The following is a 57671-nucleotide window of genomic DNA, read 5'->3' as shown; positions in this document are numbered from 1 at the left end:
CCTCGAGCAGTTCGCTGCGGGTCACCTCCGCCTCGAGCGTGCCCGCGAGCCCCGCCGAGTCGGTGCGGTCGCTGCCGCTCACCCGGGTGTGCCCGAACTCCCCCGCGTAGCCGTCGAAACCGCCCGCCGCCTGGCCGCCGACGATCAGGCCGCCGCCGATGCCGCTGGCGCCGCCGTTGAGGTAGATCAGGTCGGTCAGGCCGCGGCCGGCGCCGAAGTAGCGTTCGGCCGTCGCCCCGAGTCCGGCGTCGTTGGCGGCGAGCACCGGGTAGCCGGTGGCCTCGTGCAGCAGCCGCGCGAGTGGCTCGTTGACCCAGCCGAGGTGCGGGGCGTGGCGCACGAGGCCGTCGCGGGCGCGCACCAGCCCTGGCACCGCGACGCCGATACCGATCATCCGGAACCTCGGGTCGAGCTCGGCGCGCAGCCCCTCGATGAGGGCGGCCGAGATCTCCACGGCCTCTGCCACGCTCGGCGAGTGCGCGGTGGGGTGACGGATGCGCCGGCGCACGGTCCCGTCGAGGCCGACGATCCCGACCGTGACGGCGTCGATCTCGGGGTTCACGGCGATGGCGACGAACGTGTCGCTCACGGCCACGATCGGGCTGGGCCGGCCGACCTGGTTGGTGGCATCCGGCACGCGCTCCTCGACCAGGCCGAGGTCGGCCAGTTCGGCGACGAGCGCCGCGATGGTGGAGCGGTTCAGCCCGGTGAGCCGGGTGAGCCGGGAACGCGAGGCCGCGCCGCCCAGATGGACCAGCCGGAGGATGACGGACAGGTTGCGCCTGCGGACGTCGTCGTGGCTGGATCCCTGCATGTGTCCTCCGCCGCCCGTTCCGTCCCGGCTCACCATGATACGTTGCCAACCTCAACAAATCAGGGAGACCATCGAATGAGAATTGCAGTCACCGGCGGAAGCGGAAAGCTCGGCCGCAGTGTCGTCACCCGCCTGCGCGGCGAGGGCCACCAGGTCATCGTCTTCGACAAGGAAGGAGTCCGCGGCGCGGGCTTCCTGAGCATCGACCTCACCGACTACGGCCAGGTCATCGACGCGCTGTTCGGCGTCGACGATGTGCACAGCGGCTTCGAGGCCGTCGTGCACCTGGGCGCCATCCCGGCCTCCGGCATCCGTCCGGACGTGGCAACGTTCCACAACAACATGCTGGCCACCTACAACGTGTTCCAGGCGGCCCGGCGGGCGGGCATCAAGAACATCGTCTACGCCTCGAGTGAGACCGTGCTCGGGCTGCCGTTCGACATCGCCCCGCCCTACCTGCCCGTCGATGAGGAGTACCCGGCCCGGCCGGAGAGCGCCTACTCGCTGGTCAAGCACCTCGAGGAGCAGCTCGCGATCCAGCTCGTGCGCTGGGACCCCGAGCTCAGCATCAGCGCCCTGCGATTCTCCAACGTGATGGACCCCGAGGACTACGCGGCGTTCCCCTCCTACGACGCCGACCCCTTGGCCCGCAAGTGGAACCTCTGGGGCTACATCGACGGCCGCGACGGCGCCCAGGCCGTGTCCCGCGCGCTGGCGACGGCCAGGCCCGGCTTCGAGGCGTACATCATCGCCAACGCCGACACCGTGATGAGCCGCTCGAGCGCGTCGCTGGCCGCCGAGGTGTTCCCCGGTGTCTCGGTGGCCGCCGACCTCGGCGAGCACGACACTCTGCTCTCGATCGAGAAGGCGAAGCGGATGCTCGGCTTCGCACCCGAGCACAGCTGGCGCGACCAGGTGGTCGCCGGGTAGCCGACGCGGGGCGACGGCCGGCGCCGGGCGGCGGCCCGGCCTCGGGTGGTCGAGCCTGTCCCGGGTGGTCGGGCCTGACCCGGGTGGTCGGGCCTGACCCGGGTGGTCGGGCCTGACCCGGGTGGTCGAGCCTGACCCGACCTACCCGCCGAACCGTGAGTTTGGCACCTTCGTGGCCCCCGGGAAGGTGCCGAAGTCACGGTTCGGCGGAGGGGGTGCGACATGCTCGACCGCCGGGTCTCGTGCGTGATATGTTGCAGACGTCAACAAATCGCCACCGTCGCCGACAGACAGGAACCTCATGTCCCTCATCCCCACCGCGAACGACAAGTTCTCGTTCGGCCTCTGGACCATCGGCTACAACGGCGCCGACCCGTTCGGCGGCCCGACCCGGCCGCCCCTGGACACCGTCGAGGCCGTCACCCGCCTGGCCGAGCTGGGCGCCTACGGGCTCACCTTCCACGACGACGACCTGTTCCCCTTCGGCTGCTCGGATGCCGTCCGGCAGACCGAGATCGACCGCCTCAAGCAGGCCCTCGCCGACACCGGACTGATCGTGCCGATGATCACCACCAACCTGTTCAGCGCCCCGGTCTTCAAGGACGGCGGCTTCACCTCCAACGACCGCGCGGTGCGCCGGTTCGCGCTGCGGAAGGTGCTGCGCAACATCGACCTCGCCGCCGAGCTCGGCGCGCAGACGTTCGTGATGTGGGGCGGACGCGAGGGCGCGGAGTACGACGCGGCCAAGGACATCCGCTCGGCGCTCGCCCGGTACCGGGAGGCCGTCAACCTGCTCGGCGACTACGTCACCGACCGGGGGTACGACATCCGGTTCGCGATCGAGCCGAAGCCGAACGAACCGCGCGGGGACATCCTGCTGCCCACCGTCGGGCACGCCATGGCGTTCATTGAGACGCTCGAGCGGCCGGAGCTGGTCGGCGTGAACCCGGAGGTCGGGCATGAGCAGATGGCCGGGCTCAACTTCACCGCGGGCATCGCCCAGGCGCTGGATGCCGGCAAGCTGTTCCACATCGACCTGAACGGCCAGCGGGGCATCAAGTACGACCAGGACCTCGTCTTCGGCCACGGCGACCTGCACAACGCGTTCTCGCTCGTCGACCTCCTCGAGAACGGCGGGCCGGGCGGTGGACGCTCCTACGACGGGCCGCGCCACTTCGACTACAAGCCCTCGCGCACCGAGGACGCCTCGGGCGTCTGGGATTCGGCCGCGGCGAACATGCGCACCTACCTGCTGCTCAAGGAGCGCGCGGTCGCGTTCCGCGCCGACCCCGAGGTGCAGGAGGCACTCGCGGCGTCGCGTGTCCCGGAGCTGGCGCAGCCGACGCTGGCCGCCGGCGAGGGCTACGACGACCTGCTCGCCGACCCCGAGTCGTACGAGTCGTTCGAGCCGGACGCGTACTTCGGCGCCAGGGGTTTCGGCTTCGTGCGCCTGCAGCAGCTGGCGCTCGAGCACCTGCTCGGCGCCCGGTAGCCCGCGACGCCGGCGGCGCCGCCCGAGTAGCGCGCTCCCTCCGTGCATAACTCCTCCAATTTCGAAACCCCGGCGCTGGCAGCCCCGGAATTTCGCGGGAGGCGTCCCGCAGAATCGCAGATTGCAGGAGTTATGCGCAGAACGGCACCTGGCGTCGGCACCCCGGACCGACAACCACCGCGGCAGGACGGCGGTCGTGAACGACCAACCTCCTGCCACCACCCACACGTGCCAAGCCGACGCACGGCCTACTGAGCGGAGAATGAAGCCATGCCATTGGTTGCCGGAGTCGACTCGTCGACGCAGAGCTGCAAGATCGTCATTCGGGATGCCGCGACCGGGGCCTTCGTGCGGAGCGGCCGCGCGCCGCACCCGGCCGGCTCCGAGGTCGATCCGGCCGCCTGGTGGGACGCCCTGCTGGTGGCGATCGCCGACGCGGGCGGTCTCGCCGATGTCGCCGCGATCTCCGTCGCGGCGCAGCAGCACGGCATGGTCGCCCTCGACGACGCCGGGCGAGTCATCCGGCCGGCCCTGCTCTGGAACGACACCCGCAGCGCCCCGGCAGCGGCCGCGCTGGTGGCCGAGGTCGGCGCCGGCGAGTACGCGCGCCGGGCCGGCTCCGTGCCGGTCGCCTCGTTCACGGTCACGAAACTGCGCTGGCTGCGGGACGCCGAACCGGCCAATGCCGCGCGCGTGGCCGCCGTCGCCCTCCCGCACGACTGGCTGACCTGGCGGCTGCGCGGATTCGGCCCGGCGGGCGAGAGCCCGCTCGGCCCGGTGTTCACCGAGCTGACCACCGACCGCTCCGACGCGAGCGGCACCGGCTACTGGTCGCCCCGCACCGGAGAGTACGACCTGGACCTGTTCGAGCGCGCGCTCGGGCACTCCGCGACCCTCCCCCGGGTGCTGGGCCCGGCCGACAGCCCCGGCGCCACCGCCGTCTTCCCCGTCCGCTTCCCCTTCCCGGCTTCCCCATTCGACGGAGATTCCGGCGTTTCGTACGCGAATACCGGCGGAATCGCGGCGGCTGGGACGAAATCTCCGTCGAATTCGATGGGGCAGGCCGGCCAGGACACGCAGAACGCGCGGGACACGCCGGACACGCGGGACACGCAGGTCCGCCCGCCCGCGCCCGCCAGGCGGGGCGCGGTGCCGGCCGGGATCGTGCTGGGACCGGGTGCCGGCGACAACGCGGGCGCCGCGCTCGGCCTCGGCGCCGGAGCGGGCGACGTGGTCGTGTCGATCGGCACGAGCGGAACCGTGTTCGCCGTCACCGACGTTCCGGCGGCGGATGCGAGCGGCACCGTCGCCGGGTTCGCCGACGCGAGCGGGCTGTTCCTGCCCCTCGTCGCCACGCTCAACGCCGCCCGGGTGCTCGACTCGATTGCGGGGCTCCTCGGCGTCGACCACACCGAGCTCGGCCGGCTCGCCCTGCACGCGGAGCCGGGCGCCGGCGGCCTCGTGCTGCAACCCTGGTTCGAGGGCGAGCGCACGCCGAACCTGCCGGATGCCACGGCATCCGTGTTCGGGATGACGATCGCCTCGACGACGCGGCCGAACCTCGCGCGTGCGGCGTTCGAGGGGCTGCTCTGCGGGCTCGCCGGCGGCCTCGATGCCGTGCGCGGCCAGGGCGTGCGGGTGGCGCGCATCCTGCTGATCGGCGGGGCGGCGCAGAACCCGGCGCTCCAGGCGATCGCGGCGCAGGTGTTCGACTGCCCGATCGTGGTGCCGGAGCCCGGCGAGTACGTGGCCGACGGCGCGGCGGCGCAGGCCGCCTGGGCGCTCACCGGACAGCGCCCGGCGTGGCGGCCGGCCCTTGCGGCGCAGCCGGCAGCCGACTTCCGCCCCGTCATCCGCGCCCAGTACGCCGAGCGCGCCTGAGGTCAACCGGCGAACGCGGCGAAACGGCGCATCGCGAGCCCCGTCGACCGCCGAGCCCGCGCTCAGCGCGGTCACGGTCAGCAAGCTCAGCGCGAGGGCGTGCGCATAACTCCGCCAATTCCTGCACGGCTGCGCTTCTCACCCCCGGCATTGCCCGGACGCCGACAGCCGGCATCTTCGAATTGGCGGAGTTATGCACCGGGCGAGCCCGCGCGGCCCGCGCCGCCCGCCTCGAAGGCTGACTCGGCGAGGCGCGCTCCGGCCCGGCGGAGCCACAGGAGCGGTTCGCCCATCGCGGCGGCGCTGCTGCCGGCCAGGTCGGCCAGCGAGAGCGCGGCGGCGAAACCCGCCGTGTCGGCCTCGATCAGCCCGGCGACGAGCATGGCCCGCGCCCCGGCATCCGCCGCCTGCGCGGCCAGGTACGAGGGGACCTTGCCCGCGGCAGACTGCGCGTCGAAGCAGCCCTCGCCCGTCACGACGACGGATGCCCCGGCCAGCGCCCCCGGGATCCCGAGCGCCTCGCCCACGGCCGCCGATCCCGGGGCCATGGTCGCGCCCCAGGCGAGCAGCCCGAAGCCGGTCCCGCCCGCCGCGCCGGCCCCCGGCGTCGCCGGGTCAGCCACCGGCCTGCCCGCTCCGGCACTCGAAACCACCCCTGCCAGGTTCGCCAGGTTCGCCTCGAGCAGCGCAACCTCCGGCTCGCTCGCGCCCTTCTGCGGGCCGAACACGGCGGCCGCTCCGTCCGCGCCGAGCAGCGGGTTGGTCACGTCGCTGAGCACCAGCGCCCCGCCCGGCGGCAGCGGGCGCAGTCCGCCGAGGTCCAGCTCGGCGAGCGCGCCGAGCCCCCGGTTGCCGGACGGGACAGTGCGTCCCGGCGCATCGAGGAAGCGCGCGCCGAGGGCCGCGAGCGCGCCCGCTCCCCCGTCGGTCGAGGAGCTCCCGCCGATCGCGAGGAGCAGGCGCTGCACCCCGTGGCCCAGGGCCGCCGCGATCGCCTGCCCGAAGCCGAGCGTGTGCGCGTCCAGCGGCCGCAGCGGGTGGAGCAGCCCGAGGCCGCTCGTGTTCGCCAGTTCGACGACGCCCGTGCCGTCCGGCAGGAGCAGCCAGTACGCGTCGACGGGCCGGTCGTCCGGGCCCTGCACGGCCACGGGCATCCGCCTCGAACCCGGCACGGCGAGATCGAACGCCTCGAGCGTCCCCTCGCCGCCGTCGGCCATCGGCATCAGCCGCAGCTCGTCGTCCGGCCGCACGGATGCCCAGCCGGCCGCGATCGCCCTGGCCGCGTCCGCGGCGCCGGCGGTCCCCTTGAACGAGTCGGGGGCGATCACGATCGTGTGCGGCGTCATGCCCCCAGCTTCCCACCCGGCGCCCGCCGCACCGTCGCCGCGCCCCGCCCGCGTGAAACACTGGGGCGAGGGAAAGGAACGGCATGCAGGTGTACGGAAGCACGACGGATGACGCGACCCGCTGCGTGCACTACGGCACCGTCCTCGACATCGTCGCGATCAAGTTCCGGTGCTGCGGCCGCTACTACCCGTGCTTCCAGTGCCACGCCGAGGGCGAGACCCATCCGGCACGCCGGTGGCCGATGGCGGACTGGGCCCAGGAGGCCATCCTCTGCGGCGAATGCCACACCGAACTGAGCATCCTCGCCTACCGGCAGGCTACCTCGTGTCCCGCCTGCGGCGCCGCGTTCAACGAGCGCTGCGGCCTGCACGCCCACCTCTACTTCGAGGTCCCCGAGCCGGTGTCCGAGCCGGTCCCCGCGCCAGGCCCCACCCCCGGCCCCGACCCGGCCGGCTTACCCCCGGAGGGTATCCCCGCCTAAGCGGTACACTGGCGCCCAGACGTACCGGGCAACGGCAGGAACGGCATGGACACAGGACTGATGCTCCGCCTCCTGGTCCTGCGCGCACGCCTGCGCCGCCGCGACCGGTGGGATGCCGCCCGGATCGCCCGGCACCAGGCCCGTGCGCTCCGGAGGCTCCGCCGGGCGGCCTATGCGGGCTCCGAGTTCTACCGCCGGCACCACGCCGGGCTGCTGGGCGCACCGCTTTCCCAGCTTCCGCCGCTGACCAAGGCGCAGCTCATGGCGAACTTCGACCGGGTCGTGACCGTGCCCGGGCTGCGCCTGGCCGATGTGGAGGAGCACCTGCGCGCCCTCGTCGCTGCGCGCGCCGACCCCGCCCTGCCGTGGCGCGGTCGATGGTGGACCGGCGCGACGGCCGGCACCACCGGCCGCCCGGGGATCTTCGTCTGGGACCGGTCCGAGTGGGCCGCGATTCTCGCCTCCTACGCGCGCTCGAACGACTGGGCCGGCGTGCCGGTCGAGGTCACCCACCCGGTGCCGATGGCGGTCCTCGCCTCCCGGACCCCGACGCACCAGTCCGCGATGGTCGGGGCGTCGCTGCGGTCGAGGTTCGTGCCCGCGCTCCGGCTGGACGCCGCCGCGGCCCTGGCGCACACGGTCGCTGCGCTGAACCGCTTCCAGCCGCGCGTGCTCGTCGGCTACCCGTCCGCGCTGAGACCCCTCGCGGCGGAACAGCGCGCCGGGCGCCTGGCGATCCGGCCAGAGGCGGTGATGAGCGCATCCGAGGTGCTGCGTGAACCGGCCGCCGCCGAGATCACGGCCGCGTGGGGATCCGCCCCGATCGACGTCTACGCCGCCACCGAGACCGCGGTGATCGCCTCGTCGTGCGCGTCCGGAACCCGGCACGTCTACGAGGACCTCGTGATCGTCGAACCCGTGGATGACGCCGGGGCGCCGGTTCCGGCCGGCACCGTGGGGGCGCGAATCCTGGTGACCGTGCTGTTCTCGCGCACGCTGCCGCTGATCCGCTACGAGTTGACCGACCGCGTGGCCCTGGCCGGCCGCGGCTGCCCGTGCGGACGGTCCTTCGTGCGCCTGGCCGCGGTCGAGGGCCGGATCGAGGACGTGCTGCTGCTGCCCGGCGCCACCGGCGTGGTCAGCGTCCATCCGCTCCTCTTCCACGGCGTCCTCGACGGGGCGAGCCTCGCGGGCTGGCAGGTGAACCAGGAGGCCGACGGCCTGCGGGTGCTTGTGGTGGGCCTGGCCCCGTCGGTGACGGCAGAGGCAGTCCGGGCGCGGGTCGACTCGGCCCTCCGCGACGCGGGCGTCACGGCCACACCGATCACCGTGCGTGTGGCCGACGCCGTCGAGCGCACCCCGCTCGGCAAGGCGCCGCTCGTGCGGGCGCTTCCACGCACGGACACTCCAAGGAGAGGAACCACGACATGAGCGGACCGACTGAGACTGCGGTGATCGAGGTCAAGGGCGTGCACTGGGCCTCCTCCAAGGCCGTCGCCGAGTCCGTGCTCGGGCGCCGGCCGGGCGTGACAAAGGTCGAGGCCAACCCGGTCGCCCAGACCGCCAACGTGACCTTCGACCCGCGACATACGTCCATCGCCGACCTGGCCGGCTGGGTGCGGGACTGCGGTTACCACTGCTCCGGCCGGTCCGTCCCCGACCACATCTGCGACCCGATGGCGGAGGCCGACGCCCCAGCCCACGCCGGGCAGCACGCCGCGGCAGGCGCGGAGCACGCTCCGGCAGACGCCGACCACGCCGGACACGCCGCCCCCGTCACCCGGAGCGCGCAGGATGCCATGGGCCACGGCGGCCACGGCGAGATGTCGATGGATGCCATGATCCGCGACATGCGCAACCGGTTCCTGGTCGCCGCCGTGCTGTCGGTGCCGATCACCCTGTGGTCACCGATCGGCCGCGAGGTCCTCGGATTCGGCGCCCCGGCCCCCTTCGGCCTCCGCGACGACGTCTTCGCGCTCGTGCTCTCCCTGCCAGTGATCTTCTACTCGGCCTGGATCTTCTTCGACGGGGCCGTCCGGGCGCTGCGGGCCCGCACCCTGGACATGATGGTCCTCGTCGCCGTCGGCGTGGGCGCCGGCTGGCTGTACAGCCTGGCGGTGACCCTGACCGGCGGCGGCGAGGTGTTCTACGAGGCGGCCACCGTGCTGGCCAGCTTCGTGCTGCTCGGCCACTGGTTCGAAATGCGCGCCCGCGGCGGGGCGAACGACGCCGTGCGCACCCTGCTCGAGCTCGCCCCGCCCCTGGCGCTGGTCATCCGGGACGGGGAAACGGTCGAGGTGCCGAGTTCCGAGGTGGTCCCCGGGGACCTGATGCTGGTGCGCCCCGGCGCGCGGATCCCGACCGACGGCGTGGTCGAGCAGGGCGAGTCCGAGATCGACGAATCCATGATCACCGGGGAGAGCCTCCCGGTGGCCAAGGCCGCCGGCTCCGAGGCGATCGGCGCCACCGTGAACACGACCGGAACGCTCCGGGTGCGCGCGACGAGGGTCGGGGCGGACACCGCGCTGGCCCGGATCGTGGCCCTGGTCCAGGAGGCGCAGAACTCGAAGGCGCCCGGCCAGCGGCTCGCCGACCGGGCCGCGTTCTGGCTGGTGCTCGTCGCCCTGATCGGCGGCGGGGCCACCCTGGCGGCCTGGCTGCTGGTCGGAGCGAGCGTGCAGACGGCGATCCTTTTCGCCATCACCGTCGTCGTCATCACCTGCCCGGATGCCCTGGGCCTGGCCACGCCGACGGCCATCATGGTGGGCACGGGCCTGGGCGCGAAACGCGGCGTCCTGTTCAAGAACGCCACCGCGCTCGAGACGGCGGCGCGCATCGACACCGTCGTGCTGGACAAGACCGGCACGCTGACCCGGGGCGAGCCGGAGGTCACGGATGTCATCGCCATCGGGATCGAGGAGCCCCGGCTGCTGGCGCTCGTCGCCGCGGTCGAACGGGAGTCGGAGCATCCGCTCGCCGCCGCCATCGTCGCCCACGCCGAGGCCGGCGGGGCCGAGACCCTGGCCGCCGCGGAGTTCCGGAACGTTCCCGGGCATGGCGCGGGCGCGACCGTGCAGGGCCTCCGGGTGCTCGTCGGCAACCGCAAGCTGCTGGCCGCCGAGGGCGTCGAGCTGGCCCCGGTCGCGGCGCAGCGGGACGAGCTGGCCCAGGCCGGGCGCACGGCGGTGCTGGTCGCCGTCGACGGCCAGGCGGTCGGCGTCATCGCCCTGGCCGACGCCCCGCGCGAGACCGCGGCGGCGGCCGTGGCCGCGTTGCACGACGCCGGCATCCGGGTCGTCATGCTCACCGGCGACAACGAGGCCACCGCCCGACGGATCGCCGAGAAGCTGGGCATCGACACCGTGATCGCCGAGGTGCTGCCCGAAGACAAGTCGGCGAAGATCGCCGAGCTGCAGGGTGCCGGCCGGCGCGTCGCGATGGTCGGCGACGGTGTCAACGATGCCCCGGCGCTGGCGCAGGCCGACCTGGGCATCGCCATCGGCGCCGGCACGGATGTCGCCATCGAGACCGCGGACGTGGTGCTGATGCGCTCCGACCCGCTCGACGTTCCCGTGGCCCTGCGCATCGGGAAGGGCACCCTGCGCAAGATGCGGCAGAACCTCGGTTGGGCCATCGGTTACAACGTGATCGCCCTGCCGATCGCCGCCGGCCTGTTCTATCCGTCGCTGGGCCTCATGCTCAGCCCGGAGATCGCCGCGATCTCGATGTCCGGCTCGAGCGTCATCGTCGCCGTGAACGCGCTGCTGCTGAAGCGGCTTCCCTTACCGCGGCCGGCCGGCTCCGCCTAGCTGGCGGCGAGGAGGTCCTTGATCTCCTGGATCTCGGCCTCCTGGGCCGTGACGATGGCCTCGGCCAGGGCCTTCGCCTCGGCGTTCTTGCCGGCCTGCAGCTCGGTCCGTGCCATCGTGATCGCGCCCTCGTGGTGCACCAACATCTGCTGGAGGAACAACCGGGCGGCCTCCGAGCCGGTCGCCTCGTCCAGGGCCGACATGTCGTCCGCGGACATCATCCCGTCCGTCCCGTGGCCCATGCCCGCCATTGCCCTGTCGGCGCCCCAGGCGTCGAGCCAGGACTCCATCTGCTGGATTTCCGGCTCCTGGGCGGCCTTGATCCCGGTGGCGAGGTCGACGGTGTCCTGGTCGATGCCGTCCTTGCCGAGGATCTCGTCGCTCATCTCCACGGCCTGCTCGTGGTGCGGGATCATCATCTGGGCGAAGGCGACGTCCGCCGCATTGAAGGAGTCCGAGGAGGCCGGGGCGTCCGACGCGGCCGATCCACCCGACACCGCGCCGGCGCAGCCGCTGAGAGCGAGCAGGCCGGCCACCGCCGCGGCGGCCAGGAGGGAGGTACGGCGGGCGAGAAGTCTGTTCGTGAGCATGGCTGTATCCAATCAGGTGGGGCTGGGAGAAACGAGGAGCGTTCGAGGTCAGTGCGCGGCCGCGAGGTCCCGTCGTTCCACGGAGTCGGCGCCGGTGACGGTCGCGGCGACGCGGAGCCCGCGGAAACCGCGCAGCCGGAGGCTGTTGCTCACGACGAACACGGAGGACAGCCCCATCGCCGCCCCGGCGATCAGGGGGTTGAGCAGACCGAGCATGGCCAGCGGGATCGCGGCGACGTTGTAGGCGAACGCCCAGAACAGGTTGGCCTTGATGGTGCCCAGGGTGCGCCGGGACAGCCGGATGGCATCCGCGGCGGCGACGAGGTCGCTGCGCACGAGGGTAAGGTCGCTGGCCTCGATGGCGACATCGGTGCCGGTGCCCATGGCGATGCCGAGGTCGGCCGTGGCGAGCGCGACGGCGTCGTTCACACCGTCTCCGACCATGGCGACGACCCGGCCCTCCCGCTGCAGGTCGCGGATGACCTCGGCCTTCTCGGCCGGGAGCACGTCGGCGCGCACGTCGGTGATGCCGACCTCGGCCGCGACGGCCCGGGCGACGACCTCGTTGTCGCCGGTCAGCAGCAGCGGGCGCAGGCCCAGGCGGCGGAACTCGGCAACGGCGGCGGCGCTCGTCGCCTTGACCACATCGGACACGGCGAGGATGCCCCGGGCCTGGCCGTCCCAGGCGACCGCGACGGCGGTCTGCCCGCGGGACGCGAACAGGGCGAGGGCGTCCGCGAGCTCGGCGGGGAGCGTGACGCTCCACTCGTCGGCGAGCCAGCGCGGGCGTCCGACCAGCACGAGGTGACCGTCGACGACGGCCTGCACGCCGAGGCCGTCTTCCGACGCGAACGATTCGGGGGTGGGGAGCGCGGCAACGCGCTCCAGCGCCCCTGCGGCGATCGCCGCGGCGATCGGATGCTCCGAGCCGGTCTCCGCCGCACCGGCGAGGCGGAGAAGCTCGTCTTCGGCCACGCCCCGGGCGGGCACGGCGGCGACCAGCGTCATCCGGCCGGTCGTCACTGTGCCGGTCTTGTCCAGGACGATGGTGTCGACCCGGCGGGTCGATTCGAGGACCTGCGGCCCCTTGATCAGGATGCCCAGCTGGGCGCCGCGCCCGGTCCCGACCAGCAGGGCGGTCGGGGTGGCCAGGCCGAGGGCGCACGGGCAGGCGATGATCAGGGTCGCCACGGCCGCGGTGAAGGCCGCCACGGGGCCCGCGCCGATGAGGAGCCAGACGGCGAGGGCGGCCAGGGCGAGGCCGATCACGATCGGCACGAAGATCGCCGACACCCGGTCGGCCAGGCGCTGCACATCGGCCTTGCCGGCCTGCGCCTGTTCGACGAGGCGTCCGATCTGGGCGAGTTCGGTATCCGAGCCCACCCTGGTGGCCCGCACCACGAGGCGTCCGCCCGAGTTGAGCGTGGCGCCGACGACGACGGCGCCGGGTCCGACCTCGACCGGAACGGCCTCGCCGGTGAGCATGCTCGCGTCGACCGCCGAGGTGCCCAGGACGACCTCGCCGTCGGTCGCGACCTTCTCGCCCGGGCGCACGACGAACAGGTCGCCGACGACGAGGGCGGAGGTGGGGACCCGGGTCTCGACCCCGTCCCGCAGCAGCGTCGCCTCCTTGGCGCCCAGTTCGAGCAGCGCCTTCAGGGCAGCGCCGGAACGTCGTTTCGCCCGGGCCTCGAAGTACCGCCCGGCCAGGATGAAGACGGTGACCGCGGATGCCACCTCGAGGTAGATCTCGTCGGCCCCGGCCCCGGGTTCGGCCGTGAAGGAGAACTCCATCGTCATGCCGGGCATCCCAGCCATGCCGAAGAACAGCGCGTAGAGCGACCAGCCGAGCGACGCGAGCACCCCGACGCTGATCAGGGTGTCCATCGTCGCCGCGCCGTGGCGGGCGTTGACCCACGCCGCGCGGTGGAACGGCCAGGCGCCCCAGACCGCGACGGGAGCCGCGAGGGTGAGGGCGAGCCACTGCCAGTTGGTGAACTGCAGCGCGGGGATCATCGACAGCAGCGCGACCGGCGTCGCGAGGGCGGCGGAGACCAGCAGCCGCTGCCGCAGGCTGCGAACGTCGCCGTCCGCCTCGTCCGCGATATCCGGAAGCTCGGCCGGTGCGGGCAGCACGGCCGTATAGCCGGTGGCCTCGATGGTGGCGATCGCGGCGTCGACCGAGGTGCCCTCCGGCACGAACACGGTGGCCTTCTCGGTCGCATAGTTGACCGAGGCCTCGACCCCGGGCATCCGGTTGAGCTTCTTCTCGATCCGCGCCGCGCATGACGCGCAGGTCATCCCGCCGACGACAAGCTCGACCTGCCGGCCGCTCATCGGGACTGGGTCACCAGCGCGTACCCGGCCTCGTCGATCGCCGCGGCGACCGCGTCGGGGTCGAGCGCGCCGGCGCTGGAGACCATCACCCGGGAGACGCCGCCCGGCACGAGCGCGACCTCCACGTTCTTCGCGCCCTCTACCCGGCCGAGTTCCTCGGTGACGCTCTTCACGCAGTGTCCGCAGGTCATCCCGGACACCTCGAAGATGCTCGTGGTCAGTTCGGCGTCGTTCTGTTCTGTTTCGTTTGCGCTCATGAGCCGCGTTCCCTTTCGATTGTGTTACCCCCCGGGGGTACGTGAACCACTATACCCCCGATACCCACTGGGGGTATAGTGGGAGCATGAATGAATCAACCGGGGCGGAGAACGCGCTGCATGACGGGCATCACGGCGCGCACGGGTACATCTCCAACAAGGATGACTACCTCAAGCGCCTGCGCCGGATCGAGGGGCAGGCCCGCGGCCTGCAGGGCATGGTGTCCGACGAGAAGTACTGCATCGACATCCTCACCCAGATCTCGGCGATGACGAGTGCGCTGCAGTCCGTCGCGCTCGGCCTCCTCGACGACCACCTGAACCACTGCGTCGTGGATGCCGCCGCGGTCGGCGGCCCGGAGGCCGACCTGAAGATGCGCGAGGCCTCGGCCGCGATCGCCCGGCTCGTGCGCTCCTAACCACGCCCGTCAGCGCACGTCAGCGCACGTCAGCGCACCTCGATGACGCCCATCATGCCGTTGTCCTCATGGTCGAGGATGTGGCAGTGGTAGACCGAGCGGCCGGCGAAGTCGTCGAACGCGATCCGCACGACCACCCGGCCACGCGCCGGAACATTCACGACGTCGCGCTCGAGCACGGATTCCGCGTCCCGGCCGTTCTCCTCCATCAGCTGCATCGGCCACACGTGCAGGTGCACGGGATGGTCCATCGGACTGTCGTTGACCAGGGTCCACTCCTCGACGCTCCCCGCCTGGACCGTCGTATCCACCCGGCCGGCGTCGAACTGGCGGCCGTTGATGGTGAAGCTCATCATGCCGCCACCGCCCATGCCCGCCCCCATGCCCATCGCGAAACTGAGCTCCCGCCTGGCCGTCACCGTGGCGGAGCGGAGGTCCCGGGGCGTCGGCTGGGCGGAGACCGCCGGCAGTTCCGCTACGGCGTCACCGGACACGGCCAGGGTCGCCAGCAGCACGGCGCCGGAGAGCGATCCCGCGGGCGCGCCGCCCATCATCCCGCCCGCGCCGCCCCGGTCGTAGGCGGCCGCGCGCAGTGACGCCGTCCCGGCACGGGTGGTGACGAGCAGGTCCGCCCGGTTCCCCGGGGCCAGCAGCACCTCCTCCACCTCCAGCGGGTTGCGGAACCGGCCGGAGTCGATGCCGACCAGCTGGAGCCGCTGGCCGTCCAGGCGCAGCCGCAGGTACCGGGACACACAGGTGTTCACCACGCGCCAGCGTTCCCGCTCGCCCGGGCGTGCGGAGAGGCGGGGGGTGACCTGGCCGTTGACCAGCACGATCTCGCCCTCGCGTCCGAGCATCCGGGCCATCGGGGACGCGACGGCGATGCGTCCGGAGCCGTCCAGGTTGACGTCCGAGATCAGCAGCATCCGCTCCCTTGCCGCCTCGATCGGTTCAGGGTCCTCGACGATGATGGCTCCGTACAGTCCGCCGGAGACCTGGTCGGCGACCGTGCCGTGGTGATGCGGGTGATACCAGTACACCCCCGGCGGATGATCGGCGGGCAACTCGTACTCGTAGGCGAAGCCATCGCCGGGCTCCACCATGACGAACGGGTTGTCCCCCGCGCCCTCCGGCGACACGTGGAGCCCGTGCACGTGCAGGTTCGTGGGGTCGGTGAGTGCGTTCCGCAAGCGCACGCTCAGCCGGTCGCCCGCCTTGAGGCGCAGCGTAGGACCCGGAATCCCCCCGTTGAAACTCAGCGCGCTCACGTCCCGGCCGCCGAGGCGCACCCGGCGGCCGGCGGCCGTCAACCGCACCCGGAGCCGGCCGGCCTCGCTGGCCAGCTCGGCCGGCTCGGCGAACTGAGGCCCTGGCGGAGTCCGGATCGTGGAGCCCCAGAGCAGGCCGGCGCCGCCGACCGCGGTGGCGGCCACCCCCAGGCCGCCGAGCAGCAGGATGCCGCGCCGGCTGATCGGCTGCATCACCGGTTCTCGTCGAGAACCCGGAGCTGTTCGCGGTACTGGTCGGCGGTCAGCTCCCCCTTCGCGAATCGTTCGTCGAGGATCTCACGAGCGCGCGTCCCGCCGGAGGGCGTTCCGTTGCCGGGCGGTCCACCGCGAGCGCCGCCGCCGCTGCCGGCGGACAGACGCACGATCAATACCACGAGCAGCGCAATGCCGGCGACGAGCAGCAGCCCGAGGAGCCACATCCAGCCGGGTCCGTCTCCGTAGCCCCACATCATGTCGGTCTCCTCTCGCAGTTCCCCTGATGGCGACAGGATACTCCCGCGGGACGGGAAGTCCGCACGCCGGGTCGGCCGGCCCCGCGGCGCGGTGGCCCGACCGCCGGCAGTATCCCCGCGAGCGCGCGGCGCGGCCTTGACAGGCTCCCCGCGCGGGGATGTGATGACGAAGGATGCAGTGTTCCTGCCAAATGCAGGTTTCGTGCCAACTGCAGTGTTCGCGCCAAGGAGGCCTGCCATGCCGCTCGTTCTGATTCTGGCCGGGGTCGCCGTCGTCGCCGTGGGGGTCGCCGTCGCCATCCTGTTCCTCCGGCAGCCCGATCCGGCGCGGCGAGCCAGGGGCCTGGCCCGGGTGGCCGCGGCGGCCATGGCGGTGTACGTCATCTTCTTTGGCGTCTTCGTCGCCGGGGAGACGCTTACGGATGCGGGCAGCGTCCCCGCGCCCTGGCTGATCCTGGCCTGGCTGGCCCCCCTCGTCCTGCTGGCCGCGCTCGCCTGGTTTCGACCGGATTGGGCGACGCTCGTGCTCGCGACCCTCACCGTGGTCCTCGTGCTGGCCGCTGTCTGGTTCGCCGCCGACCCCGGCGCCTGGCGCATGATCGAGAACAGCGTCGGCCCGATCCGTGCCCTGGCCTCCTTCGTGCTCGGGGCAGCCCTCGCGGCGCTCGGCCTACGCCGGGCCGCCCCGGCCGGGTGGATGCTGCTTGCCGTCGGGATTCTCCCGGTCGCCGTGTCGAGCCTCGGCAGCCTGGACGCCTCCGCGTCGCTCGCGGCCGTGAGCTTCATGCCCGTGATCTGCGGCCTGGTGTTCCTCGCCGCCGACCGGCTGGACCGCCAGGCGGCGCGCGCGGCGTCGCCCGCGGACCGGGTACGGCAGACCAGGACGAGCTGACCGCCGCAGGTCAGTTCGTGGCGCCACGCGGCCGTCCGGTTGAGTCGCGGACAAAGTACCTTCAGCGTCGCAACGAAGGGTGTTTCTCCGCATCTCAGCCCGGAGCCGACGCGCGGCCTGGTGGCCGCGAGCGCGCCCGCAGCGAGCGGTAAAAGGTTGCACGGGGCATTTGTATGCGCTTACACTCGGGGGTCAGTCACGAACGTCAACGACGACACGAAGGATTTGCACCGGACATGACAACCATTCCTGCTTTCACCGCGGCGACGCTCGCCGCCACCCGCAGACAGTTCCTGGTCGGCGGCGCGGCGGTCGCCGCGGTCGGCCTGGCCACCGCGCAGGCCACGCCGGCGCACGCCTCCCCTTTCGCGTCCGCGACCACCGGCGGCGTCGACCGCGGCACGATCCAGCGGTGGGCCCGCGACACGTGGGCTTCCCTCGTCGCGATGACCGATCCGGTGACCGGGCTGCCGGCCGACAACATCAGCGGCCCCGTGGACGAGCCCCGGCGCAGCGGCTATACCTCCCCGACGAACATCGGCGGCTACCTGTGGAGCACGGTCGTCGCGCGCGAACTCGGCATCATCGACGCCGGCGAGTGCCTCGAACGGCTAACCCGGACGCTGACCACCATGGCGCGCCTGAAGCACCACGAGCCCAGCGGGATGTTCTACAACTGGTACGACGAAGCCAGCGGCGACGTCGTGACCACGTGGCCGGAGGACGGCAACACGGTCTACCCGTTCCTCTCCAGCGTCGACAACGGCTGGTTCGCCGCCGCGCTGATGGTCGTGCGCAACGCAGAGCCCCGCATGGCCAGGCTGGCGGGCGGCATCCTGAAGAAGATGAACTTCGGCATGTTCTACAACAAGGATGCCCGTCCGGGCATCGGGGCCGGCCTGCTCCGGGGCGGCTTCTGGGACGTCAAGCCGGCGGTCAACACCGCCGAGGGCAACTACCTCGGCAACGGACCCGACGTGTTCTACACGCTCAACCACTACGACATCCACAACAGCGAGCCGCGCATCGCCAGCTACATCGGCATCTCCCGCGGCCAGATCCCCGCAGCGCACTACTTCGCGACCCAGCGGGTCTTCCCGGACACCTGCGACTGGTCCTGGCTGGAGCAGAAGCCGGTCGGCGACCACAAGACCTACCACGGCATCGATGTGTTCGAGGGGGCTTTCGCCTACCGCGGCATGCACATCGTGCCGAGCTGGGGCGGCGACATGTTCGAGGCGCTCATGCCCGACCTGTTCGTGCCGGAGTCGACCTGGGCGCCCAGGGCCTGGGGCGTGAACCACCCCCTCACCGTGCGCGCCCAGCGCGAGTTCGGGCTGGACGACGCGAAGTACGGGTACTGGGGCTTCTCCCCGGCCAGCCGGCCCGGGGGCGGCTACAGCGAGTGGGGCGTCGAAGCGATCGGGATGAACCCCGACGGCTACGTGTCGGACATGGAGCGCACCCACTACGACGGCGGCTTCGCGGGCTGCCGCGAGGGCACCAACCCCGCCCCGGCGTGGGGCGACGGGGTCGTTACCCCGCACGCCGCATTCCTGGCGATGCAGTACGAACCGCGCCAGGCCTACGACAACCTCGTCAGGATCGAACGAGAGCTCAAGGCGTACGGTGACGGCGGCTTCTACGACGCCGTGGCCGTCAAGTCCGGCCTGGTTGCCCGGCGCTACCTCTCGCTCGACCAGGCGATGGTCCTCGGCGCCATCGGGAACGTCTTCTGCGCCGACGTCATCCGTCGCAACTTCACGCGCGGGGCGGTGCAGGACACCATCAAGCCGCTGATTTCGATCGAGGAATTCGGCGCGGGCATCATCGGCTAGGCACGCCAACGTCCCCGCTCGTTCGCCGGTTCGGTGCCACACTGGCAGCAGCGGCAACGGCCGGGCGGAGGTGAGCCGTGAGGAAGTCCAGGGCGGGACAGGCCACAGCCACCGCGGCCTCGCGCCCCGCCCTGCTTCCCGGGCCGGCCGGACGCGACCCGGTGATGGACCTTGCCCGGGTGTTCTGCCTGGCACTGGTCGTCGTCGGTCACCTGTTCATGCTCGGCGCCTCCGTCACTGTCGGCGACGACCTGGTCATCGAGCGCACGCTGCTGCTGCAGCCGTGGCTCACCCCGGTCACCTGGGTCGCCCAGGTCATGCCCCTCTTCTTCATGATCGGCGGGTTCGTCGGCGTGCAGGCCTGGCGTCGCACGGAGGCGCGCGGGGGCAGCGCCGCCGGGTTCATCCGCGGGCGTTTCCTGCGGCTCGCGAGGCCGGCCGTCCCCCTCTTCGCCTTCCTGTCCCTGGGCATCCTGGTGCTGCATCTGACCGGAGTCGCCCCCGGCAGCGTTGCCCAGATCGCGACCGGCGTCGCCTCACCGCTGTGGTTCCTCGCCGCGTACGCCTTCAGCCAGGCCTACCTGCCCGGAATGGCGACGCTGCACTCCCGGGCACCGCGCCGCACCCTGGTCGCGCTGGGCGCCGCCGCGGTCGCCGTCGACATCGTCAGCCTCACCACCGAGCTGCCGGTACTGGGCCTGTTCAACATGATCCTGGTCTGGTTGTTCCTGCAACAGCTGGGCATCTGGGCCGCCGACGGCTGGCTCCAGGCCCGGTCCCGGCTGAGCCTGGTCCTGATCGTCATCGCCGTCTACGGCGCCCTCGGACTGGTGACCACTCTCGGCCCGTACCCCGCGGACATGCTCGAGAACCTCAACCCGCCGACGGTGGCCCTGATCCCGCTCGGCGTGGCCCAGTTCGCGGTCCTGATGCTGCTGCATCCGCTCTGCCGCCGGCTGATGCGCGGCGGCGCGGTGCGGCTGGTCGTGTCCGCGGTCGGGCGTCGGCTGATGACGGTGTACCTGTGGCACCTGCCCGTTCTCGCGCTGGTCGTCGGGCTGCTCCTGCTCACCCCGCTCCCCTCGCCCGCGCCGGGCAGCGGAGCCTGGTGGGCGACGCGACCGGTCGTCCTGGCCGTCGCGGTCCTCGCCCTGGCCGGCGTCTCGGCGCTGCTCGGCCGGTTCGAGCGGCCGGTCAGCGCTTCGGGGCAGCACGCCCCAGCGAGCGACTGGAGCATCGGCGCGTCGACCGCCCTGCTGATCATTCCGCCGTTCACGGTCATGGTCTTCGGGCTCGACCTCGTCATCGCCATTACGGGCACGGCCCTGCTCACGGTCGCGATCCTGCTGCAGCGGCCCCGGACCCTCACGCCCGTCCGGGGCGTCCCGCCGCGAAGCGACGTCCGCGCAGCCCCGGAAGACCTGTTGCCGCCCTTCGACTCCCAGCACGCTCCGACCCGTCCCCGATAGGGTCGCCCCATGAGTTCTTCCGCCAGGCCTCGTCGGCGAGCGCCCGCGGCAGCACAAGCACGTCGGCGTCCGTCCGCGGCCGCGAAGCCGCGTGGGCGCGGGTCCGCGGCAGCCACGCCGCGTCGGCGTCCGTCCGCCGCGGTGAAGTCACGCCGGCGCGCTCCCGGCCGGCCTCGCCGCCGGCTGGTCATCCTGGCCGCTTTCGCCGTGCTGCTGGGGCTCGTCGGCGCCCTCGCCGTTCCCGCGGCCATCGACCGCGCGGAGGAGGACGCCAGGCCCGTCGCGTTCAACGCCGGCTTGATCATCAGCGACTACAACTTCTTCAACCCCTCGGCCATGACCGAGGAGGAGATCCAGTCCTTCCTCGAAGCGCGCGCGTGCGCTCCGGCGGATGCGTCGCCGTGCCTGTGGGAGTACCGCGAAAGCACGACCGCCCAGCCGAACCAGGGCTCGGGCCACTGCACGCGCTATGCCGCCGCCAGCAACGAGCCGGCCAGCCGGATCATCGCCAAGGTCGCGAAGGCGTGCACGATCAGCCCGCGGGTGCTGCTCGTGCTGCTGCAGAAGGAGCAATCCCTGCTGACACGGCCGACGGCATCCGGTTACCTGCGCGCCACCGGCTACGCCTGTCCAGACACGGCCGATTGCGACGCTCGGTACTTCGGATTCTTCAATCAGGTCTACCGCGCGGCCTGGCAGTTCCGCCAATACACCCGGGAGCCGGAGCGCGCCTACAAGATCGGCACGGTCGACGTGGGCTTCCACCCCGATGCCGCGTGCGGCGCCGAGCCGGTGCGCATTCAGAACCAGGCCACCGCGAACCTGTACAACTACACGCCGTACCAGCCCAATGCCGCGCTGCTGGCCCGGCCGGGCACCGACGGCGACAGCTGCTCGGCGTTTGGAAACCTGAACTTCTGGCGCTTCTATAGCCGCTGGTTCGGGTCGAGCGACACGGAACCGTTCCCCTCTTACCTCGACCAGTGCCTCAACCTGGTCGGCGGCCGGGCGTGCGAGGAACCCAACTTTTTCGCCCGACTTTCTCCGCTCCGCTGAGGCAGATCACGCGTAGTGTCGTGCCCGGGAGGACAACATGACTGGGAAGACGATTGTTGGCTGGGACGACTCGGCTCCGGCGCGGGCGGCCGTGGAGTGGGCGGCGGCGTGGACGTCGGGCGGTGAGCTCACGCTCGCGCGCGTGCTGGAAGACTCGATCGGGATCACGGACTACATCGTCGACGACTCCATGGTCGACGCCGCGCGGGCCGCCCTCGAGGACGCCGCTGCCCAGCTGCGCGTGGCGCATCCGGACGTTCACGTGGAGACGGAATTCGTGCGGGGCGATCCGATCGGTGAACTCCGCCGCCGCTCCGGGCCGGACCGGCTCGTCGTCGTGGGGACGCATCGGCGGGAGGGCTCCCGGCTCCGGTTCGAGTGGTCGGTGGGGGCGCGACTGGCCGCCAGCGCGCGCGGTCCGGTCGCGATTGTGCCGGAGGACGACGGCACGGCCCGGTCAGGGGTGGTCGTCGGGATCGACGGTTCCGCCGCCTCGGACGTCGCCGTTGCCTTCGCTGCCGAGCACGCGCACCGGACCCGGCAGCCGCTGCGGGTCATCCACGCGTGGCAGGAGCCCCCGGTCTGGCAGGGCCCGGATGCCCTGCCCGGCCTCCCGAGCCAGGAGTTCCTCGGCGATCTTGAGGAAACGCACCGGCAGATCCTGGAGGATTCCGTGACGAAGGCAGCAGATGCCTGGCCCGGGCTCCAGGTGCGGGGCACGCTGGTGCACGGCGCGCCCCAGCCTGCGCTGCTGGAAGCCTCCCGACCGGCGGCGCTGCTGGTCGTGGGCAACCACGGCCTGCGCGGGGTCGAGCGCCTCCTCCTGGGCTCGGTGAGCCACACGATGGTGCTGAACATCGTGTCGCCGACGGTCGTCGTCGGCGCGGCCGCCGAAAGCTGAGCGAAGGTCCCCTTCGGTCCGTCTCCGGACCGCCGTAGGGCAGCGCGCCCGCAAAGCAAAATCGAGGTCCGAAATCTGCGCTCGCCGGCGAGGAAACGGCTCGGGGGCGACTCGGCATCCCCTGACCAGAGGCGGTTTTTTCCGGCCGACGCGGCAACACGCCCGGCTTGCGGCCGGAGCCCGATCCTCGCGGCTCCCAGCCTCCACGGAGGCTCGGCATCCGGCGCGTCCCTAAACTCGCCCGGTGACCACGTGCGGCCTGCTTCGGCTCATCGCCGGACCGGCCGCAGGCAATCGAAAGGATCCACAATGAACAAGAACACGATCTTCACCGGCACCTCCGCAACCCGCACGAAGCGCATGGCCATTGGCGCCGCATCCGTCCTGACGGCGGGCGCCCTCCTGGGCGTGGGAGCACAGGGCGCGACTGCCGCGCCGCTCCACGCGTCATCCGACACCGAGTCGAGCAGCAGCTCTTCGGTGCACGCCTCGACCAAGGGCGCCGTCCTGGCCGCGCTGAAGCAGGAACTGCGCGCCGACCTGTCCGAGGGCACGGACATCGGGGACAAGGCGCAGAACGTCGCCGAAACCCTGTCCGCCCACGCCGCGCTCTTCGAGCGCCTCCCCGAGAACCTGCAGACCGACCTGACCTCGCTGACGGATGCGTCGGAGGCCGACCGCACCACGCTCGCCACGACGATCACCGCCACGGCACTGGCCGGCGGCTACGGCGACCAGGTGAAGGAGTTCGCCCAGGAGATCCAGGCCGACCCCACCCACCCGCTGGACGGGCTGCGAACCGTCCTCCAGGGCGACCAGTCGGAGGACGGCGCGAAGGGCCAGTCCGTGGAGAAGATCGCCCAGAAGCTCCTCGACAACCCGGTGCTGTTCGAGAAGCTCCCGGAGTCGCTGCAGACGGACCTGACGACGGTCAAGGATGCGTCCGACGCCGACCGCCCGGCCGCCCTCCAGAACGTCGAGACGTCGGCGCTGGCCGGCGACTACGGCAAGGTCGTCCAGACGATCGCCGAGCGGATCCTCTCCGACACGCACGCCAAGGGCGGCGCACACGCCGAGGTCGAGACCGGGAACTAGCCCCCGCGGCGCACTATCTGCGCAGGCCACAGGCCGGGAGCCCCACGGGGTTCCCGGCCTGCGGCCTATCCGCCGCCGTTTCAGCGCGGCGGCGAGCGTGAGCGGCACCAGGGCCAGCGGGCTCCATCCTCGCCGGCCGCCGGCGGGTCGACGATCCCCAGCCGTGGGGGCATCCGTCGCCCACCCGGGCCCGCGGCACTCCAGGGCTGGGGATCGTTGCCCGCCGGCGCCGGCCGAGGTCCGGCCGTTGGACCGTTCAACAATGTGACGAGACCCCGAATAGAATGGCGTCCATGGCGTCCATGCAGGGTCTGACGAAGATGTCCTTTCAGCGCGTCAGCACGGCGGAGCAGGTGCGCGACCACATCACCACCCTGATCCTGGACGGCAGCCTGAAACCCGGCACTCCGCTGCGGGAAAACACGATTGCCACGACCCTCGGCGTCTCCCGTAACACCGTCCGCGAGGCCGTGCTGTTGCTCGGCCAGAGCCGGCTGATCCGCCACGAAATGCACCGCGGGGCCATCGTCGCGGAGCCGACCAAGGACGCGCTGATCAACCTCTACGACGCCCGCCGCGGACTCGAGGTGGGCGCGGTCTCCCTCCCCGCCGGCGCCGAGGTCATCGCCGGGATCAAGTCGGCCCTGGACGACCTGGAACGGGCCGCCGACGACGGGGATGACCGCGACATCGTCGCGAAGGACCTCGCCTTCCACGCCGCCACCGTGCGCAATTTCGGCAGCGAGCGCATCGATGCCTTCTACGCCCAGCTCGCGGTGGAGCTCTCCTTCTACCTCAACGCCCTCGCCGCTTCCCGGCTGGACTACGCGGCGGATGCGTCCTTCCTCGAGGAGCACCGCCGGATCTACGCCGCGATCGCCGCCCAGGACCACGCCACCGCCGCACGCTGCGTGGAGGACCACATCGACGAAACGATCCGCCGGCTGCACGCCCGGCTCGACGCCGCCGAGGCCTGACGCGCCCCACTGCTCCGACCTGGGCGCTCCTGGGACGTGTCTCCGAATTCGGTGGTGCGGGCGGGATGCGCCGGTTGTACGCCGCTACGCGGGCAATGCGCCACCCGCGCAGCGGCGTATCCCACGCGTAGCTCAGAATCACCGGGGCGTTGGCCTCGGGGAGACCCCCCTAGGGGAAGTCGAGACTGATCACGGTCGGGCCCCGGCGGCCGAGGGCCGCCCGGGCACGAGCCGCGGCATCCTGGGCATTCTCGGCCCGCTCGCCGGTCGCGCCGATCGCGTTCGCCAGGGCCACCAGGTCGGGAACGTGCAGGTCGACCCCGACCGGAGCCATCCCGCGTGCCGCCTGCTGGTCGCGGATCTCGCGGTAGCCGCCGTTGTTTGCCACGACGACGACGATCGGGAGCTGCTGCTCGACCGCGGTGACCAGCTCCTGGATCGAGAACATGAGCGCGCCGTCCCCGAGGAGTGCGATCACCGGCGCCCCGGGCCGGGCGACCTGCGCGCCGATCGCGGCGGGCAGGGCGTAGCCGAGCGTTGCCACCCGGGGCATGTAGAGGAACGAGTTCTTGTTCGGCACCGGGAAAAAATGCACCGTTCCGAAGTAGGTCACCTGCGAGGAGTCGCCGGTGATGATCGTGTCGGCGGGCAGCGCCCGGCGGAGCTCGGCGTTCAGTTCGTACCAGGTCTCGCCATCGGCCCGCGCTTCGGCGTCGAGGGCGGCCTTGAGCTTGGCCAGGTCGCCGTCCGGGTCGCCGTCCGGGAAGCCGGGTTCCGGGGGCTCGGCGAGCGCACCGTGCCGCGCCAGGACCGCGTCAATGGCGGCGAGGGCTTCGGCGGCATCCGCGTGGATGGCGATCCGCGCCGGGGCATTGAGGGCCAGCTGGCTGTCCGCGATGTCGATGCGGATGACGCCCGGCGAGGTGATCTTCCCCTCCCACAGGTCCGAGTCGCCCAGCTCGCTCCCGACGACCAGCAGCGCGTCGCTGGCATTGAGCCAGACCTGGGCGGACCTCAGGCGGATGCCCGCCCCCAGGGAGAGCGGGTGATCCTCGGGCAGCACTCCCTTGCCGTTGCAGGTTGAGATCACGGGGACCGAGAGCCGCTCGGCCAGCCGGCGCAGCTCTGCGTCGGCCCCGCGGGATCCGCCGCCGGCGATGATCGCCGGCCGAGTGGCGCCGAGGAGGAGCAGGGCGGCCTGCCGCACCAGGGCTTCGTCGAGTGTCGGGGTCAGGATGCCACCGGCTCGGGCGACCTCGCCGCCCCACTCCTGCGCGAGGACGTCGCTCGGGATCTCGACGTAGACCGGGCGCGGGCGCCCCGTGCGCATGACCTCGAAGGCATGCGCGATCGCTTCGGTTGCCTCCTGGGGCGTGCTCGCCCTCGTGCTCCACTCGGTCATGCTCGCCATGGCGGCGAGGGTGTCCTTCGTGTCGTGCAGTTCGCCGCCGTCGAGGTGCTCGGTGCCGGAGGGGAGCCCGGAGGAGATGATGAGGACCGGCCGGGATTCCGCATACGACGTGCCGGCGGCCACCATCGCGTTCAGGGTGCCCGGTCCGCTGGTCGTGATGACGACCCCGGGTTTGCCCGCGACCTGGCTGTAGCCATCCGCTGCGTAGCCGGCCCCCTGCTCGTGTCGATGCGTGACGGGCCGGATGCCCAAGCGCACGAGGTGCCGGTAGATCTCTAGGTTATGCGTGCCCGGAATGCCGAAAATCGTGTCGACGCCGTGCTCCCGGAGGGTCTCGGCGACCGCCGCTCCGCCGTTGCGATGCAGGGAGGTCGGGCTCTCGTCGGTCTCAGTTATCGTCATGATTGCTCCATCGTAGGACAATTCTGCGAATTGCCGTCATAATGTAGAACAACCATGCAATATCGTTTGATCATCACATGAAGTGGTGACTGACATCACTGCTCAAGGAGGAGCCATGCGGTCTATGAATAAGCGCAACAAGGCAGTCGTTCTCGGTGTCACCTTCGCGGTCGCCGCGACGATGCTGGCCGGGTGTTCCGCGGGAGGCGCGGCCCCGTCGGCAGACAAGGCCCCCTCCAAGGACGCTGACAGCGCCCTGCGCGACATGCTCCCCGCGGACATCAAGGAGGCCGGGGTGCTGAAGATCGGCACCGAGGCGTTCTACCCGCCCTTCGAGTACCTCGACGCCGACAACACCACTGTGGTCGGCCTCGACATGGCCCTGTTCCAGGCCATCGGCGACGAACTCGGCCTCACGGTCGATGTCACGAACATGGCCTTCGACGGCCTCCTCCCGGCCCTTGACGCCAAGCGCATCGACGTCGTCGTCGCCGCCATGACCGATACGAAGGCGCGTCAGGCCAAGTACGACTTCGTCGATTACTTCCTGACCGGACAGGGCATCGTCGTCCCGGCCGGCAACCCCAAGAGCATCAAGGGCGTCGAGGACCTCTGCGGCCTCAAGGTCGCCGCCCTGGAAGCCTCAACCCAGGTCAGCCTGCTCGAGAAGTTCAACACCGAGGAGTGCGCCGGCGACCCGATCGTGGTGACCGCCCTCGCCACCGACGCCGACGCCATGCTGCAGGTGCGCAGTGGACGCGCCGACGCCTCCTTCTCCCAGGATGCCGTGGCGCGCTTCAACGCCGAGGCGGAAGGCGGCAGCGGCAAATTCGAGATCGGCAACGACCAGCCGCTCCTGCCCGTCGTGATGGGCCCGATGTTCAGCAAGGAAGACTCCGACCTGCGCGACGCAGTCAAGGCAACGATCGAGAAGCTCATCTCCGACGGCACCTACCAGACCATCCTCGACGAGCACGACCTGGGCTCCGGCGCGGTCACCGAGGTCACCGTCAACGGCGGCACCCTGTAATGACCGGCCAGCCGGCTTCCAGCGGTGCGAAGACACCGATCCGCGCCATCCCGGTACGACACTGGGGACAGCAGATCTCGGGCGTCATCGTGGTCGCCGTGCTGGCCGCATTCCTCTACGCCGTCGCAACGAATGACAACCTCGACTGGTCCGTCGTCGGGGACAACCTGTTCGGCCCGACCATCCTGAGCGGACTCTGGGTGACCATCTCCCTGACCGTTCTCTCGATGATCATCGGGGTCGTCCTCGGCGTCGCCGTGGCAGTCATGCGCCTGTCACCGAACCGGGTCCTGAACTCGGTGGCCGCGGGATACATCTGGGCGTTCCGCGGCACACCGGTGCTCGTTCAGCTGCTGCTCTGGTTCAACCTGGCCCTCTTCTTCCCGCGGCTCGGGATGGGCGAGTTCAGTCTCGACACGAACACGGTGATCACCGCCTTCGTGGCGGCGCTGCTGGGGCTCGGCCTCAACGAGGGCGCCTACATGGCGGAGATCGTTCGCGGCGGAATCCTCTCGGTCGACCACGGCCAGAGCGAGGCCGCCATGGCGCTCGGGATGCGCCGCCGGTCGACCATGTTCAAGATCGTTCTGCCCCAGGCCATGCGGGTCATCATCCCGCCGATGGGCAACGAGCTCATCACCATGCTGAAGATGACGTCGCTGGTCACTGTGATCGCGGCGCCGGACCTGCTGAACCGGGCCCAGACGATTTCGTCGCGCAACTTCTACATCTTCGAGCTGCTCATCGTCGCCAGCATCTGGTACCTCGTCCTGACGACGATCTCGACGCTGATCCAGATGCAGTTGGAGAAACGGTTCGCCCGGGGGGTCGCCGGGCCGGCGCCGCGCCGCCGGCGCGTCCTGCGGAACCTCACGCCCGGACGGGTCACCTCGCCGGTGGCCGCCCCGGGCGCCCGGCCCGTCGTCGGTACGAAAGGTGGAGTGACCTCATGACGACTCCCATGGTCAAGGCCGAAAACGTCCACAAGTCCTTCGGCCACGTCGAGGTGCTCAAGGGAATCGACCTCGAGGTGCGCCCCGGCCAGGTCTTCTGCCTCCTCGGGCCCTCCGGCTCGGGGAAGTCCACCTTCCTGCGCTGCATCAACCACCTGGAACGCATCGACGCGGGCCGGCTGTCCGTCGACGGCCAGCTCGTCGGCTACCGGGAGGGGGCCGGCAAGCTGTATGAGCTGAACGAGAACGAGGTCGCGGACCAGCGCCGCGACATCGGCATGGTGTTCCAGCGCTTCAATCTCTTCGCCCACATGACCGCGCTGCAGAACGTGATGCTGGCTCCGGTCGACGTGCGGCGTGAGCAGAAGAAGGATGCCCGGGGGCGCGCCCTGCAACTGCTGGAGCGCGTCGGTCTCGCCGACCAGGCACACAAGTTCCCGTCGCAGCTCTCCGGCGGTCAGCAGCAGCGCGTCGCGATCGCCCGGGCCCTGGCGATGAAGCCCAAGCTCATGTTGTTCGACGAGCCGACCAGCGCCCTCGACCCGGAACTGGTCGGCGAGGTGCTCGATGTCATGCGCGACCTGGCCGACAGCGGGATGACCATGATCGTCGTCACCCACGAGGTCGGCTTCGCGCGCGAGGTCGGCGACCACCTCGTCTTCATGGATGCCGGCGTCGTCGTCGAGCAGGGCGCCCCGAGGGACGTGCTCGGCAACCCGCAGCACCGCCGCACGCAGGCGTTCCTCTCGAAGGTCCTGTGACCGCCGTGCCGGGTTCCAGTCCCCTCGCGATCTACACCGACAACGAGGACATAGACCCGACCCCGGGCATCCGTTTGCTCGAGCAGCACGGATTCGAGGTTCGCTTCCTCGAGACCCTCGACCCGGATCGCATCCTCGCCGAGGCGCGGGGCGCCCAGGCCCTGCTCGTCGGGTACGCGCCGATTCCGGAACGCGTGATCGCCGGCCTGCCGGACCTGCGCATCATCTCGCTCGTCTCGATGGGCTTCGACCACATCGACCTCGACGCGGCGCGCGCGGCCGGCGTCTGGGTGACCAACCTGCCCGGTGTCGCCACAGAGGAGGTCGCGACGCACGCGCTCGGGCTCATCCTGGCGACAACACGGGACCTGCCGTTCTTCGAGCGCGTCATCGGCGTCGACTGGAACGCGCGCCCCGCCGTTTCGCCTCCCCGCCTCAGCCGGAAGACCCTCGGGCTGATCGGGCTGGGCCGGATCGGCGCGAAGCTGGCCGAGTTCGCGTCTCCCCTGTTCGGCGAGATCGTCGGCTACGACCCGCACCTCGCGCGGAACCCGGAGGCCGCGGCGCGCCTGGCGTCGCTGGGCGTGCGGTTGGCGAGTTTCGACGAGGTGCTTGCCTCCGCCGACGTGCTCTCCCTGCACCTGCCGTTGACGCCGGAAACGAACCGGATCATCAATGCCGACTCGATCTCGAAGATGAAGCGCGGCAGCTACCTGGTCAACGTGAGCCGCGGGCAACTGATCGACACGCCCGCCCTGCTCGAGGCGCTCGACAGCGGCCGGATCACTGCCGCCGGCCTGGACGTGCTGGACGTCGAGCCGGCGCCGGCCGATCACCCGCTCGTCACCCACGAGCGCACGATCGTCACGCCGCACGTCGGGTTCCTCTCCGACCACACGCTGGCGGAGTACATCCGCATCCAGGCGCAGAATGTGATTTCCCTGTTCGAGACGGGCGAGCCGGAGACGGCGCCGGTGGTGGACCCGCGCTGACGCGTGCCTTGACGGCTGGCCCTGCGGGTGCACCGCGCCGACCTTGTCAGTTCCGGTCGACTTTGCCCGGCACACCGGTCAAACTCGACCGGAAGTGTCAATCCCGGCGAAGAACTCGTCGGCGCTGGTGAGAGCGGCCGGCGGGATCGCTCTTCCGGTTTGGGGTGCCCGCGCGATAATGAGGCCATGGCCGAAATCAAGACGCAGCCGACGGATGCCTCCGTCGAAGACTTCCTCGACGCGGCGACCCCCGCCCGCCGCCGCGACGACGGCAAGGCCCTCGACGCGATCTTCCGCGAGGTGACCGGCGCCGACCCTGTCCTGTGGGGTCCGTCGATTGTGGGCTACGGGAGCTATCGCTACGTGTCGCCCGCGAACCCCCGCACGCGCGGCGACTGGCCGAAGGCCGGATTCTCGCCGCGCAAGGCGCAACTGTCCACCTACGGGCTCAAAGACCTCCCCGAGGGCGCCGCGCTCCTCCCGCAGCTCGGCGCGTACACGGAGGGCGCCGGGTGCGTCTACGTGAAGAAGCTCGACGACATCGACCTCGACGTGCTGCGGCGCCTGGTCGCGATCGCCTGGTTCCGGGGCGACGACCCCGCGCCGCCGGCGGCAAATAGGTAGGCCGCAGACGCCTCCCGTGGCCCTTCGAAGGCCCCAACCAGATGGGTGGGGCCGTCAAGAAAACGGCATCATGCTCCATCTTTTTCGTCGGCTTCCGTTTCCGTTACGGGACGGCTGCCCGCCAGATGCTGGACTGTCTGGTCGATTCCGATCGCTTCGCTTTCAACATCCTCCATGTACAGTGTTCCGGCCACGATCAGGTTCTCCTGAACCTGGAACAGCGCCACACCGTGAACCTCGAAAGGCTGTTTGTCGGTGCGCATGCCGAACCAGGCCCACTCGCACCAGGTGGTGTCGCCGTCCTGCGTCGACCGCCCAAGCTCCGCACGGAAGTCGGCGATCCCGGCGAACATCGCCGCCCAGTTGGCGTGGACCTGGGAGCGTCCCACGAACGCGCGCGCCGGATGGGCCGGCTGCGAACTGCGGTAATCCGGGTGGAAGAGCGCCACCATTCGATTGAGGTCGTGGTCGTTCACGGCAGCCAGCAACTGGTCAATGATGATTCTCATGTCTCCTCCTCGGCCGACGCCATCCGCAGTCCGCCCGTGAGGCCGGTGCGTGTGAGATCCCTGACGAGTTGACACAATTCCACTAACTTGACCCCAGTATTTCCAGGGTTGTCCCCAATGCCGCAAGTCCCGACCGTTTCATCCGACTTGGCATTTTGTTTTGCGTCCGCACGTATCGAGCGCCTTGACGTCGCTCCTTTGGGCGGTCAGGCGACGTCGGATGGCAGCGCCATGGCCGCGCGCATCTTCTCAACAAACTCGTGGCGATAGTTTCCTGACGGGAATGGCAACGCCGTTTCGTGCAGCAGGGGTAAACCAGCGTCTCGAAGTGGTCCGGCAAGAAGGCGGTAGCTCGGCGCGTGACAAACAACGATGCCCGCAGGGCTGAGCGCTTTGGCACGCTCGACGCAGTCACGGACGTGTTCACGACGGGCGAGCGAGCGCGACGATTTGAAGCCATCAGCGTTCACCGGGAAGGGAACGAGGTCGATTAGGAAGACTCCGTCACGCCTGGGGCGCCAAGTCACGGCTGGCGGAGCACGAGAATGCACAACCCGCGATCGCGACACCGGCCGTCGTGCGTCGTCGCCAAGCGCCACCGGCGAATGCGAAGGCAGCGCGGAACCGTGCGGGCTAGTTAGCGATCCTCGAAAGTACCGAGTGCCCATGTGTGGAGAGATTGCAGCCACCGACGGCGGGCGAGGTTGAGTTTGATCTTTCGTCTACCCGATTCGTGATTGCCCAAGATCTGCTCCGCAACCGACACCGGACCAGGCATTGTTAGCCCCTCGTGGATTGCCCAGCTTGACGCCAAACTCTTAAGCGTCGCGCCAACGCCCACCGTGACAAATCGATCACGGTCGACTCGGAAGAAGTCGTTGAGCGTGTCAAAATAGAACTCGCGATCGAGGAAATCCTCCAAGGCGACGTCAGCGGGCATCTCCTTCATCCGTTCTTTGGGCATCCCCGAGTCAACTAATTGCGTTCGCCATTCTCGCCCTGATTCGTCGCCGTCAACGAGGAACGCGACACGACTTGCGGTGGTATCGAGCCTCGACATGTCGTGCTTGCTGGCTACTGCGATGCCCGGAGCTACTTGATAGGAAAGCTCGCTTTGACTTGTCGCGACTTTGATGAGAGTCGGGAGAAGAAGCATGTCTGATGCGCCCTCCACGATCAGAGCGTTCCGCAGACCTGAGAATGCTGCCGCTCCGGCCCCCATCACCATTAGTAGCGGATTGAAGCCAACGTGACCGCCGTCTTGCATCGACCAGAAGTCATGTCGAATCCTTGAAGTTCCGCCCTTCAGAGGCTCAACGAAACGGACACCATTGCCAAGGTCGGCCGGCAAGCAGCCTGGGGAGTGAGTGGTGTAAATGACCTGCTGGATCTGGTCGAGGTCTTGAAGCATTCGCACCAAGTCAGCCTGCGCGTTCAAGTGCAGATGTTCTTCGGCTTCGTCGATCAAGAGAATCGGCGGCTGGTTGAACTCTTGCCGAGACAGGAACGTGGCGAGGGCGACAAACATGCGAAGACCATCGCTGCGATCGGTGATATTGAGCCACCCCACTGATCCTTCACGCTTGTCCTTGACGAACACGCGGAGGACCTCGCCATCGACGTCAAGACCGACAGTCACGCGCTCCTGACTCCATCTCGATGAAAAGTAGGCGTCGAGGCGGCCGTTTGCTTCGTCCGTCAAGTGCGAGATGTAGGGCGCATCGCCACGGTGCTCGCGAATAGTCTGAAGGCTTACGCCAGCCACCTCGAGAAGATTTGCGAGTGCTACTGACTCCTCAGTCGTCGAGGCATCGATGTTGTATTCGGAGGCAATCGCCCTCTCCAGCTCTCCAAACATTGCGAACGTTGGACTAGAAATATCGAGTCGATCGCCCAGCAGGTCGGAGAGGTTTGTTTCCGGCCTCGCGTAGCTGAAAAAGTCGCGGAATGCGGCAATCGATTTCTCGAGTTTCTTACCTGAGCTGATGCTCTCCAATTCGTCTACCCTGAGCGCGAGACGAACCCACACCTCGTCCGCCGGGGCGTCACCTTTCGAAAAGAAGAGTGCGGCCATGTCGAGATCCTGCGCCAAGACGAGATCCAGGGCCGGCTCGGTCTCTGCCGCACCGAGCAGTTTCTTGCGCAGGGCGATTGCGAGTTGATCCCAGCTCTCCGCGGCCTCCTCGTGAACGCTCGGAGCGATGACCGGTCGCGGCGACAAGGAATAGGGGCGGTCCCCGTTGACCTGCTTGTGTCGGCGGTAGTGCGTCGGAGCGACGATAAGGGGTATGCCCTTTATGATTTGCTCGTGGTGGCTGGTCAACGCAAAGGTGAGAACGACGACATCCTCGTCGCCTTTCCTGAGGCGCCCGCGGTCGGAGCGACTGAACGACAGGGATGAGACCGGGGAATCATCATCGAAGAGCCTTAGCGCTGCAAGTACGGAACTTTTCCCGGCCTCGTTCGGCCCCACCAGGGCGACCGTCTTTCGGCCGACATAAGCAGACGCGTCGAGCAATCGTTTGAAGCCGAAAATCTGGATTCGATCCAAGAGCAATTGCTCGTCCCCTCGCTGTCGCCGAATAGCCGACGCCGTATCCCCCGAGCATATGGACTTGGTGGCGAATTAGGCTTGTCCTGCATCGCCATTGAGAAACTTTCCCGCCAAAATTCGTCACGTCCGAACGGTCCCAGATAACTCAAGGACGAGGCGGGTGAGAGTCCCCGACCCCAGTGGTCGAGTTTGGGTGAGCGCGACTAGATGGCTGAACCGGGCGACGGCGCCAATGAGGCCTGGCGGCCTAGGGCAGCTTTGGCGCTGACTCGAAGCCTTCGCGAGTAGCGAACCTTTCCGGAGGTAAACGTCACCAGTCCGCGAACACTAGACACCCCATCGGCGTCCGCCCATTGTTCGATTTGATTCCAGGATGTCGACCATGTCAACTCCTTGCCCCCGGCCTCAAGCTGGTGGGGCAGCTCCTGGTCGTGGCTGCTGGTGTGGGAGTGCGAGCGTCGCCCGACTGTGCCAATTCCAATCGCGCGTATGGTCGTTGACGCGCGGCCCACATTCACTGCTGTGACGACAACTGTTGGCGTAGCACTCTTGGCCTGCTCGTGAGTGGAGGCGTATCGCTGCCATTTGGAGGCGGGCATCCATACTTCGCTGGGGGTTGAAGTTCTCTCTACTCCCGCAACAAGCGACTCGGCGGGAGTGAGCAGGGTGGCGCGAACTGAAAGCGTCACTCTCACAACGGCACCGGTGTTTCTAAAGTTGGCAATGCTCCACACGATGTTCCAGACCAGCGTCACAACGAGAGCAACAAAGGATAGGACTATGGCGAGTGTGACCTGCCATGGGTCGGCTTGATCAGCCGCAGGGATAAGGGGATCGATGAGAGCAACGAGCATGGCTAAAGCGTAGAGGCCCGCCACCTCCCCCCGAGAAGGACGGACTGGCGCGCGACGATTTACTGGAAGCCCAGTTTGGCCTGCTGACGAGCAGCGAGGTCGCCGTGGTCCTTGGCGCAAACCCTTCGGGCGGGTACGTCTAGTCCAAACGAGCCGCCGATGAGATCATCGGGGTCCTCCGGGGCCGGAGTTGCCGATTCCCCGGTTTTCAATTCGACCGCGACAGTGGGACCGTCCTGCCAGTCATTGCGCCGCTGATCGAGCTGGCGCACGCGAACCAATGGTCTGACGATGGTGGTGCTGTGGTTGCAGTCGCCGAACACGTTCTTCGAGGCAGAGGACCGGCCCGTCGACCATCTTCGGAGTCACCCAGACCTGGTCCTAGCCGCAGCACAAAACGCGTTCACGGCCGAATGGTGAGCTGCCCGACTGCCCCGAGATCGACCTACCTAGCGACCTCTCCGGCGAACCGTCCGCAAGGGCGCCTCGTCTGGTGTCACCGCAAGGGGGCGCCACGGTCTTGGGCGCGGGACGGCAATCGCAGTGGAATCGAAACTATACGGTCGCCGTATCGTATAAGGTTTCCGAACATTGGACCTGTGCGAGAACCAACACCTGGGGCCGGCGGGCCGCCCCCAGGAAGGCGGCGACATAATGGCCTGTTAGCGCCGAACGAAGCACACCGTTCGCCTAGCGCAGTGTGGATTCAGACATCTAGACGGACGTTACTGCGGCGCGCGCAGGTCGCGCGACCACGTTAGGCGGCGCTCCGTTTCAGGCTCGAGTTCGGTCGTCAGTGGCGGAAACCGAATGCCACCCGCCCTCAAGCTTCCGCGACTCTTCTTCGTTCACAATCAGGTCGAAGGCCGCATGGCGAATGCACGAATTTCCTCCACCTGTCCGACATGGAGTCCTTGCTGTGGGTGCGTCGCGACGAACAGGTTCCCCGCTCCGCCCACGACGTCCATGCTCCGCCGCTGTGGGCTCATCAACCCGTTCGCCTGGTTCATCAGCAAGTCGTCGACCATGATGATCGAACGTTGTCGAGAGCCTCTTCTCGCAGCCACTGACCAACGGCCCGCGCCTTCACCCACACACCCGCAGACATCTGGTCCCCGAACCGCGTTCCGATCTCGGCAACGTCATACGGCGCCCCGAGCAGACCGAGGGCAGGTGCGAGCAGCCGATTCGCCGCGCGATCCCATGTGCTCGCCCAGATCAGCCGCACGAGCCCCTCATCAATGAGCTTGTTGAGCTCCACCACGACTTCGGGGTGGAACCAGATTGTGGTCGGGTACGTCATGTCATCGGGGAAATCCAGGTCGAGCCGGACGGTTCGAAGCCGAGGATCGGCGGCGCCCGTGTCGGCCGGATAGGCGAGGAGGGAACCGTCAACGTCCATGAACAGGGGCACCGGACGAGCGACACTATTCGACATGATTGGCTCCGCTCGAGGACGTGAGGCGAGTTGTCAGTGGACTCCAGTCTCGTCCCTGACAGACACCGAGGACCGCATCACTCCACGTGCGCTCTGTGGCAGCTGGCCCTGCGTGTGGTCCTCGCCACCTACCGGTCAGCGGCGTGAGTCTGCGTGGCCGTGTACATATGCCGGCCGATCATGCCGCTCCAGAAGCGGAGCCCGTCGGTCGTCTTGCCCTCGGATCGAGTCACCCGAGTGTCGGCGGCTTCACGACCGAGCATCTGGGCTAGAAACCAATCCACCTGGGCATCGAAGCCAAGCTCATCCGGCACCTCAACACGGTGCGCGAGGTCAGTGTCATCTTCGTAAACCTCGATGACTGCCGTGACCCGCCCCCTTCGATTCGCGGCCAACCCTTCCGCCAGCGCGTCGGCGTCGTCGCGCATCTCGTAAACGCGAACTGCGGGGCCAAGGCCGACGGGCTCAATCTGCGCCCAGTCCTTGAGATCCAGGTGCGCGCGGCTTGCCCAAGCGGCGCACGCGTCCCCCGAACCGGCGAGGATGAATCGTGGAGAGTGGCGGACGATGCGTGTCATTTCGTCACGTTATCGCGGACCTCGGACACTGAGCAGTGACGTTCCTGAGCGGACCGGTCGGTCGATCACTTCTGGGGCGACACTGGGCGGCTCTGTCCGCAGCCAGCTCGAATTCGAACGCGAATGGCGAGCTCGCTGACAGCCCCGTTTGCCCGTCGACTTCGTCTCGAGCGTCCGCAAGGGCATGCCGTTCGGCGTAGCCGCAAGGTCTCGATTCCGCCCAGCGACTCATATTCCAGGATCAGCGCGGCCCCGGAGCCTGGGGTAGGGCCACATTCCTGGGCGGAAGGTGATCGCTCCTGAGGTCCGATCACACTGCTGCGAATCTATAACGTCGCCGTATATTATACGGCTTCTGCACATCGGGCCTCGGTGAGAGATTGACAGATCCGGAGGGCTCGGTCTCGACTGGTTTTGCACCCCGAGCGCTTCTGACGACCCTCGCTCTCGTTCGGTCATGCTCGTGTGGGCCTGACGTCAGACGTCAACACCCAAGTCGGAAGCGACGCTGACTGGCGTGGCGCATCGGCACTCGTCGCGACGCCGGCTGGTCTATTCCGCGATGAGGACGAAGCCTCGCCGCTTGCTTTCCTGGAAAGCATCACGGAGTTCCTGTTCAACTCGATGCTGGAGGTCCGCTGGCACCGCGCAACCGCTCCCGCCTCCCCCGCCAAGTCCGGAACCCTGATCTTCGGAGCACCGCAGCTCCGGTGGCATCTCACGGCGGAGCGGGAGGCAAAGCGGGTGGGTGTGCCCCGCTCGGCAGCGGAAGTGCACACTCACGTGATGGGTCGTGGGGTTCATGGTCGTTCCAATCGCTTGCGACGGTGCCCGAATGAAGCCGGCTGTACGACCAAGCGTGAAGCCACCCTCCGACATCCATCGACCGCGAGCCTGGAGCGTCAATCGGAGGCTCGACTGAAGGGCAGCGGGCACGTTACCCTGATTCCTAATCCGCGAGGTCAGGAGGCAACCCATGGGCAAGCCAACGCACCCCTTGGATGAGAGCGATTCCTCGGCGCCCGTCGAGACGACCCCCTCGCCGCAGCTCGCCCGGAGCCTGCAAGCGACTGCCGCCGTGTGGCGCCAGGTGAAGGCCGAGTTTGGCCTGCTGACGAGCAGCGAGGTCGCTGCGATCCTCGGCACTGACCCGTCGAACGGGAAGTACGTCTCGTCCAAGCAAGCCGCCAATGAGATCGTCGGCGTCCTCCGGGGCCGCGGATACCTCTTTCCCGGTTTTCAGTTCGACCGCGACAGGGGGACCGTCCTGCCGGTCATCGCCCGGCTGATCGAGCTGGCGCACGCGAACCAGTGGGATGAGGAGAGTCTGATCCTGTGGATGCAGTCCCCGTCCACGTCCTTCGAGGACGAGGCCCGGCCGGTCGACCACCTTCGGGACGACCCGGACGCGGTCCTGGCCGCGGCCAGGACCGCATTCGAGGCCGTCTGGTGAGCTGTCCCGCGGCTTTCCGGCCACGGTCGCCGGTCTTGACGTAATGGGACGTTATCGGCGAACGACACCCGCCTCAAAGACCCGGCACGCGACCTGCGCTGACGCACGACGGCGCGGGCGAAAGCCTGCTGAACGGATTCAGCGCATGGCCGTTCCCGCGCGATCCTTAAGAATGCTGCGGCGCGCTCGGGAGGAACTACTCTGTTCACATGAGCGAGCCTGTGACCCCAGCGGACCTGTCGCGCGATCTCCAAGTGACCCAGAAACGGATCCGTGATTATCTTCGCGAGAAATATGGAACGCTCCCGCCGCACGTGTCGCGCTGGTTGCTGACCGACGAGCAGGCCACGGACGTGCGAATCCACTTCAGGTCCTGACAACCCGGCGACGCGTCGCACCTCCAGAGAGAAACGAACTGCCGGGCGAATCAGCCAGCACGATCGAGGGTCGGCCTCGGTCGCGTCGAGGCGGCCGAGGCCGACCCTCATCGCTGCCGGCGGGCATCCGGGCATGAATCGTTCGACATCAGCGGAGGTACCGCACGACGGCATCCACAGCATCCTGCTCGGTGGCTGTGAAAACGAAAGGATCCCAGGGCCCGGCGGCCTGCGATTCAGAATCAGCGAACTGCTGGCGGTCACCGTAGCCAACATAGAAAGCATCCGTGTAAGCGGCCCGGATCAACTCCGGCAGTCCGATCGGAGCCACGACACGCTCGGCATGGCGTGTCCCCCCAGGGTTCGCGACATGCTGAGCAGCCAGATTCCAACCCACCTGGTAAGCGGTCAGCAGCAGGCGCAGGTGTGGTCGCGGATCGATTTCTGTGTCCACGATGACAGCGAGAACCAGTGTGGCGACGGGGAGTTGGTGCGTCTCGTAACCGACGAACCCAGGGACGCTGATGTCCAGCCGGAGGTCTACTGCAATTCGGGTTTCGTGCATGGGAAGCTCCTCGCGATCAGACTCCAGTGAACCGCCTGCCACCGACATGCACCGCACTCCACTGGCGGTGCGTCCGCAGGAGTGCGCTTCAGGCATTGCCGTCGACCGCCGCGGCCCGTTCCGCCAGCGGGCATTTGGTGCACCCCCCGGTCTTCACGCGGTTCGGGACTGGCTGGTGCTGTTTGTGTCCGTGCCTGCACTGCCAGTGGCGTTTGGTGTTCCCGGGCAGGACTTCGGAAGGTTCGACATCGTTCGTCGCCCAGTCCCAATCCAGCATGAGCAGCGGGTAGCGGATGGCAACGTCGTTGAACCCAGGCCACACTTTCCTGTTTGCGCAGTATGGGCAGCTCTGGCCGGCCCGGCGTTTGACAATGACCTGTTCGAAGTCGTGCTTGTTGTTGCAGAGCCACCACGCCTTCTTCCCGCTGCCTGCAAGCTCGGTGCTGGGCGTGCGTGTTCCGTTCTTGGTGGGGTGCCATTCTTCCGACAGCCCAGGGTCAATGTCAGCCAGCGTGTTGAAGCCGAGGAGCGGCTCCAGATTCGCGCAGTATCGGCAGCCCTTCCCCGCCACACGATTAGTGATGAGTGCGTCGTACGGGTGACCTTCATCGCAAAGCCACCAGAACTTGGTTCGACCGTTCCCTGCCACGACATGCTGCGGCGTCTTGTCCCCGTTCATCGTCGGATGCCAGGTTGCAGCGACACGCGGATGTGTGGTTTCCAGGTCGTTCGTGCCGACCTCGATTTTCAGGTTCGCGCACACTGGGCACGCCTTGCCGGAGGCGCGGTTATCCAGGGTTGCCGGGTACGCATGCTCGTTGACGCACAGCCACCAAATCGAGGTTCCCGAGCCGGCCAGAACACGCCCGGGGGTAAGAGTCCCGTTCCGCTCATGGTGCCATTCGAACGACAGGGCGGTGTCGGTCAGGAGCAGTCCGGTCTTCCCCCATTCGACCACGTGTCCGGCGCACACCTGGCAGCCTCGGCCTTTGACCCTGTTGTTCACCGATTGCCCGAACCTGTGCCCAAACGCACACCGCCAGGTGGCCTTCAGCGGGCTCCCGAGCGTAAGTTTGCTCATGTCCACGCGGCGGTTCCCGGCCATGTCCCAGCCGAGTTCCGCGAGGACCGTGCGCAGCTGCACCCCTTCATGCCGATATGGACAGCTGGTCACCCCGCTACTCGCGCTAGCCGTGCCTGCCGGGTGAAGATGCCCTCGGTCGCACGTGAATCCAGGGATGTCGCTCCCTGACGTTGCCGTGCGGCCTGTGTGGTCGGTTCGTTCTGTGTGTTCGAAGAGTGCGGCGTAGTACCCGACGGGCTCGGCGCTCGTTCGTGAGGCCGTCGCGGAGGCGCCGACCGGATGCTTAGTGCGGATGTCGTGCTGGATTGCGGATGCGCTGTTGCCGCTGGCCGTCTCGGCGCGACCCCTCGCGCGGAGCATCATCGGACGCAGGTAGCTCCACAGGTAATCCACCACCCAGCCTGCGCCCTCGTGGACAATGCTGCTGACAACTGCGTTGAGGGTCGCTCGAGCCTGAGCGGAAGCCTGGTCGGGTGCGAAGAATCGCTCGATAAAGGTTCTTGATGTGACCTCTCGTGCCACGTGGACGAGGAGTCTGTACTCAGCGCCGTCCAGCTCGAGTGCGCTCCCCTCTCGCACGCGGCGAAGCACGAATGCCTCCGTCACTGCGGCGAGCAGTGGGGCGTCAATTCGACCTTTCCGGACGAGTTTCCGAAAGAGGACGTCCGCTTCGACGGCATCCGAACCGACCTGGTACTGGGCGTCGGGCGCCGTTCCTGGTCCCACCCACAGGTGGTGACGAAGGCATACGTTGCCGTCGAGGTGCGGGTGCAGCTGAACACTTGCACCCACAGCACACAGCCGGCACATGTACTGGTCAGAGATCCCGGTGAAGCAGCGTTCGCACGTGGCGCCATCAGAATGCAATGGGACGGCAGTCCGGTGGCGCTCGAAGAACCCTTCGTCCAGTCCCCCCTTCCACTCGGCGGTGCGTTCAACCGCCTCGCAGCTCGACAGCCCCGGGTTGTTGTGGGCGACGGCACTCACGAGCAGCGCGGCCTTGTCCTCGGTCAGGAAATTCGACTCAACCAGCCGCGCAAGATGGCTAGCCGCCGTCTCCCTGTGGAGTGGACGCGCTCGGATGGGCAGTGGGCGCTTGAGGTCATGCAGCACGCGGCACCTTCTTCGCATTGGGCTGCTTCTTCTTCGCGCGCTCGATTTCTTTCAATCCCTCTGACTGCTGGGTCGCGGTGATGTCCAGCTCGATTCGGTCGAGTCGTTCAATGGTCAACTTCTCTGCCCGGGGTCCGGGACTCTCGAAGAGGATGTCCTGCGCTCCGCCCATAAGGAGCCGCGCGAGCGAGTTGATATTTCCCTGTGTCCGGTCGAACAGGTAATCTGCTTCCGGAATGGCGAGGTCGCCGGGTTTGTGGCTGTAGAGCAGCAATTCGTTCTCGAACGAGGCCACGATGGACCGCCATGCTTTCCGTTCTTCCGGATTTCCGACGGTGTAGGGCTGCAGCACGGCGTGGGATGCGCGGCCCGCGATTTGCTGGCCACAAATACCGGACATCATGTCGCCTTCGTGGATATTGAATCCGGTGTAGAGAAACGTCGCATGCACGCTGTTCGTGAGGTCCTTCAGCATGCTAGCGCTTCCTACACTCGCGAGATTCTTGCCGCTGAGGTTCTGCAATTCGTCAACGACAACGAGCCTGGTCCGCGCCGCGTTGAGGTGACGTACGACGAGGTACTCGATGTCCTCCTTCGAGTCTCGGGTGCCGACCGGCAGCCCCAGAAACCTCGCAAAGCGAGACATCAAGGCTTTCGGTGTCGTGCCGGCAGGAACGTCAATGCACACAACCGGGATGTGATTGCGCTTTTCCCAGTCTGGGACTTCCTTCTCATACTTGTCGAACACGGCACGCATGGCGCCAATCGCGGCAGTTGTCTTCCCCATTGTCGGTCGCCCTGAAATCATGGTGCCGACACGGCCGACGTGCCGCTTTCGGTTGTACCGGAGGGCAAACAGGACCATTTCCTCGATGGCCAGTACCTGCGGAGTTGAAATCACCACGTCGCTCCCGAGATAGTCAAGGCGGAGGTCGTCAATGCCCATCCGTTCCTCTTCCGACATGGCCACATAGGCTTCCATCGTGGGCATGGTCGGTCGAACCGCTGGATGACGCAGGTATTCAAGAAGACCGTCAACCGTGTCAAGCTGCAGAATGTCGTCGTCAGAGAAGAGCTTCAACTCGACACCGCCTTGTTGCCGGTGGTGCCGTGAATGTCAAAGTCCCGCTCATCGATGGGAGTCGCGGCAGTGCCGTGAACCTCGTACGCCGTTTCGTCCGTCGCTTCCGCTGCTGACATCAGCACCGGCGCAGGCATTCCGCTGAGTTCGTTCCGCTGTTCGGCGACCTTGTTGCGTTCGGCCTCGTCGTCCATCTGCGTTCTGGCTGCCCTGGTCGATGCGAGCACATCTTGCGTCAGCCGCAGCATGCTGGAGTCACCGGTCATCCCCATGTCCTCAAGGATTCGCTTCGCTTCAGTTCGGATGTGGCGGGAGAACGGTTTAGAGAACGCATCTCCGTTCATCCACGAGCATTCAATCCACAACTCGGTGAACGGGTCCATCACCCAGACCGCGCCCGGGTTGTACGGGTCATAGTGCACCGCCCACTTACCGTTGTGAGCTGCGTCGGAGGATTTCAAGAGGCGGTAGGGGTGCAGGAGTACTGAGTCGTAGCGCCGGTAATCGAGCGTGATTCCGTCGGCTTGGATGGTGATGTACTTCACCGGCATCAGGGAGATATAGTCGTCGGCGGTCAAGGGGATGGGCACATATCCAGTCAGCTCGAACATGGCCATGTACATCGAGTTCGGCGTGTGCACGATGCTCGGCTCGATAGGGTCACGCAGGCCCTCGTGCGGACGGTTCTGCCAGACGAGAGTCACCCAGCGGTCGAACAGCTCGCTGAGAGTGTAGATGTCCAGCAGCCCCTCATCGGCTGCAGGGTTGGTGCCCCGGTTCGTGACAGTTCCCCCCGTGAAACCCGGGAGGTGCTGGGCAAACATGGTCTTGATGGAGCCAAAGGTCCGTTCCACGATGGCCTTGTCCGTGGGGGTGTATGTTGACGACTCCGTGATGTCGAACCCGAGTTGCTCGCAGGCAGCGCGGAAGACTGTGGATACGTAGTCAGACCCGTTGTCGGTCATGATGCGCTGCGGAACGATGAACGGCTGCGCAGTCTCATACTGTGCGGCCTCTTCCGGCTCGAGGAGCTTCGCCCAGGGCATCACGGGCAGTTCGTACTTGGTGAAGTGCTCGCCGCCCGGTCGAAGGGGACGAGGAACGACTGCCTTCGCCAGGAGCAGCGCGTGGTCGACTCCCTTCGATGCCTTCATGACGACGCTAGTTGCGATGATGGACCGCGTCGCCTTGTCGACCATGATGGTGAGCACTGCTCGTTTCGGCTTGCCGGTTCCGTTGAGGACCATGATGTCGAAAGGCGATGAGTCGATTTGAACTTCGTGTCCGGGCATAATCGCGGGGCGGCTCTCGAACATCCGGTCTGGGGCGTTGGCTTTCGACCGGCGGTTGGCGGCGTTTCCGAAGGTGTACTGCCCCTTGGTCAGGATGTTGATGTAGCGCCACAGGCTCGTGTGAGGCGGGACGGCAACGCCCTCGCCAGGGAAGCGCCTCAGGAGCTCTTCGCGCAGGTTTTCTGTGATGCGCTCGACCGACCCTGATGAGGCGTTCTTCTCTCGGGCAATGACAATGCGCAGTGCCTCCAAGACGCGGGCGTCGAGTTTGGCCAGAGGCTTCGGCTTGCGGAGCTTGCGCTGGTCGACAAGACCAGCCGTGCCCGACGTCCGGTAGTCGGCAATGCGCCGCCGGAGCGTGCGCATGGAGATGCCGTTCCCAAGCGACGCCAATTCGACGGTCTTTGCAGTCATCCGCTGGGACAGGCTCGTTCGCTTCGGGTCGTACTCCTCGCGAGGCTCGTCTTCCGAACCATCCGTGCGCCTGCCCACGAGCACCTCCTGAATGTGAAGAGCAAGAAATTCAGCATCGGCGCGCCCCTGTCCCGAGACCTTGTCAAGGTCTCGAGGCTCAACGGCGAGCGCCTCAAGCGGTTCCTCCAGCATCAACGGCATCTCGCTGATTGGTGTGACGCTGTATTCGCCCGTGTCCACATTGCGGAACTTCAGGAGGCCACCGTTGACCCCCGCGAGCGTGTGGTTCCCAGTAGTCAAGCGCACCACGGTACCGAGCTGCAGGTTTCGAATCTTGTGCATGTCAGGCCTTCCAGATAGGGGTTGCGGGGGACAGCGGTTGTGCGATGTCAAAGCAGATGTGGCGGGTCCACATCATGTGGTAGAGCTGCGGGAGGTATCTAGCCGGGGATTTCAAGTCCAGGAGCCGGAGCACGTCGGCGAGGGGACGGGCCTCCGTCAGGAACGAAAGGACTCGCTCCGACAGCACGCCATCCGGCGAGCACCGTTGATGCCGGTACGCCGCAAGCCACTCGAGGTTGTGACGGACGACTTGGTGTACTCCCGCGAACACCTCGTAACGCCATCCCGTCTTCTTGCACAATTCCCTGGTCTTACCAAATTGCACTGCGGCCTTTTCATCGATGCGCTCTAACGGCCGCACGTCGTAGAGGACCTGTGAACCGTCGTCGTGGACCGAGAAGAAATCCGGGTAGTGGCGCGTACCGTCAGCGAAAAAGATGCACATGGGCTGGGCCGCAATGGCCCGAACCGGGTGCTGGTAGTCAAGCCACATCAGCGCCGTGTACTCGGTCATGGACTCGTACCAAACGTGCTTGCCGGTCCGTGCAAACCAGTAGTAGCCCTCGTAGTGGCGGCGGTGCTGATATTTCGCCGCCTGCCGCGACAGCCGCGCGGTATGGAGGTTCAGCTTGGTGGCGCCCTTGTCCGCGGTCGCGTGCCGAGGCTTGCCCGTGGCATCCGTCCAAACGAGAACGTCCCGTTTGGCGATGGTGGTGACGTTCTTGAAACCGTCCGGTCGTTTCCTGTTATTGAGTGTCATGCCTAGTTCATGCGCGGGACCCTAATGCCCGCGACGCTTTTTGTCCCGAATCGCGCCCAATTTCATCAAAATAGCTGGAAAAAGTCTCGTTAACGCGTTTTGGCTATTGGTAGGCGGATTGGGTGGTTCGCTATGCTCTGACCATGACTGATCCCCGATTTCGCCCGCGTGCGTACACCCACGAGCCAGGTGCATTCGGAAAGGCCGCAATCATCGAATGGATTCTGCCGGCGAGTGCGTTCGTGCAAGACCGAGTCCAAGCTGCTTGGCTTCAGCACATATACGCCGCGCGAATCACCAGGATGCTTCGGAAGAAGAAAATGACGCTCACGGCGTATGCCGACACCGCCGGTGTCGGTTACGACCGGATGTCGAAAGTGCTCAGGGGTGAGGCCGTGATGCGACTCGAAGACCTCGCCCAATCCGAACGGATCCTCGGAGGCATCCTCGGTCCCCTGCCAGAGAGCCCCGTTCGCGCGTGGGACGGCGACGACTACTGAAGCCTCCCGCCTTAGAGAACATCGCCTAGACCGTGCCTGTAATCGGCGTCGCTATTCGCGAGGCCACCATGTCTGGATTCTCTGCGGCTTCCAAACAGCAACGTAGCCATCACGTCCACCGACTCTCTGGTGCGACCGTCACCGTGGATGGCATTGAATTGCGACGTTGCGTCGCGGGATGTGTTCCAGCCTCAAGCCATAGAGTCGAAGCTGGGGCCGCGTCGGGCGGCGCCAACAAGTCGATTGGCTATTCCCGTAATGACGCAGCAGGCAGTCTCACAGCAGAACAACGCGAACTTTATCTGGTCCATCGCCGACCTCCTTCGTGGGCCGTACAAGCCGCACCAGTACGGGGCAATCGTGCTTCCGTTCACGATCCTGCGCCGCCTCGACTGTGTATTGGACCCGACGAAGCAAGCTGTACTCGACGAGCTGAGAAAGCGCGGCGATTCCCCGGCCGCTGCAGTGTTTCTAACCAAGGCATCCGGCAATAGTTTCTACAACACGTCGGCCTTCACCCTGCAGTCCCTGGTTGGCGACTCGGCATCGATAAAGGCGAACCTGGTCGACTACCTCCACGGCTTCTCAGAAAACGTCCGAGACATCTTTGAGCGCTTCGAATTCGAGAAACAGATCGAGAAGTTGGATGCCGAGGATCTCCTCTACCTCCTCACTCAACGCTTTGCAGCCATCGACTTGCACCCACAGAAGGTGTCGAACATCGAGATGGGCCTCATGTTCGAAGAACTCATCCGCAAGTTCGCAGAAAATTCGAACGAAACAGCCGGCGAACACTTCACCCCGCGTGAAGTCATCCGACTGATGGTGAGCTTGCTGTTCATTGCCGACGACGAGGCGCTCAGCGAAAAGGGTGTCGTGCGCTCGATCTACGACCCAACCGCCGGAACCGGCGGCATGTTGTCTGTCGCCGATGAGTACTTGCTCGGCCACAACCCCGATGCCCGACTCGTCATGTACGGCCAAGAGATCAACGGCGAGTCCTACGCCATCTGCAAAGCAGACCTCGTCATCAAAGGTCAGGACATAAATCACATCGTGCTCGGTGACACTCTTACCGACGATGGACTCGTTGGCGAAACCTTTGACTACTGTCTCTCGAACCCACCTTTCGGCGTTGACTGGAACAAGCAGAAGCCAGCCGTCCTCAAGGAACACGAGGAGCACGGCTTTGAGGGCCGTTTCGGACCCGGACTTCCACGCGTATCCGACGGGTCCCTATTGTTCCTGCTTCACCTGGTGAAGAAGTTACGTCCGAAGGTCAAGGGTGGCGGCCGCGCCGGCATCGTTCTCAACGGTTCCCCGCTATTCACCGGAGGGGCGGGCTCCGGCGAGTCAGAGATCCGCCGCTACCTGCTGGAAAACGATCTCCTCGAGGCAATCGTCGCCCTGCCAACCGACATGTTCTACAACACCGGCATCGCCACCTACCTGTGGATAATCGACAACGACAAGCGGCCGGAACGTCGCGGCACTGTGCAGCTGATCGACGGCACCAGCTTCTCGCACAAAATGCGCAAAACTCTCGGCTCCAAACGCAAGGAACTCGGTCCCCAGGACATCGCTCGCATCGTGCAGCTCTACGGGGGTGCCGAAGAGTCAGACTTGTCCAAGACCTTCAAGAACGAGCACTTCGGTTACCGCACTATTACGGTGGCGCGCCCGCTGCGCCTTAACTGGGCACTTACACCTGAACGTCTTGGGACTGCACTAAAGGCCAAGGCTTTTGTCAAGCTCACCGATGCGGACCGCCAGGCGCTCTTCGCCGCACTGGCGGAACCCGTCGAAACCAAGCCGGTGACAGATGCGGCTGCTCTTGCGAAAAGGGTGAAGCAGCACACCTCGACTGCCGGCGTCCTCCTCACCGCTCCCCAGTTGAAGGCCCTCCTCACGGGCCTTTCGGAGCGCGACGATTCAGCCCCGCTCGTTACGGATGCCAAAGGGAACACCACGCCCGACACGGATGCCCGCGATACCGAGAACGTGCCCCTCGGCGAGGACATCCACGAATATTTTGCCCGCGAAGTGCTTCCGCATGCGCCGGATGCTTGGATTGACGAATCGAAGACGAAGATCGGCTATGAGATCCCTTTCACCCGATATTTCTACACTTACGTCCCACCACGCCCTCTCGATGAGATCGACGCAGACCTCAACAAGCTCATTGGAGAGATCACCGAGCTCCTGAACGAGGTCGAGAAGTGACCTCTAGGCCATATAACGCATACGTGAATACGGACATCGAGTGGCTGGGGAGAGTGCCGGCCACTTGGCTCGTCAAGCCGATCAAGCTGGTGGCCGAGATGATTGCGGGCGGGACGCCTGACACCGAGAACCGAGACTACTGGGCGGAACCGGAGTCTGGAACAGGGTGGGTGGCAATTTCGGACATGAGCACGACTGCCTCGGTTGTCAGTACGACGAAGACTTTGACCGACGCTGGCATCGCTGCGGCACGCCTCACTCCGGGCGAGGCAGGCACAGTCCTCTTCGCAATGTATGCGAGTGTCGGTGAGGTATCTCAACTAGCCATGCGCGCCACTTGGAATCAAGCATTGCTGGGGCTCCAACCGATAGAGGGGGTGGTGAGTTCCCAGTTTTTGTTCTATGCGCTGAAGAGTGCCAAAGCTCAGCTCCCGTTCCTCTACCGGAGCAACACACAAAACAACCTAAATGCGCAGCAGGTCTCGAACATCAAGCTACCGATTCCATCGGTCGCTGAGCAGAATCAAATTGTCGCCTACTTGGGCGTCCAGACGGCGAAGATCGACATGCTCATCGAGAAGCAGGAGCGGTTGGTCGAGACGCTGGCCGAGCGGCTCGATGCGGGGTGGTCCTCAGCCGTCAGCGACTTGATGCGCGACTTCCCGAGCGCGCCCTTGCGGCGAGTCATCGAGTCGATAGTGGATGGCCCGTTCGGCTCGTCGTTGACATCCGCACACTATTCGGACGGCGGCGCGAGCGTTGTACGACTGGGCAATATCGGGATAGATGAATTTAAGATGGTTGACCGAGCGTTCGTACCCCTCGAGTACGCGCAGTCATTGAGCGCGCATGCGATGCGACCGGGTGACATCGTGGTGGCTGGCCTCGGTGACGAACGGATGCCTCTTGGTAGAGCAGCAATTGTCCCAGAAACTTTTGGCACCGGAATCGTCAAAGCTGACTGCTACCGGGTGCGTCCGGGGCCCCGAGTTACCGCCGAATATATAAGTTGGGTGCTGTCTTCACCGCAATCTCGGACACAATTCCGTGCTTTGAGTCGCGGCTCAACTCGCCAACGTCTGAATACCCAGGTTGTGCGAGACGTGGTGATTCCGATACCCACTCTGGCAGTACAAACAGATGCAGTGGCTCAGGCCCACGGAGCCCGGGAGGCGAATTCGACGCTCGCAGCGAAGGCCCGCGAGATGATCGACATACTCAAAGAACGGCGCCAGGCGCTGATCAGCGCAGCGGTGACGGGGAAGATCGACGTGAGGGGGCTCGTCTGATGGATAAGCATAACGAGTATTGGTTCGAGGATGAACTGGCTGTCTATCTGGCGGCCACAGGGTGGGAGTATTCGACGGATGACACGGGCTACGACCGAGAGCTGGCACTCTTCCCAGACGACGTATTCGGCTGGTTGGAGGACACCCAGGGCTCCGCGCTCGCCCAGCGGATCAAGACGTCCGACCCCGAGCCGCTTCGAGCGAAGGCCAGGAGGCAACTGCTGACCCGTCTCACCCAGGTGCTCGACAAGCCCTTTGAACAGGGCGGCGGCACGCTCAGCGTGCTGCGACACGGGTTCAAGGACGTGTCGACGCAGTTTGATATGTGCCAGTTCCGCCCATCGCAGCAGCTGAATCCGGCCACGCTGGTGCGCTATGCCCAGGTTCGACTGCGTGTCATGCGCCAGGTTCACTACTCGACATCGAATCAGAAGAGCCTCGACCTGGTGTTCTTCGTCAACGGGTTGCCGGTGGCGACCATGGAGGTGAAGACGGATTTCACGCAGTCGGTCGAGGATGCAATCATCCAGTACCGGAAGGACCGCACCCCGAAGGACCTTGTCACCAAGAGGAGAGAGCCGCTTCTCGGCTTCGGAAACAGGGCACTGGTCCACTTCGCCGTCTCCAACTCAGAAGTGTGGATGAGTACTCGGCTCGACGGGGAAAAGACTACTTTCCTGCCATTCAACATGGGAAATGATGGCGGCAAGGGAAACCCCCCGAACCCCGACGGCTCGCCTACTTCATACTTATGGGAGCGGGTCTTGCAGCGAGATTCTTGGCTAGAGATCATTGGCAAGTTCCTCCACGCCAGCTCCTGGAAAGAAACGGACGCCGTGACCGGCGAGGTGTCTGCGAGGGAATCCCTGCTGTTCCCCAGATTCCACCAATGGGAGTCAGTGACCTCGCTAGTGCAGGCCGCTCGCGAGGAAGGCCCTGGACATCGGTACCTGATCCAGCACAGCGCCGGCTCGGGCAAGACGAACTCGATTGCTTGGACAGCCCACCAACTGAGCTCACTGCACGATGCGGCCGGCAAGAAGATGTTCGACTCTGTGATCGTTGTCACCGACCGCACCGTGCTGGACGACCAGTTGCAGGACGCGATCTACCAGATCGACCACAAATCCGGGGTAGTGGTCCCGATCACGCGCGGCGGCGCGGACTCGAAGTCCGCAGCGTTGACGAAGGCCCTCACCGACCGCGCGCAGATCATCATCGTCACGATCCAGACGTTCCCCTTCGCGCTCAAGGCGATTAGGACATCCGGGGCGCTCGTCGGTCGCAGCTTTGCAGTCATTGCCGACGAGGCCCACTCATCGCAAACCGGCAACACCTCCGCGCAGCTTAAGCACGTGCTCTCGCCAGACGAACTCGCCGACCTGGCAGATGGGGGCGAGATCGATATTGAAGCATTGCTCGCCGCAGAAATGGCCGAGAAGGCGACCGCCGCCAACATCAGCTTCTTCGCATACACGGCCACCCCGAAAGCGAAGACCTTGGAGCTGTTCGGGCGCCTTGGTGACGACGGGTTGCCGCACCCGTTCCATGTCTACACGATGCAGCAGGCCATTGAGGAGGGGTTCATTCTCGACGTTCTACAGAATTACACACCATACAAACTCGCGTTCAAACTCGCGCACAACGGTCGCGAATACGACAGCGAAGACCCGCTGGTCGATAAGACCCAGGCGGCCAAGGACATCATGCGGTGGGTGAAACTCCATGATTACAATATCGCGCAGAAGGTCGCTGTGATCATCGAACACTTCCGCGACAACATTGCCTGGCGCCTCAACGCGCAAGCCAAGGCCATGGTCGTAACCGGCAGTCGCATCGAGGCCGTGCGCTACAAACGAGCCTTCGACAAGTACGTCAAGGACCGTGGGTACGTTGGGCTGCAGGCGCTCGTCGCGTTTTCCGGTGAGGTGACGGATCTGGAGGCCGGCGAGCTGTCCGTGACCGAAGCCACAATGAATCCAGGTCTCAAGGGACGCAGCCTCCCTCAGGCGTTTGCCAGTGGCGACTATCAGGTCATGTTGGCGGCCAATAAGTACCAGACTGGGTTCGATCAGCCGTTGCTCGTAGCCATGTACGTGGACAAGAAGCTGTCCGGAGTGACCGCCGTGCAAACCTTGTCACGGCTCAACCGCACCGCAACGGGCAAAGACCAAACATTCGTTTTGGACTTCGTCAACGATCCACAGGAAATCCTCGCGGCCTTCCTTCCGTATTACAGGCAAGCATCGCTCGCCGATGTCTCCGACCCGAACATCATCCACGACCTGCAGAACAAACTCGACCAGGCCCTTATCTACGAAGAGTCCGAAGTCGATGGCGCCGCGAAGGCGTGGGTGTTCGACCAGGGCAACAACATACTCACCTCGTGGCTGACTCCCGCTAAGCAGCGTTTTGCTGGCCAGTACGCTGCCGCGGTCGCTGCTGCAGATGCCTCGCGTCTTGAGGAGCTGGAACTCTTCCGCAGCGATCTGAACTCATTCATCCGGGCGTACGATTTCCTCTCTCAACTCATCAACTACCACGACACTGGCCTCGAGAAGCGATCGATTTTCTACCGGTTGCTCGCACCACTGATCAGCAGCGAGAACCGCGACCGCTCGATCGACCTCTCCGGGGTCAAACTGACGCACTACAGCCTTCGACCGGAAGAGGCCGAGGATTTGCAACTCTCAGATGACGGCGACCCGCTCAAGCCGTTCTCGGCCGCGGGTTCGGGCACCGCTATGGATCCGGAGTTCGTTCGTCTGCGTCAAGTCATAGACAAAATGAACACGCTCTTCGAAGGCGATGCGCTGACCGAAAACGACCTCGTCGGCTTCACCGGATACGTTGGCGGCAAGTTCGCTGAGAACTCAGTGCTGCGTGGACAGGCGAAGGCGAACACCCTAGAACAATTCTTGGGCAGCCCCGATCTGACCGAGGCATTCCAAGATGCGGTTATCGCCTCAGATGAGAACTTCCGTTCCATGAGCGAGCAGGTGCTCGGCAGCAAGAAGATCCAGAAGGCGATACTTGAGCTGCTTGCACGCGAGTTCTACGGAAAGCACGGGCGCGCCGGCGCAGCCTAAATCGAACAGTAAGGGAGTGTGCTTGACCTCGAAGGGGAGGAGTGTGACCGTGGCAATCGGGCGTCACGCCATACAGTCCGGATGCGACTTCGTGGGCCAAGGGGGCTGGTAGCCCTCTGGCCATTGAGTGGCATGGTCCCAGTATCCGGCACTTTCGAGTTGCGAATGCTCCCATCCGACAGTTCCGCTCAGGTTTGTGCCGCTGAGGTCGGCCTCATCGAGGATCGTCTCCCGGAGATTGGCGCCTCTAAAGTCAGCCTCTTGCAGAATGGCGCCGGCCAGATTGGCGCCCTCGAAGTTCGCATTCTCGAATTTCGAACACAGGAAATAAGCCCCCTGGAGTTGCGAATCCTTGAAGTTCGCCGACGCCGCCTCTGCGTACGACATGTGGGCACTGTCCCACGTCACGTCGGAGAAGTCCGCCCCAGCAATGTTCGCTGACAGGAGGTGAGATTCACCGATTCGGGCTCTGTGCAGCCTCGCTCCAGTCAAGACTGGATACATGAGACGAAGATGGCTTACTTCGATCCCAGTCATATCGCGGTTCGAAAAATCGATTCCTTCAATATAGGGGCCAGAATACGTTGTGAGTTCAGAGACCACTTGGAGCGCTACTCGAATGTCCACGGGGAGTGGACTTCCACTTCCGGGAGCCGCCACGGCCAGATTGTCTGATTGATGCTTAATGAACGAGGCCAAAACCAGCGCCACTGTATCCCGATCACGGGTCGAATCGGCGGCCAGGCGCCCCAGAGCGTGGATCCCACCAATGCGAGTAGCCACGCTCGCGAGATCCCCGATGTGGTCAATCGCTGCCGTGAAACGATCAGTCCGGTTGGAGTCCCGGTCGAGTTCCTGCCGCGTGAAGGTCAAGTACAGAGTGACCAGGGCAATGACGCCACCAGCACACCACAGGACTGACTGGCGAAAATTCGCCACGGCCGATTCGCGGACCGAGCCAGTCACGCCGGGCATTTGGAATGTGACGATTTGGACGGGGAAAACGAAAGCCACGATAAGTGCAGCCAGCACAGCGGCAGAGGCGCAAACCAGGTAGCCCTTTCTCGTCATGCGCCAGCGACCTGACGGATACCTGAGCCGTAACCCGGAGGCGACAGAGATTGCGAGAAGCCCTCCCCCGCACAGTAGGACTCCTAGTCGCAGGGCATCGACGGCAGCCTGCGCCCCGCCGCCTCTAACTTCTGGAAACTGCCATGAAACAAGTGGCTCGGCGGCCAGAAGCAAAATGAGCAAAACGAGGGCAAGCGCCCAGCGCACCCACCGTCCGCTCCTCAGGAAATCAGTGACGTAATACTTGCCACCCGGCTTCCTCAGGATGTTGCGTGCTTTGCGCGCAACCGCTATGGCTACAAAACTAGTAAGGCAACCGGCAAGTGCCCAAAACCGCAGGTGAGCGGCGCTTGCAGGGAGATCCATGGCACCTGAAGCGGACAGCGCGCGGGCAATGGGCGCCGGAAAAACAAACACACCCAGGATCACGACTCCGATGGCGGTTCGGAACAAAGCCCACCGGATGCTCCACACCCAACCCGCAGTTGCTCGATGGCCAAGTGCTGACCTCATCGAGAGCCCCTTTCGTCACGGTTATCGTTCTGCTCAGCCGATGATGGATACGAGCGTTCTTGTCTAGCTGGATGAGCGGCGCTTACGGCGCCGCGATGAGGTCACAGGCCAACGTTGCTCGCCCTCACCGACGCTCACACTGAATCTGCCGCCGTGCTCGATTCACGCGGTTGGCAAATGGCCCGAGCCCGGGTCCGTTGGCATAGCCCTGGCAGCACTGACGAGGGCTGAACTCACACTCTTCGCGTAGTTGGACCGTTCCAAGATAGTTGTCACACTGGCCACGCAATCAAACTTGTGACAACTATCTTGGAACGTTGGCCAACTGCATCGGTATCTCACAGTGCGCCCAGGGGCTGCTGCGCTGCTCCTTAGAAGTCCCAGTCCGAGTCTTCGGTGTTGACGGCCTTGCCGATGACGTACGAGGAGCCGGACCCGGAGAAGAAGTCGTGGTTCTCGTCGGCGTTCGGTGACAGGGCCGACAGGATCGCCGGGTTCACGTCGGTGACCGACTTCGGGAACATGGGCTCGTAGCCGAGGTTCATCAGCGCCTTGTTGGCGTTGTAGTGCAGGAACTTCTTGACGTCCTCGGTCAGGCCGACCTCGTCGTAGAGGTCCTGCGTGTACTGGATCTCGTTCTCGTAGAGCTCGAACATCAAGTTGAACGTGTAGTCCTTGATCTCGTCGCGACGCTCCTGGGAGACCCGTTCGAGACCCTTCTGGAACTTGTAGCCGATGTAGTAGCCGTGCACCGCTTCATCCCGGATGATCAGGCGGATGAGGTCGGCCGTGTTGGTGAGCTTGGCGCGGCTCGACCAGTACATCGGCAGGTAGAAGCCCGAATAGAAGAGGAACGACTCGAGCAGGGTCGAGGCGACCTTGCGCTTGAGGGGGTCGTCGCCCTGGTAGTACTCCATCACGATGGAGGCCTTCTTCTGCAGGTTCACGTTCTCGGTCGACCAGCGGAACGCCTCGTCGATCTCCTTCGTGGAAGCCAGGGTCGAGAAGATCGACGAGTAGCTCTTCGCGTGCACCGACTCCATGAACGCAATGTTCGTGTAGACGGCTTCCTCGTGCGGGGTGATCGCGTCGGGGATGAGCGAGACGGCGCCGACGGTGCCCTGGATCGTGTCGAGCAGGGTCAGCCCGGTGAACACGCGCATGGTGAGCTGCTGCTCGACCGGGGTGAGCGTGTTCCAGGACTGCACGTCGTTGGAGAGGGGGATCTTCTCGGGCAGCCAGAAGTTGTTGACGAGGCGGTTCCAGACCTCGACGTCTTTCTCGTCTTCGATCTTGTTCCAGTTGATCGCGTCAACGTGGGAGACGAGCTTGAGCTTGTCAATCATGGGTATCTTCCTTCAGTGGTTCGTAAATCGAGCTTGTCGAGATCGGCATTCGTGGTCTCGACAAGCTCGACCACCGGTGCATACGTTAAGGCTGTCGCCTTAAAGCATACAGCTGACGCAATTGTCCACCTCTGTGCCTTCCAGCGCGAGCTGGCGGAGACGGATGTAGTAGATGGTCTTGATGCCCTTGCGCCAGGCGTAGATCTGGGCCTTGTTGATGTCGCGGGTGGTCGCGGTGTCCTTGAAGAAGAGCGTCAGCGACAGGCCCTGGTCGACGTGCTGGGTAGCAGCCGCGTAGGTGTCGATGATCTTCTCGGCGCCGATCTCGTACGCGTCCTGGTAGTAGTCCAGGTTGTCGTTCGTGAGGAACGGCGCCGGGTAGTAGACGCGGCCGAGCTTGCCTTCCTTGCGGATCTCGATCTTCGAGGCGATCGGGTGGATCGACGAGGTCGAGTTGTTGATGTAGGAGATCGACCCGGTCGGCGGCACGGCCTGCAGGTTCTGGTTGTAGATCCCGTGCTCCATGACGGATGCCTTCAGCTCGGCCCAGTCGGCCTGGGTCGGGATCGCCACGCCGGAGGTCTCGAACAGCTCGGAGACCCGCGGGGTCGCCGGCGTCCAGGCCTGGTCGGTGTACTTGTCGAAGAAGGCGCCGGATGCGTAGGTCGAGTCCTCGAAACCATCGAAGGCACGGCCGCGCTCGATCGCGAGCTTGTTCGAAGCCCGCAGCGCGTGGAACACCACCGTGTAGAAGTAGATGTTGGTGAAGTCGATGCCCTCTTCGCTGCCGTAGTAGATGCGCTCACGGGCGAGGTAGCCGTGCAGGTTCATCTGGCCGAGGCCGATGGCGTGCGACTTGTCGTTGCCGTCCTCGATCGAGCGAACCGAGGAGATGTGGCTCTGCTCGGAGACCGAGTTGAGGCCGCGGATCGCGGTCTCGACCGTGTGGCCGAAGTCGGGCGAATCCATCGACAGGGCGATGTTCATCGACCCGAGGTTGCAGGAGATGTCCTTGCCGATCTTGTCGTACGACAGGTCCTCGTTGTAGGTCGTCGGGGTGGCGACCTGAAGGATCTCCGAGCACAGGTTGGACATGTTGATGCGGCCCTTGATCGGGTTCGCCGCGTTGACGGTGTCCTCGAACATGATGTACGGGTAGCCGGACTCGAACTGGATCTCGGCGAGCGTCTGGAAGAAGTCGCGGGCCTTCATCTTCGACTTCTTGATGCGCGGGTCGTCGACCATCTCGTGGTACTTCTCGCTGACCGAGATGTCGGCGAACGGCACGCCGTAGACGCGCTCGACGTCGTACGGCGAGAACAGGTACATGTCCTCGTCCTTCTTCGCGAGCTCGAAGGTGATGTCCGGGACGACAACGCCGAGGGACAGCGTCTTGATGCGAATCTTCTCGTCGGCGTTCTCACGCTTGGTGTCGAGGAAGCGCATGATGTCGGGGTGGTGCGCGTGCAGGTACACCGCGCCGGCACCCTGGCGGGCGCCGAGCTGGTTGGCGTAGCTGAAGGAGTCTTCGAGGAGCTTCATCACGGGGATGATGCCGCTGGACTGGTTCTCGATCTGCTTGATCGGCGCGCCGGACTCACGGATGTTGGTGAGCAGCAGCGCGACGCCGCCGCCACGCTTGGACAGCTGCAGCGAGGAGTTGATGGCGCGGGAGATCGACTCCATGTTGTCTTCGATGCGAAGCAGGAAGCAGGACACGAGTTCGCCGCGCTGCGCCTTGCCCGAGTTGAGGAAGGTCGGGGTGGCCGGCTGGAAGCGACCGGCGATGATCTCCTCGACGAGGGAAACCGCGAGCTTCTCGTCGCCCTGGGCGAGACCGAGCGCGGTCATCACGACGCGGTCCTCGAAGCGCTCGAGGTACCGCTTGCCGTCGAAGGTCTTCAGCGTGTACGAGGTGTAGTACTTGAACGCGCCGAGGAAGGTCTGGAAGCGGAACTTCTTCTCGTAGGCGAGGTCGTTGAGCTTCGTGATGAACTCGAACGAGTACATGTCGAGAACGGCCTGCTCGTAGTACTCCTTCTCGACCAGGTAGTCGAGGCGTTCGCGCAGCGAGTGGAAGAACACCGTGTTCTGGTTGACGTGCTGCAGGAAGTACTCCCGCGCGGCCTCACGGTCCTTGTCGAACTGGATCTCGCCGTTCGGGCCGTACAGGTTGAGCATGGCGTTGAGGGAGTGATAATCCATCTCCGCGCCAACGGGCGAGGAGAGCGGCGTCGACTTCACGGCTGTTGCTTCCAAAATGATTCCAATCCTTCGTGGACGATGCGCACATCGTCCGGTGTTCCGAATACTTCAAATCGATACAGGTGGGGAACGTTGCACTTCTCGGCGATGATGTCCCCCGCGAGGCAGTACGCCTCGCCGAAATTCGTGTTGCCGGCGCTGATCACGCCGCGGATCAGTGAGCGGTTCTTCTCATCGTTGAGGAACCGGATCACCTGCTTGGGGACCGCTCCCCCCTGTCCGCCCCCGCCATAGGTCGGGATGCAGAGCACGTAAGGTTCCTCGGCCTGCAGCGGCTCGTCCCTGGCGTAGAGCGGGATGCGCGCCGCGGGAAGGCCGAGCTTCTCCACGAACCGGCGGGTATTGCCGGACGTGCTGGAGAAATAGACAAGCTCAGTCATTGGGCACCCCCTCGGTGGTTGGGAGCCGGCCGGTTGGACGTGTCGAAACTACGCGATACGTGCGGCCAGCTCGTTGATCTTG

General features: G+C 66.4%; 49 protein-coding genes (2 of these 49 only partly in view). 25 read left to right on the top strand and 24 right to left on the bottom strand.

The window, feature by feature from the left end:
* Positions 1 to 814 carry the 5' portion of an ROK family protein gene (locus tag E3O23_RS15715; RefSeq protein WP_134492624.1) on the bottom strand. 362 nt of this gene lie to the left of the window's left edge, so 814 of the gene's 1176 nt are visible here — the first part of the coding sequence; its start codon is at positions 812 to 814; the stop codon falls past the left edge of the window.
* Between the two features lie 75 nt (positions 815 to 889).
* Here E3O23_RS15715 and E3O23_RS15710 point away from each other — a divergent pair, with 75 nt between their 5' ends.
* The 3 genes from E3O23_RS15710 to E3O23_RS15700 all read left to right on the top strand — a co-directional run bounded on the left by E3O23_RS15710 (position 890) and on the right by E3O23_RS15700 (position 5117).
* The gene (locus E3O23_RS15710; RefSeq protein ID WP_134492622.1) at positions 890 to 1744 is read left to right on the top strand and encodes an NAD-dependent epimerase/dehydratase family protein; all 855 of its coding nucleotides are present in this window, start codon (positions 890 to 892) and stop codon (positions 1742 to 1744) included.
* 301 nt (positions 1745 to 2045) lie between these two features.
* A complete protein-coding gene (xylA, locus tag E3O23_RS15705) occupies positions 2046 to 3236 on the top strand; it encodes a xylose isomerase (protein WP_134492620.1) in 1191 nt (396 codons plus the stop codon).
* 270 nt (positions 3237 to 3506) lie between these two features.
* Entirely contained in the window at positions 3507 to 5117 is a 1611-nt protein-coding gene (locus tag E3O23_RS15700; protein ID WP_134492618.1) for an FGGY family carbohydrate kinase, read from the top strand.
* Between the two features lie 191 nt (positions 5118 to 5308).
* Here the strand turns inward: E3O23_RS15700 and E3O23_RS15695 are convergent, their stop codons facing one another.
* A complete protein-coding gene (locus E3O23_RS15695) occupies positions 5309 to 6463 on the bottom strand; it encodes a glycerate kinase (RefSeq protein WP_134492616.1) in 1155 nt (384 codons plus the stop codon).
* Between the two features lie 83 nt (positions 6464 to 6546).
* On the opposite strand from E3O23_RS15695, the gene E3O23_RS15690 reads away from it, so the two are divergent.
* Genes E3O23_RS15690 through E3O23_RS15680 form a run of 3 tightly spaced genes read left to right on the top strand, consistent with a single transcriptional unit; the run spans position 6547 to position 10754 of the window.
* A complete protein-coding gene (locus E3O23_RS15690) occupies positions 6547 to 6945 on the top strand; it encodes a CHY zinc finger protein (RefSeq protein WP_134492614.1) in 399 nt (132 codons plus the stop codon).
* Positions 6946 to 6990: 45 nt separating this feature from the next.
* Positions 6991 to 8376, top strand: coding sequence for a phenylacetate--CoA ligase family protein (locus E3O23_RS15685; RefSeq protein ID WP_134492613.1), 1386 nt, complete (start codon positions 6991 to 6993; stop codon positions 8374 to 8376).
* Positions 8373 to 10754: a heavy metal translocating P-type ATPase gene (locus E3O23_RS15680; RefSeq protein ID WP_134492611.1), complete on the top strand. Its 2382-nt coding sequence runs from the start codon at positions 8373 to 8375 to the stop codon at positions 10752 to 10754. The genes E3O23_RS15685 and E3O23_RS15680 overlap by 4 nt, the downstream gene beginning before the upstream one ends.
* On the opposite strand, the gene E3O23_RS15675 is transcribed toward E3O23_RS15680, so the two are convergent.
* Genes E3O23_RS15675 through E3O23_RS15665 form a run of 3 tightly spaced genes read right to left on the bottom strand, consistent with a single transcriptional unit; the run spans position 10751 to position 13938 of the window.
* Positions 10751 to 11344, bottom strand: a complete 594-nt coding sequence (locus E3O23_RS15675) for a DUF305 domain-containing protein (protein WP_134492609.1) — start codon at positions 11342 to 11344, stop codon at positions 10751 to 10753. The genes E3O23_RS15680 and E3O23_RS15675 overlap by 4 nt on opposite strands.
* A gap of 48 nt (positions 11345 to 11392) precedes the next feature.
* On the bottom strand, positions 11393 to 13681 hold the full coding sequence (locus E3O23_RS15670) for a heavy metal translocating P-type ATPase (RefSeq protein WP_134492607.1): 2289 nt from the start codon (positions 13679 to 13681) through the stop codon (positions 11393 to 11395).
* Positions 13678 to 13938, bottom strand: a complete 261-nt coding sequence (locus E3O23_RS15665) for a heavy-metal-associated domain-containing protein (RefSeq protein WP_338145314.1) — start codon at positions 13936 to 13938, stop codon at positions 13678 to 13680. The genes E3O23_RS15670 and E3O23_RS15665 overlap by 4 nt, the downstream gene beginning before the upstream one ends.
* Before the next feature lie 86 nt (positions 13939 to 14024).
* On the opposite strand from E3O23_RS15665, the gene E3O23_RS15660 reads away from it, so the two are divergent.
* The gene (locus tag E3O23_RS15660) at positions 14025 to 14357 is read left to right on the top strand and encodes a metal-sensitive transcriptional regulator (RefSeq protein WP_134492605.1); all 333 of its coding nucleotides are present in this window, start codon (positions 14025 to 14027) and stop codon (positions 14355 to 14357) included.
* A gap of 29 nt (positions 14358 to 14386) precedes the next feature.
* Here E3O23_RS15660 and E3O23_RS15655 read toward each other — a convergent pair whose 3' ends face one another.
* Both E3O23_RS15655 and E3O23_RS15650 read right to left on the bottom strand, forming a co-directional pair.
* Positions 14387 to 15838 carry a multicopper oxidase family protein gene (locus E3O23_RS15655; RefSeq protein WP_134492675.1) on the bottom strand — a complete coding sequence of 484 codons (1452 nt, stop codon included), beginning with the start codon at positions 15836 to 15838 and terminating at the stop codon, positions 14387 to 14389.
* Entirely contained in the window at positions 15838 to 16098 is a 261-nt protein-coding gene (locus E3O23_RS15650; RefSeq protein WP_134492603.1) for an SHOCT domain-containing protein, read from the bottom strand. Before E3O23_RS15650 ends, E3O23_RS15655 begins: the two co-directional genes overlap by 1 nt.
* A 238-nt stretch (positions 16099 to 16336) precedes the next feature.
* Between E3O23_RS15650 and E3O23_RS15645 the strand changes: the two genes are divergently transcribed.
* The 7 genes from E3O23_RS15645 (at position 16337) to E3O23_RS15615 (ending at position 24326) form a co-directional block, all read left to right on the top strand.
* A complete protein-coding gene (locus tag E3O23_RS15645; protein WP_134492601.1) occupies positions 16337 to 16990 on the top strand; it encodes a hypothetical protein in 654 nt (217 codons plus the stop codon).
* 236 nt (positions 16991 to 17226) lie between these two features.
* Positions 17227 to 18828, top strand: a complete 1602-nt coding sequence (locus E3O23_RS15640) for a glucoamylase family protein (RefSeq protein ID WP_134492599.1) — start codon at positions 17227 to 17229, stop codon at positions 18826 to 18828.
* A 77-nt stretch (positions 18829 to 18905) separates the two neighbouring features.
* Positions 18906 to 20297: an acyltransferase family protein gene (locus tag E3O23_RS15635; protein WP_134492597.1), complete on the top strand. Its 1392-nt coding sequence runs from the start codon at positions 18906 to 18908 to the stop codon at positions 20295 to 20297.
* Between the two features lie 141 nt (positions 20298 to 20438).
* Complete coding sequence (locus E3O23_RS15630; RefSeq protein ID WP_134492595.1) at positions 20439 to 21353, top strand: hypothetical protein; 915 nt, start codon at positions 20439 to 20441, stop codon at positions 21351 to 21353.
* A 37-nt stretch (positions 21354 to 21390) separates the two neighbouring features.
* On the top strand, positions 21391 to 22254 hold the full coding sequence (locus E3O23_RS15625; protein WP_134492593.1) for a universal stress protein: 864 nt from the start codon (positions 21391 to 21393) through the stop codon (positions 22252 to 22254).
* Between the two features lie 309 nt (positions 22255 to 22563).
* Positions 22564 to 23349 carry a hypothetical protein gene (locus E3O23_RS15620; protein WP_134492591.1) on the top strand — a complete coding sequence of 262 codons (786 nt, stop codon included), beginning with the start codon at positions 22564 to 22566 and terminating at the stop codon, positions 23347 to 23349.
* 293 nt (positions 23350 to 23642) lie between these two features.
* Positions 23643 to 24326 (top strand): GntR family transcriptional regulator, encoded by a 684-nt coding sequence (locus E3O23_RS15615; RefSeq protein WP_166790544.1) that lies wholly within the window; start codon positions 23643 to 23645, stop codon positions 24324 to 24326.
* A gap of 169 nt (positions 24327 to 24495) precedes the next feature.
* On the opposite strand, the gene E3O23_RS15610 is transcribed toward E3O23_RS15615, so the two are convergent.
* A complete protein-coding gene (locus E3O23_RS15610; RefSeq protein WP_134492588.1) occupies positions 24496 to 26139 on the bottom strand; it encodes a thiamine pyrophosphate-binding protein in 1644 nt (547 codons plus the stop codon).
* A 124-nt stretch (positions 26140 to 26263) separates the two neighbouring features.
* On the opposite strand from E3O23_RS15610, the gene E3O23_RS15605 reads away from it, so the two are divergent.
* The 5 genes from E3O23_RS15605 (at position 26264) to E3O23_RS15585 (ending at position 30499) form a co-directional block, all read left to right on the top strand.
* The gene (locus E3O23_RS15605) at positions 26264 to 27169 is read left to right on the top strand and encodes an ABC transporter substrate-binding protein (protein WP_166790543.1); all 906 of its coding nucleotides are present in this window, start codon (positions 26264 to 26266) and stop codon (positions 27167 to 27169) included.
* Positions 27169 to 28122: an amino acid ABC transporter permease gene (locus E3O23_RS15600; protein WP_134492584.1), complete on the top strand. Its 954-nt coding sequence runs from the start codon at positions 27169 to 27171 to the stop codon at positions 28120 to 28122. The genes E3O23_RS15605 and E3O23_RS15600 overlap by 1 nt, the downstream gene beginning before the upstream one ends.
* Complete coding sequence (locus E3O23_RS15595) at positions 28119 to 28883, top strand: amino acid ABC transporter ATP-binding protein (protein ID WP_277613950.1); 765 nt, start codon at positions 28119 to 28121, stop codon at positions 28881 to 28883. The genes E3O23_RS15600 and E3O23_RS15595 overlap by 4 nt, the downstream gene beginning before the upstream one ends.
* Complete coding sequence (locus E3O23_RS15590) at positions 28880 to 29875, top strand: C-terminal binding protein (RefSeq protein ID WP_241983504.1); 996 nt, start codon at positions 28880 to 28882, stop codon at positions 29873 to 29875. Before E3O23_RS15595 ends, E3O23_RS15590 begins: the two co-directional genes overlap by 4 nt.
* Before the next feature lie 186 nt (positions 29876 to 30061).
* Complete coding sequence (locus E3O23_RS15585) at positions 30062 to 30499, top strand: DUF1801 domain-containing protein (protein WP_134492582.1); 438 nt, start codon at positions 30062 to 30064, stop codon at positions 30497 to 30499.
* Between the two features lie 68 nt (positions 30500 to 30567).
* Here E3O23_RS15585 and E3O23_RS15580 read toward each other — a convergent pair whose 3' ends face one another.
* The 6 genes from E3O23_RS15580 to E3O23_RS15555 all read right to left on the bottom strand — a co-directional run bounded on the left by E3O23_RS15580 (position 30568) and on the right by E3O23_RS15555 (position 36432).
* Positions 30568 to 31008, bottom strand: a complete 441-nt coding sequence (locus tag E3O23_RS15580) for a nuclear transport factor 2 family protein (protein ID WP_134492580.1) — start codon at positions 31006 to 31008, stop codon at positions 30568 to 30570.
* A gap of 206 nt (positions 31009 to 31214) precedes the next feature.
* Positions 31215 to 31478, bottom strand: a complete 264-nt coding sequence (locus E3O23_RS15575; protein ID WP_134492578.1) for a hypothetical protein — start codon at positions 31476 to 31478, stop codon at positions 31215 to 31217.
* A gap of 167 nt (positions 31479 to 31645) precedes the next feature.
* The gene (locus E3O23_RS15570; RefSeq protein WP_166790542.1) at positions 31646 to 33559 is read right to left on the bottom strand and encodes an AAA family ATPase; all 1914 of its coding nucleotides are present in this window, start codon (positions 33557 to 33559) and stop codon (positions 31646 to 31648) included.
* Between the two features lie 916 nt (positions 33560 to 34475).
* Entirely contained in the window at positions 34476 to 34688 is a 213-nt protein-coding gene (locus E3O23_RS15565; RefSeq protein ID WP_134492574.1) for a hypothetical protein, read from the bottom strand.
* A gap of 737 nt (positions 34689 to 35425) precedes the next feature.
* On the bottom strand, positions 35426 to 35854 hold the full coding sequence (locus E3O23_RS15560) for an HAD domain-containing protein (RefSeq protein WP_134492572.1): 429 nt from the start codon (positions 35852 to 35854) through the stop codon (positions 35426 to 35428).
* A 128-nt stretch (positions 35855 to 35982) separates the two neighbouring features.
* Positions 35983 to 36432, bottom strand: a complete 450-nt coding sequence (locus E3O23_RS15555; protein ID WP_134492570.1) for a hypothetical protein — start codon at positions 36430 to 36432, stop codon at positions 35983 to 35985.
* Between the two features lie 976 nt (positions 36433 to 37408).
* Between E3O23_RS15555 and E3O23_RS15550 the strand changes: the two genes are divergently transcribed.
* Positions 37409 to 37885: a hypothetical protein gene (locus tag E3O23_RS15550; protein ID WP_134492568.1), complete on the top strand. Its 477-nt coding sequence runs from the start codon at positions 37409 to 37411 to the stop codon at positions 37883 to 37885.
* Between the two features lie 209 nt (positions 37886 to 38094).
* A complete protein-coding gene (locus E3O23_RS18210) occupies positions 38095 to 38262 on the top strand; it encodes a hypothetical protein (RefSeq protein WP_166790541.1) in 168 nt (55 codons plus the stop codon).
* A 148-nt stretch (positions 38263 to 38410) separates the two neighbouring features.
* On the opposite strand, the gene E3O23_RS15545 is transcribed toward E3O23_RS18210, so the two are convergent.
* The 5 genes from E3O23_RS15545 to E3O23_RS15525 all read right to left on the bottom strand — a co-directional run bounded on the left by E3O23_RS15545 (position 38411) and on the right by E3O23_RS15525 (position 44913).
* Positions 38411 to 38827 (bottom strand): hypothetical protein, encoded by a 417-nt coding sequence (locus E3O23_RS15545; RefSeq protein ID WP_134492566.1) that lies wholly within the window; start codon positions 38825 to 38827, stop codon positions 38411 to 38413.
* Between the two features lie 88 nt (positions 38828 to 38915).
* Complete coding sequence (locus E3O23_RS15540) at positions 38916 to 41024, bottom strand: zinc-ribbon domain-containing protein (RefSeq protein ID WP_166790540.1); 2109 nt, start codon at positions 41022 to 41024, stop codon at positions 38916 to 38918.
* Positions 41014 to 42105, bottom strand: a complete 1092-nt coding sequence (locus E3O23_RS15535) for an ATP-binding protein (protein WP_134492562.1) — start codon at positions 42103 to 42105, stop codon at positions 41014 to 41016. The genes E3O23_RS15540 and E3O23_RS15535 overlap by 11 nt, the downstream gene beginning before the upstream one ends.
* Positions 42102 to 44153, bottom strand: a complete 2052-nt coding sequence (locus E3O23_RS15530; RefSeq protein WP_134492561.1) for a DDE-type integrase/transposase/recombinase — start codon at positions 44151 to 44153, stop codon at positions 42102 to 42104. Before E3O23_RS15530 ends, E3O23_RS15535 begins: the two co-directional genes overlap by 4 nt.
* A 1-nt stretch (position 44154) precedes the next feature.
* Positions 44155 to 44913, bottom strand: coding sequence for a TnsA-like heteromeric transposase endonuclease subunit (locus E3O23_RS15525; protein ID WP_134492559.1), 759 nt, complete (start codon positions 44911 to 44913; stop codon positions 44155 to 44157).
* A 143-nt stretch (positions 44914 to 45056) separates the two neighbouring features.
* Here E3O23_RS15525 and E3O23_RS18205 point away from each other — a divergent pair, with 143 nt between their 5' ends.
* From E3O23_RS18205 to E3O23_RS15505, 4 genes are all read left to right on the top strand, one after another.
* Positions 45057 to 45413, top strand: coding sequence for a helix-turn-helix domain-containing protein (locus tag E3O23_RS18205; RefSeq protein WP_166790539.1), 357 nt, complete (start codon positions 45057 to 45059; stop codon positions 45411 to 45413).
* A 258-nt stretch (positions 45414 to 45671) separates the two neighbouring features.
* Positions 45672 to 47636, top strand: a complete 1965-nt coding sequence (locus tag E3O23_RS15515) for a type I restriction-modification system subunit M (protein ID WP_134492555.1) — start codon at positions 45672 to 45674, stop codon at positions 47634 to 47636.
* Between the two features lie 23 nt (positions 47637 to 47659).
* Complete coding sequence (locus E3O23_RS15510; protein ID WP_134492553.1) at positions 47660 to 48925, top strand: restriction endonuclease subunit S; 1266 nt, start codon at positions 47660 to 47662, stop codon at positions 48923 to 48925.
* Entirely contained in the window at positions 48925 to 52014 is a 3090-nt protein-coding gene (locus tag E3O23_RS15505; RefSeq protein WP_134492551.1) for a type I restriction endonuclease subunit R, read from the top strand. The genes E3O23_RS15510 and E3O23_RS15505 overlap by 1 nt, the downstream gene beginning before the upstream one ends.
* 63 nt (positions 52015 to 52077) lie before the next feature.
* Here E3O23_RS15505 and E3O23_RS15500 read toward each other — a convergent pair whose 3' ends face one another.
* The 5 genes from E3O23_RS15500 to nrdH form a co-directional block, all read right to left on the bottom strand.
* Positions 52078 to 53514, bottom strand: coding sequence for a pentapeptide repeat-containing protein (locus E3O23_RS15500; RefSeq protein WP_166790538.1), 1437 nt, complete (start codon positions 53512 to 53514; stop codon positions 52078 to 52080).
* A gap of 455 nt (positions 53515 to 53969) precedes the next feature.
* Entirely contained in the window at positions 53970 to 54944 is a 975-nt protein-coding gene (nrdF, locus tag E3O23_RS15495; RefSeq protein ID WP_134492547.1) for a class 1b ribonucleoside-diphosphate reductase subunit beta, read from the bottom strand.
* A gap of 99 nt (positions 54945 to 55043) precedes the next feature.
* Complete coding sequence (gene nrdE, locus E3O23_RS15490; RefSeq protein WP_134492669.1) at positions 55044 to 57149, bottom strand: class 1b ribonucleoside-diphosphate reductase subunit alpha; 2106 nt, start codon at positions 57147 to 57149, stop codon at positions 55044 to 55046.
* Between the two features lie 35 nt (positions 57150 to 57184).
* Positions 57185 to 57589 carry a class Ib ribonucleoside-diphosphate reductase assembly flavoprotein NrdI gene (gene nrdI / locus E3O23_RS15485; RefSeq protein ID WP_134492545.1) on the bottom strand — a complete coding sequence of 135 codons (405 nt, stop codon included), beginning with the start codon at positions 57587 to 57589 and terminating at the stop codon, positions 57185 to 57187.
* 48 nt (positions 57590 to 57637) lie between these two features.
* On the bottom strand, positions 57638 to 57671 hold the end of the coding sequence (nrdH, locus tag E3O23_RS15480) for a glutaredoxin-like protein NrdH (protein ID WP_134492543.1). The gene runs 200 nt beyond the window's last position; 34 of the gene's 234 nt are visible here — the last part of the coding sequence; its start codon lies beyond the right edge, outside the window; its stop codon occupies positions 57638 to 57640.

The sequence above is a fragment of the Cryobacterium tagatosivorans genome (genome assembly GCF_004402215.1).
Lineage (GTDB): Bacteria > Actinomycetota > Actinomycetes > Actinomycetales > Microbacteriaceae > Cryobacterium > Cryobacterium tagatosivorans.
This window is presented reverse-complemented; position numbering and strand designations above follow the sequence as displayed.

Bases quoted from the DNA above. Each gene is read 5' to 3' on its own strand.
- E3O23_RS15710 (WP_134492622.1), top strand. From the start codon at position 890: ATGAGAATTGCAGTCACCGGCGGAAGCGGAAAGCTCGGCCGCAGTGTC.
- xylA (WP_134492620.1), top strand. From the start codon at position 2,046: ATGTCCCTCATCCCCACCGCGAACGACAAGTTCTCGTTCGGCCTCTGG.
- E3O23_RS15700 (WP_134492618.1), top strand. From the start codon at position 3,507: ATGCCATTGGTTGCCGGAGTCGACTCGTCGACGCAGAGCTGCAAGATC.
- E3O23_RS15695 (WP_134492616.1), bottom strand. From the start codon at position 6,463: ATGACGCCGCACACGATCGTGATCGCCCCCGACTCGTTCAAGGGGACC.
- E3O23_RS15690 (WP_134492614.1), top strand. From the start codon at position 6,547: ATGCAGGTGTACGGAAGCACGACGGATGACGCGACCCGCTGCGTGCAC.
- E3O23_RS15685 (WP_134492613.1), top strand. From the start codon at position 6,991: ATGGACACAGGACTGATGCTCCGCCTCCTGGTCCTGCGCGCACGCCTG.
- E3O23_RS15680 (WP_134492611.1), top strand. From the start codon at position 8,373: ATGAGCGGACCGACTGAGACTGCGGTGATCGAGGTCAAGGGCGTGCAC.
- E3O23_RS15675 (WP_134492609.1), bottom strand. From the start codon at position 11,344: ATGCTCACGAACAGACTTCTCGCCCGCCGTACCTCCCTCCTGGCCGCC.
- E3O23_RS15670 (WP_134492607.1), bottom strand. From the start codon at position 13,681: ATGAGCGGCCGGCAGGTCGAGCTTGTCGTCGGCGGGATGACCTGCGCG.
- E3O23_RS15665 (WP_338145314.1), bottom strand. From the start codon at position 13,938: ATGAGCGCAAACGAAACAGAACAGAACGACGCCGAACTGACCACGAGC.
- E3O23_RS15660 (WP_134492605.1), top strand. From the start codon at position 14,025: ATGAATGAATCAACCGGGGCGGAGAACGCGCTGCATGACGGGCATCAC.
- E3O23_RS15655 (WP_134492675.1), bottom strand. From the start codon at position 15,838: ATGCAGCCGATCAGCCGGCGCGGCATCCTGCTGCTCGGCGGCCTGGGG.
- E3O23_RS15650 (WP_134492603.1), bottom strand. From the start codon at position 16,098: ATGATGTGGGGCTACGGAGACGGACCCGGCTGGATGTGGCTCCTCGGG.
- E3O23_RS15645 (WP_134492601.1), top strand. From the start codon at position 16,337: ATGCCGCTCGTTCTGATTCTGGCCGGGGTCGCCGTCGTCGCCGTGGGG.
- E3O23_RS15640 (WP_134492599.1), top strand. From the start codon at position 17,227: ATGACAACCATTCCTGCTTTCACCGCGGCGACGCTCGCCGCCACCCGC.
- E3O23_RS15625 (WP_134492593.1), top strand. From the start codon at position 21,391: ATGACTGGGAAGACGATTGTTGGCTGGGACGACTCGGCTCCGGCGCGG.
- E3O23_RS15620 (WP_134492591.1), top strand. From the start codon at position 22,564: ATGAACAAGAACACGATCTTCACCGGCACCTCCGCAACCCGCACGAAG.
- E3O23_RS15615 (WP_166790544.1), top strand. From the start codon at position 23,643: ATGGCGTCCATGCAGGGTCTGACGAAGATGTCCTTTCAGCGCGTCAGC.
- E3O23_RS15610 (WP_134492588.1), bottom strand. From the start codon at position 26,139: ATGACGATAACTGAGACCGACGAGAGCCCGACCTCCCTGCATCGCAAC.
- E3O23_RS15605 (WP_166790543.1), top strand. From the start codon at position 26,264: ATGAATAAGCGCAACAAGGCAGTCGTTCTCGGTGTCACCTTCGCGGTC.
- E3O23_RS15600 (WP_134492584.1), top strand. From the start codon at position 27,169: ATGACCGGCCAGCCGGCTTCCAGCGGTGCGAAGACACCGATCCGCGCC.
- E3O23_RS15595 (WP_277613950.1), top strand. From the start codon at position 28,119: ATGACGACTCCCATGGTCAAGGCCGAAAACGTCCACAAGTCCTTCGGC.
- E3O23_RS15585 (WP_134492582.1), top strand. From the start codon at position 30,062: ATGGCCGAAATCAAGACGCAGCCGACGGATGCCTCCGTCGAAGACTTC.
- E3O23_RS15580 (WP_134492580.1), bottom strand. From the start codon at position 31,008: ATGAGAATCATCATTGACCAGTTGCTGGCTGCCGTGAACGACCACGAC.
- E3O23_RS15560 (WP_134492572.1), bottom strand. From the start codon at position 35,854: ATGTCGAATAGTGTCGCTCGTCCGGTGCCCCTGTTCATGGACGTTGAC.
- E3O23_RS15555 (WP_134492570.1), bottom strand. From the start codon at position 36,432: ATGACACGCATCGTCCGCCACTCTCCACGATTCATCCTCGCCGGTTCG.
- E3O23_RS15550 (WP_134492568.1), top strand. From the start codon at position 37,409: ATGGGCAAGCCAACGCACCCCTTGGATGAGAGCGATTCCTCGGCGCCC.
- E3O23_RS18210 (WP_166790541.1), top strand. From the start codon at position 38,095: ATGAGCGAGCCTGTGACCCCAGCGGACCTGTCGCGCGATCTCCAAGTG.
- E3O23_RS15545 (WP_134492566.1), bottom strand. From the start codon at position 38,827: ATGCACGAAACCCGAATTGCAGTAGACCTCCGGCTGGACATCAGCGTC.
- E3O23_RS15530 (WP_134492561.1), bottom strand. From the start codon at position 44,153: ATGCACAAGATTCGAAACCTGCAGCTCGGTACCGTGGTGCGCTTGACT.
- E3O23_RS15525 (WP_134492559.1), bottom strand. From the start codon at position 44,913: ATGACACTCAATAACAGGAAACGACCGGACGGTTTCAAGAACGTCACC.
- E3O23_RS18205 (WP_166790539.1), top strand. From the start codon at position 45,057: ATGACTGATCCCCGATTTCGCCCGCGTGCGTACACCCACGAGCCAGGT.
- E3O23_RS15515 (WP_134492555.1), top strand. From the start codon at position 45,672: ATGACGCAGCAGGCAGTCTCACAGCAGAACAACGCGAACTTTATCTGG.
- E3O23_RS15505 (WP_134492551.1), top strand. From the start codon at position 48,925: ATGGATAAGCATAACGAGTATTGGTTCGAGGATGAACTGGCTGTCTAT.
- nrdF (WP_134492547.1), bottom strand. From the start codon at position 54,944: ATGATTGACAAGCTCAAGCTCGTCTCCCACGTTGACGCGATCAACTGG.
- nrdE (WP_134492669.1), bottom strand. From the start codon at position 57,149: ATGGATTATCACTCCCTCAACGCCATGCTCAACCTGTACGGCCCGAAC.
- nrdI (WP_134492545.1), bottom strand. From the start codon at position 57,589: ATGACTGAGCTTGTCTATTTCTCCAGCACGTCCGGCAATACCCGCCGG.